At 67.7% G+C, this 55,233-nt stretch carries 61 protein-coding genes (1 of these 61 only partly in view); 41 read left to right on the forward strand and 20 right to left on the reverse strand.

All coding sequences use genetic code 11. The features are described 5' to 3' along the window. Positions 1–72: 72 nt before the first annotated feature. Positions 73–954 (reverse strand): hypothetical protein, encoded by an 882-nt coding sequence (locus ACWDTP_RS05405; RefSeq protein WP_450017334.1) that lies wholly within the window; start codon positions 952–954, stop codon positions 73–75. A 156-nt stretch (positions 955–1,110) separates the two neighbouring features. After that, positions 1,111–1,980 (reverse strand): 1,4-dihydroxy-2-naphthoate polyprenyltransferase, encoded by an 870-nt coding sequence (locus ACWDTP_RS05410; RefSeq protein WP_450017336.1) that lies wholly within the window; start codon positions 1,978–1,980, stop codon positions 1,111–1,113. A gap of 35 nt (positions 1,981–2,015) precedes the next feature. On the opposite strand from ACWDTP_RS05410, the gene ACWDTP_RS05415 reads away from it, so the two are divergent. The 4 genes from ACWDTP_RS05415 (at position 2,016) to ACWDTP_RS05430 (ending at position 5,297) form a co-directional block, all read left to right on the forward strand. After that, the gene (locus tag ACWDTP_RS05415; RefSeq protein WP_450017338.1) at positions 2,016–2,294 is read left to right on the forward strand and encodes a hypothetical protein; all 279 of its coding nucleotides are present in this window, start codon (positions 2,016–2,018) and stop codon (positions 2,292–2,294) included. A gap of 6 nt (positions 2,295–2,300) precedes the next feature. Further along, positions 2,301–3,077 (forward strand): S-methyl-5'-thioadenosine phosphorylase, encoded by a 777-nt coding sequence (locus ACWDTP_RS05420; protein ID WP_450017340.1) that lies wholly within the window; start codon positions 2,301–2,303, stop codon positions 3,075–3,077. After that, entirely contained in the window at positions 3,074–4,105 is a 1,032-nt protein-coding gene (locus tag ACWDTP_RS05425) for an NAD-dependent epimerase/dehydratase family protein (protein ID WP_450017342.1), read from the forward strand. Before ACWDTP_RS05420 ends, ACWDTP_RS05425 begins: the two co-directional genes overlap by 4 nt. 64 nt (positions 4,106–4,169) lie before the next feature. Beyond that, on the forward strand, positions 4,170–5,297 hold the full coding sequence (locus tag ACWDTP_RS05430) for an NAD(P)H-dependent flavin oxidoreductase (protein WP_450017344.1): 1,128 nt from the start codon (positions 4,170–4,172) through the stop codon (positions 5,295–5,297). 20 nt (positions 5,298–5,317) lie between these two features. Here the strand turns inward: ACWDTP_RS05430 and ACWDTP_RS05435 are convergent, their stop codons facing one another. The 6 genes from ACWDTP_RS05435 to hydA form a co-directional block, all read right to left on the reverse strand. Beyond that, the gene (locus ACWDTP_RS05435) at positions 5,318–6,703 is read right to left on the reverse strand and encodes an MFS transporter (protein ID WP_450017346.1); all 1,386 of its coding nucleotides are present in this window, start codon (positions 6,701–6,703) and stop codon (positions 5,318–5,320) included. A 109-nt stretch (positions 6,704–6,812) separates the two neighbouring features. Then, complete coding sequence (locus ACWDTP_RS05440; protein WP_450017348.1) at positions 6,813–7,943, reverse strand: helix-turn-helix domain-containing protein; 1,131 nt, start codon at positions 7,941–7,943, stop codon at positions 6,813–6,815. Beyond that, complete coding sequence (locus ACWDTP_RS05445; protein WP_450017350.1) at positions 7,930–8,697, reverse strand: maleate cis-trans isomerase family protein; 768 nt, start codon at positions 8,695–8,697, stop codon at positions 7,930–7,932. Before ACWDTP_RS05445 ends, ACWDTP_RS05440 begins: the two co-directional genes overlap by 14 nt. Further along, positions 8,687–9,475, reverse strand: coding sequence for an SDR family oxidoreductase (locus ACWDTP_RS05450; RefSeq protein WP_450017352.1), 789 nt, complete (start codon positions 9,473–9,475; stop codon positions 8,687–8,689). Before ACWDTP_RS05450 ends, ACWDTP_RS05445 begins: the two co-directional genes overlap by 11 nt. Before the next feature lie 39 nt (positions 9,476–9,514). Next, on the reverse strand, positions 9,515–10,834 hold the full coding sequence (locus tag ACWDTP_RS05455; protein ID WP_450017353.1) for a M20 family metallo-hydrolase: 1,320 nt from the start codon (positions 10,832–10,834) through the stop codon (positions 9,515–9,517). Positions 10,835–10,901: 67 nt separating this feature from the next. Beyond that, positions 10,902–12,320: a dihydropyrimidinase gene (gene hydA / locus ACWDTP_RS05460; protein WP_450017355.1), complete on the reverse strand. Its 1,419-nt coding sequence runs from the start codon at positions 12,318–12,320 to the stop codon at positions 10,902–10,904. A 208-nt stretch (positions 12,321–12,528) separates the two neighbouring features. Between hydA and ACWDTP_RS05465 the strand changes: the two genes are divergently transcribed. Beyond that, on the forward strand, positions 12,529–13,671 hold the full coding sequence (locus tag ACWDTP_RS05465) for a helix-turn-helix domain-containing protein (RefSeq protein WP_450017357.1): 1,143 nt from the start codon (positions 12,529–12,531) through the stop codon (positions 13,669–13,671). 83 nt (positions 13,672–13,754) lie between these two features. On the opposite strand, the gene ACWDTP_RS05470 is transcribed toward ACWDTP_RS05465, so the two are convergent. Together ACWDTP_RS05470 and ACWDTP_RS05475 are read right to left on the reverse strand one after the other, a co-directional pair. Next, complete coding sequence (locus tag ACWDTP_RS05470) at positions 13,755–14,774, reverse strand: sensor histidine kinase (RefSeq protein WP_450017359.1); 1,020 nt, start codon at positions 14,772–14,774, stop codon at positions 13,755–13,757. Continuing rightward, entirely contained in the window at positions 14,767–15,444 is a 678-nt protein-coding gene (locus ACWDTP_RS05475) for a response regulator transcription factor (protein ID WP_450017361.1), read from the reverse strand. The genes ACWDTP_RS05470 and ACWDTP_RS05475 overlap by 8 nt, the downstream gene beginning before the upstream one ends. Positions 15,445–15,549: 105 nt before the next feature. On the opposite strand from ACWDTP_RS05475, the gene ACWDTP_RS05480 reads away from it, so the two are divergent. Genes ACWDTP_RS05480 through ACWDTP_RS05500 form a run of 5 tightly spaced genes read left to right on the forward strand, consistent with a single transcriptional unit; the run spans position 15,550 to position 19,081 of the window. Then, positions 15,550–16,209, forward strand: coding sequence for a glycosyltransferase family 2 protein (locus tag ACWDTP_RS05480; RefSeq protein ID WP_450017362.1), 660 nt, complete (start codon positions 15,550–15,552; stop codon positions 16,207–16,209). Further along, a complete protein-coding gene (locus ACWDTP_RS05485; protein ID WP_450017364.1) occupies positions 16,209–16,868 on the forward strand; it encodes a TIGR04282 family arsenosugar biosynthesis glycosyltransferase in 660 nt (219 codons plus the stop codon). The genes ACWDTP_RS05480 and ACWDTP_RS05485 overlap by 1 nt, the downstream gene beginning before the upstream one ends. Position 16,869: 1 nt before the next feature. Further along, entirely contained in the window at positions 16,870–17,499 is a 630-nt protein-coding gene (locus ACWDTP_RS05490; RefSeq protein ID WP_450017366.1) for an SAM-dependent methyltransferase, read from the forward strand. Further along, a complete protein-coding gene (locus ACWDTP_RS05495) occupies positions 17,496–18,617 on the forward strand; it encodes a molybdopterin-dependent oxidoreductase (RefSeq protein WP_450017368.1) in 1,122 nt (373 codons plus the stop codon). The genes ACWDTP_RS05490 and ACWDTP_RS05495 overlap by 4 nt, the downstream gene beginning before the upstream one ends. After that, entirely contained in the window at positions 18,614–19,081 is a 468-nt protein-coding gene (locus ACWDTP_RS05500; RefSeq protein ID WP_450017370.1) for a hypothetical protein, read from the forward strand. The genes ACWDTP_RS05495 and ACWDTP_RS05500 overlap by 4 nt, the downstream gene beginning before the upstream one ends. Here ACWDTP_RS05500 and ACWDTP_RS05505 read toward each other — a convergent pair. After that, complete coding sequence (locus ACWDTP_RS05505; RefSeq protein ID WP_450017372.1) at positions 19,007–20,362, reverse strand: hypothetical protein; 1,356 nt, start codon at positions 20,360–20,362, stop codon at positions 19,007–19,009. The genes ACWDTP_RS05500 and ACWDTP_RS05505 overlap by 75 nt on opposite strands. A 132-nt stretch (positions 20,363–20,494) precedes the next feature. Here ACWDTP_RS05505 and ACWDTP_RS05510 point away from each other — a divergent pair, with 132 nt between their 5' ends. Next, positions 20,495–21,007, forward strand: a complete 513-nt coding sequence (locus ACWDTP_RS05510; protein WP_450017373.1) for a DUF417 family protein — start codon at positions 20,495–20,497, stop codon at positions 21,005–21,007. Next, positions 20,988–21,833 carry a GNAT family N-acetyltransferase gene (locus ACWDTP_RS05515; protein WP_450017375.1) on the forward strand — a complete coding sequence of 282 codons (846 nt, stop codon included), beginning with the start codon at positions 20,988–20,990 and terminating at the stop codon, positions 21,831–21,833. The genes ACWDTP_RS05510 and ACWDTP_RS05515 overlap by 20 nt, the downstream gene beginning before the upstream one ends. Here ACWDTP_RS05515 and ACWDTP_RS05520 read toward each other — a convergent pair. The 3 genes from ACWDTP_RS05520 to ACWDTP_RS05530 are packed head-to-tail and all read right to left on the reverse strand — an operon-like array spanning position 21,827 to position 23,925. Then, positions 21,827–22,441, reverse strand: a complete 615-nt coding sequence (locus tag ACWDTP_RS05520; protein WP_450017377.1) for a pyridoxamine 5'-phosphate oxidase family protein — start codon at positions 22,439–22,441, stop codon at positions 21,827–21,829. The two genes, ACWDTP_RS05515 and ACWDTP_RS05520, sit on opposite strands and share 7 nt — an antisense overlap. Positions 22,442–22,474: 33 nt before the next feature. Further along, positions 22,475–23,569 (reverse strand): o-succinylbenzoate--CoA ligase, encoded by a 1,095-nt coding sequence (menE, locus tag ACWDTP_RS05525; protein ID WP_450017379.1) that lies wholly within the window; start codon positions 23,567–23,569, stop codon positions 22,475–22,477. 41 nt (positions 23,570–23,610) lie between these two features. Further along, on the reverse strand, positions 23,611–23,925 hold the full coding sequence (locus tag ACWDTP_RS05530) for a DUF3349 domain-containing protein (RefSeq protein WP_450017381.1): 315 nt from the start codon (positions 23,923–23,925) through the stop codon (positions 23,611–23,613). A 261-nt stretch (positions 23,926–24,186) separates the two neighbouring features. Between ACWDTP_RS05530 and ACWDTP_RS05535 the strand changes: the two genes are divergently transcribed. Genes ACWDTP_RS05535 through ACWDTP_RS05545 form a run of 3 tightly spaced genes read left to right on the forward strand, consistent with a single transcriptional unit; the run spans position 24,187 to position 26,052 of the window. After that, positions 24,187–25,431, forward strand: coding sequence for an anion permease (locus ACWDTP_RS05535; protein WP_450017383.1), 1,245 nt, complete (start codon positions 24,187–24,189; stop codon positions 25,429–25,431). Between the two features lie 27 nt (positions 25,432–25,458). Continuing rightward, positions 25,459–25,743, forward strand: a complete 285-nt coding sequence (locus ACWDTP_RS05540) for a hypothetical protein (RefSeq protein WP_450017385.1) — start codon at positions 25,459–25,461, stop codon at positions 25,741–25,743. A gap of 6 nt (positions 25,744–25,749) precedes the next feature. Beyond that, the gene (locus ACWDTP_RS05545; RefSeq protein WP_450017387.1) at positions 25,750–26,052 is read left to right on the forward strand and encodes a DUF3349 domain-containing protein; all 303 of its coding nucleotides are present in this window, start codon (positions 25,750–25,752) and stop codon (positions 26,050–26,052) included. Between the two features lie 90 nt (positions 26,053–26,142). Here ACWDTP_RS05545 and ACWDTP_RS05550 read toward each other — a convergent pair whose 3' ends face one another. Together ACWDTP_RS05550 and ACWDTP_RS05555 are read right to left on the reverse strand one after the other, a co-directional pair. Then, positions 26,143–26,514, reverse strand: a complete 372-nt coding sequence (locus tag ACWDTP_RS05550; RefSeq protein WP_450017389.1) for a VOC family protein — start codon at positions 26,512–26,514, stop codon at positions 26,143–26,145. A gap of 48 nt (positions 26,515–26,562) precedes the next feature. Next, positions 26,563–27,933 (reverse strand): PucR family transcriptional regulator, encoded by a 1,371-nt coding sequence (locus ACWDTP_RS05555; protein ID WP_450017391.1) that lies wholly within the window; start codon positions 27,931–27,933, stop codon positions 26,563–26,565. A gap of 163 nt (positions 27,934–28,096) precedes the next feature. Here ACWDTP_RS05555 and ACWDTP_RS05560 point away from each other — a divergent pair, with 163 nt between their 5' ends. From ACWDTP_RS05560 to ACWDTP_RS05580, 5 genes are read left to right on the forward strand one after another with little or no spacing between them, the layout of a single operon-like run. Further along, positions 28,097–29,569 (forward strand): APC family permease, encoded by a 1,473-nt coding sequence (locus ACWDTP_RS05560; RefSeq protein WP_450017393.1) that lies wholly within the window; start codon positions 28,097–28,099, stop codon positions 29,567–29,569. Continuing rightward, positions 29,562–30,260, forward strand: coding sequence for an SDR family NAD(P)-dependent oxidoreductase (locus ACWDTP_RS05565; protein ID WP_450017395.1), 699 nt, complete (start codon positions 29,562–29,564; stop codon positions 30,258–30,260). Before ACWDTP_RS05560 ends, ACWDTP_RS05565 begins: the two co-directional genes overlap by 8 nt. Next, positions 30,257–31,018 (forward strand): SDR family NAD(P)-dependent oxidoreductase, encoded by a 762-nt coding sequence (locus tag ACWDTP_RS05570; protein ID WP_450017397.1) that lies wholly within the window; start codon positions 30,257–30,259, stop codon positions 31,016–31,018. The genes ACWDTP_RS05565 and ACWDTP_RS05570 overlap by 4 nt, the downstream gene beginning before the upstream one ends. Positions 31,019–31,022: 4 nt before the next feature. Further along, positions 31,023–32,012, forward strand: a complete 990-nt coding sequence (speB, locus tag ACWDTP_RS05575; protein ID WP_450017399.1) for an agmatinase — start codon at positions 31,023–31,025, stop codon at positions 32,010–32,012. Then, complete coding sequence (locus ACWDTP_RS05580; protein ID WP_450017401.1) at positions 32,002–32,847, forward strand: polysaccharide deacetylase family protein; 846 nt, start codon at positions 32,002–32,004, stop codon at positions 32,845–32,847. The genes speB and ACWDTP_RS05580 overlap by 11 nt, the downstream gene beginning before the upstream one ends. Here the strand turns inward: ACWDTP_RS05580 and ACWDTP_RS05585 are convergent, their stop codons facing one another. Continuing rightward, positions 32,848–33,717, reverse strand: a complete 870-nt coding sequence (locus ACWDTP_RS05585; RefSeq protein WP_450017403.1) for an SDR family oxidoreductase — start codon at positions 33,715–33,717, stop codon at positions 32,848–32,850. Positions 33,718–33,852: 135 nt separating this feature from the next. Here ACWDTP_RS05585 and ACWDTP_RS05590 point away from each other — a divergent pair, with 135 nt between their 5' ends. Beyond that, positions 33,853–34,347, forward strand: a complete 495-nt coding sequence (locus ACWDTP_RS05590) for a pyridoxamine 5'-phosphate oxidase family protein (RefSeq protein WP_450017405.1) — start codon at positions 33,853–33,855, stop codon at positions 34,345–34,347. Between the two features lie 359 nt (positions 34,348–34,706). Continuing rightward, positions 34,707–35,684 carry a TerC/Alx family metal homeostasis membrane protein gene (locus tag ACWDTP_RS05595; protein ID WP_450017407.1) on the forward strand — a complete coding sequence of 326 codons (978 nt, stop codon included), beginning with the start codon at positions 34,707–34,709 and terminating at the stop codon, positions 35,682–35,684. A gap of 50 nt (positions 35,685–35,734) precedes the next feature. On the opposite strand, the gene ACWDTP_RS05600 is transcribed toward ACWDTP_RS05595, so the two are convergent. After that, the gene (locus tag ACWDTP_RS05600; protein ID WP_450017409.1) at positions 35,735–36,655 is read right to left on the reverse strand and encodes a 1,4-dihydroxy-2-naphthoyl-CoA synthase; all 921 of its coding nucleotides are present in this window, start codon (positions 36,653–36,655) and stop codon (positions 35,735–35,737) included. Between the two features lie 111 nt (positions 36,656–36,766). On the opposite strand from ACWDTP_RS05600, the gene ACWDTP_RS05605 reads away from it, so the two are divergent. Continuing rightward, a complete protein-coding gene (locus tag ACWDTP_RS05605) occupies positions 36,767–37,042 on the forward strand; it encodes a hypothetical protein (RefSeq protein ID WP_450017411.1) in 276 nt (91 codons plus the stop codon). Positions 37,043–37,048: 6 nt separating this feature from the next. On the opposite strand, the gene ACWDTP_RS05610 is transcribed toward ACWDTP_RS05605, so the two are convergent. Both ACWDTP_RS05610 and ACWDTP_RS05615 read right to left on the reverse strand, forming a co-directional pair. Next, on the reverse strand, positions 37,049–37,498 hold the full coding sequence (locus tag ACWDTP_RS05610) for a nitroreductase family deazaflavin-dependent oxidoreductase (protein WP_450017413.1): 450 nt from the start codon (positions 37,496–37,498) through the stop codon (positions 37,049–37,051). A gap of 10 nt (positions 37,499–37,508) precedes the next feature. Beyond that, positions 37,509–38,189, reverse strand: coding sequence for an HAD family hydrolase (locus ACWDTP_RS05615; protein ID WP_450017415.1), 681 nt, complete (start codon positions 38,187–38,189; stop codon positions 37,509–37,511). Positions 38,190–38,323: 134 nt separating this feature from the next. Here ACWDTP_RS05615 and ACWDTP_RS05620 point away from each other — a divergent pair, with 134 nt between their 5' ends. The 18 genes from ACWDTP_RS05620 to ACWDTP_RS05705 all read left to right on the forward strand — a co-directional run. Then, on the forward strand, positions 38,324–39,034 hold the full coding sequence (locus tag ACWDTP_RS05620) for a helix-turn-helix domain-containing protein (protein ID WP_450017417.1): 711 nt from the start codon (positions 38,324–38,326) through the stop codon (positions 39,032–39,034). A gap of 223 nt (positions 39,035–39,257) precedes the next feature. Next, entirely contained in the window at positions 39,258–40,886 is a 1,629-nt protein-coding gene (locus ACWDTP_RS05625; RefSeq protein ID WP_450017419.1) for an ABC transporter substrate-binding protein, read from the forward strand. A gap of 10 nt (positions 40,887–40,896) precedes the next feature. Next, positions 40,897–41,856: an ABC transporter permease gene (locus ACWDTP_RS05630; RefSeq protein WP_450017421.1), complete on the forward strand. Its 960-nt coding sequence runs from the start codon at positions 40,897–40,899 to the stop codon at positions 41,854–41,856. Next, a complete protein-coding gene (locus ACWDTP_RS05635; protein ID WP_450017423.1) occupies positions 41,853–42,800 on the forward strand; it encodes an ABC transporter permease in 948 nt (315 codons plus the stop codon). The genes ACWDTP_RS05630 and ACWDTP_RS05635 overlap by 4 nt, the downstream gene beginning before the upstream one ends. Then, complete coding sequence (locus ACWDTP_RS05640) at positions 42,800–43,693, forward strand: ABC transporter ATP-binding protein (RefSeq protein WP_450017425.1); 894 nt, start codon at positions 42,800–42,802, stop codon at positions 43,691–43,693. Before ACWDTP_RS05635 ends, ACWDTP_RS05640 begins: the two co-directional genes overlap by 1 nt. Next, positions 43,683–44,492: an ATP-binding cassette domain-containing protein gene (locus tag ACWDTP_RS05645; protein WP_450017427.1), complete on the forward strand. Its 810-nt coding sequence runs from the start codon at positions 43,683–43,685 to the stop codon at positions 44,490–44,492. The genes ACWDTP_RS05640 and ACWDTP_RS05645 overlap by 11 nt, the downstream gene beginning before the upstream one ends. After that, entirely contained in the window at positions 44,489–45,874 is a 1,386-nt protein-coding gene (locus ACWDTP_RS05650) for an amidase (protein WP_450017429.1), read from the forward strand. The genes ACWDTP_RS05645 and ACWDTP_RS05650 overlap by 4 nt, the downstream gene beginning before the upstream one ends. A 9-nt stretch (positions 45,875–45,883) precedes the next feature. After that, positions 45,884–46,081, forward strand: coding sequence for a hypothetical protein (locus ACWDTP_RS05655; protein ID WP_450017431.1), 198 nt, complete (start codon positions 45,884–45,886; stop codon positions 46,079–46,081). Positions 46,082–46,091: 10 nt separating this feature from the next. Beyond that, positions 46,092–47,504 carry an amidase gene (locus ACWDTP_RS05660; RefSeq protein ID WP_450017433.1) on the forward strand — a complete coding sequence of 471 codons (1,413 nt, stop codon included), beginning with the start codon at positions 46,092–46,094 and terminating at the stop codon, positions 47,502–47,504. Further along, on the forward strand, positions 47,505–47,954 hold the full coding sequence (ureE, locus tag ACWDTP_RS05665) for an urease accessory protein UreE (protein ID WP_450017435.1): 450 nt from the start codon (positions 47,505–47,507) through the stop codon (positions 47,952–47,954). Continuing rightward, positions 47,951–48,610, forward strand: a complete 660-nt coding sequence (locus tag ACWDTP_RS05670; protein WP_450017437.1) for an urease accessory protein UreF — start codon at positions 47,951–47,953, stop codon at positions 48,608–48,610. Before ureE ends, ACWDTP_RS05670 begins: the two co-directional genes overlap by 4 nt. 25 nt (positions 48,611–48,635) lie before the next feature. Next, positions 48,636–49,286, forward strand: a complete 651-nt coding sequence (ureB, locus tag ACWDTP_RS05675) for an urease subunit beta (RefSeq protein ID WP_450017439.1) — start codon at positions 48,636–48,638, stop codon at positions 49,284–49,286. Beyond that, positions 49,283–50,989, forward strand: a complete 1,707-nt coding sequence (gene ureC / locus ACWDTP_RS05680) for an urease subunit alpha (RefSeq protein ID WP_450017441.1) — start codon at positions 49,283–49,285, stop codon at positions 50,987–50,989. Before ureB ends, ureC begins: the two co-directional genes overlap by 4 nt. After that, the gene (gene ureG / locus ACWDTP_RS05685) at positions 50,986–51,603 is read left to right on the forward strand and encodes an urease accessory protein UreG (protein ID WP_450017442.1); all 618 of its coding nucleotides are present in this window, start codon (positions 50,986–50,988) and stop codon (positions 51,601–51,603) included. Before ureC ends, ureG begins: the two co-directional genes overlap by 4 nt. Continuing rightward, positions 51,600–52,412, forward strand: coding sequence for an urease accessory protein UreD (locus ACWDTP_RS05690; protein ID WP_450017444.1), 813 nt, complete (start codon positions 51,600–51,602; stop codon positions 52,410–52,412). The genes ureG and ACWDTP_RS05690 overlap by 4 nt, the downstream gene beginning before the upstream one ends. Positions 52,413–52,472: 60 nt before the next feature. Then, entirely contained in the window at positions 52,473–53,075 is a 603-nt protein-coding gene (locus tag ACWDTP_RS05695; RefSeq protein WP_450017446.1) for a DUF222 domain-containing protein, read from the forward strand. Next, the gene (locus ACWDTP_RS05700; protein WP_450017484.1) at positions 52,960–53,346 is read left to right on the forward strand and encodes a hypothetical protein; all 387 of its coding nucleotides are present in this window, start codon (positions 52,960–52,962) and stop codon (positions 53,344–53,346) included. The genes ACWDTP_RS05695 and ACWDTP_RS05700 overlap by 116 nt, the downstream gene beginning before the upstream one ends. A gap of 536 nt (positions 53,347–53,882) precedes the next feature. Beyond that, positions 53,883–55,233, forward strand: the 5' portion of a protein-coding gene (locus ACWDTP_RS05705) for a polymorphic toxin-type HINT domain-containing protein (protein ID WP_450017448.1). 1,013 nt of this gene lie beyond the right edge of the window; the window shows 1,351 of its 2,364 coding nt (coding positions 1–1,351); its start codon is at positions 53,883–53,885; its stop codon lies beyond the right edge, outside the window.

Consider the following 55,233-nt stretch of genomic DNA (forward strand, 5'->3'; position numbering starts at 1 on the left):
CTTCGCCGAGCAGACGCGCCGGTACCCGCACACGTCGGTTTTCGGGTACCGCGACGTCTGCTCGCGGAGATATCAGCTCGCCAATGCCGGGGCATCGAGATGGTGCATCACCCGCAGCGCCAGATCCTGCGGGTGCCGGCGGATATCGTCGACGACGGCGGGAATCGACACCCAACCGCATTCCTGCAATCGCGCGACCTTGAGCCGATCGTGCTTGAAACCCTCTGGGCTGGCATGCCATTCGACGCTGTCGTACTCGGCGACGACTTTGGCGTCGGGCCAGGCGAAATCGACCCGCCAGCTACGCCCGGTGCGGTCGACGATCTCGTACTGCAACTCGGCGCGGGGCACACCCCAGTCGATGAACACCAGGCGCATCTCGCTTTCCATCGGCGACTCGGCGCGACCGTCCGCATGCGCGAGGAGTTCCCGGACGGCGACGATTCCCCTGCGCCCGGTCTGCTCGCGCACCGCGGCTTCCAGTTCCGCTGTGCCGCAGGCTTCGACATGCAATGCCGCGTCGAGCACCGCGAGCGCGCGGGGCCGGGGCAGCGTGCGGGCGATCTCGACCGCGGTCCACGCCGGCGTCGTCGCCAACCGCCCGGACACCCGCCGCAGCGGGGCGCCGACGCGTTGATGCACCATCAGCCCGGGGCCGGGCCGAATCCGCACACCGGGGTCGAGGATGTGCAGGCGCTCATCGTGTTCGGTGTCGAAGCCGTACAACGCGGCCGCGGTGCCCATGCAGGCGACGATCGGTTGTCCGTTGAGCAGGTCGAGCGCCGCAAGCCGGGTCAGGCCGTCGGTGGGGGTCGGGGCGTAGACGCCGCGGCACACCCGGGCCACGGCACCCGAGCGCAGCTTGGCCGCAAGGAGTTTGCGGGTGGTGACGGTCTGCAACTGGGCTGCGGTGGCAACCCCGCCGTTGGCGGCGAAGATGTCGTCGATGGACACCCCTTGATGCTGGCGGCCGCGACGCCGCTGGTGAACCCCCAATCGGCGATCTGTGGATAACCTGCCGAATTCCCTCGCCGAGCAGACGCCGCGGTACCCGAAATCGCGCCACAAGGGGTACCGGCGCGTCTGCTCGCCGAAGAAAGCCGAAGAAAGTCAGCCCAGGGCCAGCGCGAGACCCACCGTGATCGCCCACGCCAGCATCGTCAGCCCGGTATCGCGCAGTACCGGGATCAGCGCGGGCCCGCCGCTGCCGTCGCGGACCGGCCGGGCGGCGCGCACCGCCAGCGGCGCGGCCACCAGGCCGACCAGGGCCCACGGCGTCGCGGCCGCCAGGCCCAGCGTCGCCACCAACGCGACCGCGAGCAGCCCCTGGAACAGCAGCCGGGTCCTGGCATCGCCCAGGCGCACGGCCAGGGTGATCTTGCCGGACTGCGCGTCGGTGGGGATATCGCGCAGGTTGTTGGCCACCAGCACCGCCGAGGACAGTGCCCCCATCGTCACCGCGGCCAGCCCGCCGACCCAGTCGATCCGCAGCGCCTGGGTGTACTGCGTGCCAAGGACCGCCACCAGGCCGAAGAACACGAACACCGCGACCTCGCCCAACCCCAGGTAGCCGTAGGGTTTCTTGCCGCCGGTGTACAGCCACGCACCGGCCAGGCAGACGACGCCGACGGCGATCAGCCACGGTGTGCTGACCGCGGCCAGCACCAGGCCGGCGACCGCGCCAACGGCCAGGCTGGTCACCGCCGCGGTCAGGACCGCGCGCGGCGACGCCAGCCGGGACCCCACCAGCCGCAGCGGTCCGGACCGCACATCGTCGGTGCCGCGGATGCCGTCGGAGTAGTCGTTGGCGAAGTTGACGCCGACGATGAATGCCAGCGCGACGACAAGCGCCAACAGCGCCTTCCACCACACCGCAGCGCCCAGCCAGGCCGCGGCGCCGGTTCCGGCGAGCACGGGCGATACGGCATTGGGCAACGTGCGTGGACGGGCACCCTCGATCCACTGCGCGAAACTGGCCACGACGTCATCGTATGAGCCGCCCTAGACTGAGCTTCATGAAGGACCAGCTCAGCAAGACCGAGATCGGCAAGGACGCGCTGCAGGAGTCGGTGGAGGCGGTTGCCTCGACGGTCGGGGAGGTGAGTTCCATCATCACCACCGCGGTCAAGGACGTGGCGACGGCGATCGGCGGTCTGGCGACCGACATCTTCGAGATCGGCGACGGTGCCCGCAGGGCGAGCGCACAGTTCGACGAGGAGCCCGTCGACGTCGACACCGTCGACACCCCGGACACCGAAGATGTCGACACACCGCCCCCGGCCGGCGCCGAATAACCCTGCATGCTCGGAGTCATCGGGGGCAGTGGCTTCTATTCGTTCTTCGGGCCCGACGCCCGCACGGTCAGCCTGGACACCCCCTACGGGGAGCCCAGCGCGCCCGTCACGGTCGGCGCGGTCGGTGAGCACGAGGTGGCGTTCCTGCCGCGCCACGGGGTGAGCCACGAGTACTCACCGCATACGGTGCCCTACCGGGCCAATATGTGGGCGTTGCGGGCCATCGGGGTGCGGCGGATCTTCGCGCCGTGCGCGGTGGGCAGCCTGACCGCCGAGCTGGGTCCCGGGGCCATGGTGGTTCCCGATCAGCTGGTCGATCGCACCAGGGCCCGCGCCGACACCTACTTCGATTCCGGCGGTATCCATGTCGGTTTCGCCGACCCGTACTGTCCGAGCCTGCGGTCGGCGGCGACGGGCCTGCCCGGTGTGGTCGACGGCGGCACCATGGTGGTGATCCAGGGGCCACGGTTCTCCACCCGCGCCGAGAGCCGATGGTTCGCCGCCCAGGGTTTCACCCTGGTCAACATGACCGGCTATCCTGAGGCTGTGCTGGCCCGTGAGCTCGAAATATGTTATGCCGCTATCGCTTTGGTGACCGATCTGGACGCAGGCATCGACAGCGAGACGGCCGTCAGGACTGTTGACGTATTCGCCGAGTTCGAACGCAATATGGTGGGGTTCAAGAAGTTGGTGCATGAGGCGCTCGAGGCCGTCGACACCGAGCGCAGCTGTACGCACTGCCTGGCCCATGACGGTGTGAAACTCCCGTTCGAGCTGCCGTGAGGGTTCTGCTGACCGGCGCGGCCGGATTCATCGGTACCCGGATCGCGGCCGCGCTGCGGGCCGCGGACCACGAGGTGATCGGCGTCGACGCCATGCTGCCCGCGGCGCACCGGCCCGGTACCCAGGCGCCCCCGGACTGTCACGTGGTCGACGTCCGCGACGGCAAGGCCCTGGCCCCGCTGCTGGACGGCGTCGACGTGGTGTGCCATCAGGCCGCGGTGGTGGGCGCCGGGGTGAACGCCGCCGACGCCCCGGCCTACGGCAGCCACAACGATTACGGCACAACGGTTTTGCTGGCCGAGATGTTCGCGGCGGGCTGCGCACGGCTGGTGCTCGCATCGTCGATGGTGGTCTACGGGCAGGGCGGCTACGACTGTCCCGAGCACGGGCCGGTGGATCCGCTGCCCCGCACCAGAGCCGATCTCGACGACGGGGTGTTCGAGCACCGCTGCCCGGCGGGCGGGGAACCGTTGCGCTGGAGCCTGGTCGGCGAGGACGCGCCGCTGCGGCCCAGAAGCCTGTATGCGGCCAGCAAAACCGCGCAGGAGCACTACGCGCTGGCCTGGGCCGAGGCCACCAAGGGTTCGGTCGTCGCGTTGCGCTACCACAATGTCTACGGCCCGGGTATGCCGCGCGACACCCCGTACTCGGGGGTGGCGGCGATCTTCCGGTCCGAGCTGGAATCGGGTGACGTGCCAAGGGTTTTCGAGGACGGCGGGCAGATGCGCGATTTCGTGCACGTCGACGACGTGGCCGCGGCCAATGTGGCGGCGGTGCGGTACCCGGAGCCGGGTTTCGCCGCCTTCAACGTGTGCTCGGGCCGGCCAATCTCGATCATGGAGGTGGCCGCCCAGCTCTGCGAGGTGCGCGGCGCGCCGGCGCCCGTGGTCACCGGCCAGTACCGCAGCGGCGACGTCCGCCATATCGTGGCCGACCCGGAGCGGGCGGAACGGCTGCTGGGTTTCCGGGCCGCGATCGATCCGCGCGACGGATTGCGCGAGTTCGCCTTCGCCCCGCTGCGGGGGTGACCGTCAGCCGAGGGGTGAAGACGCTTCTTGACACCCGTCAACTCGGCGTGGCAATACTGATCGGGTGAAACCCGCCATCTGTGCACAGTTCGGTATCGACTTCCCGCTCTTCGCCTTCAGCCACTGCCGCGATGTCGTCGCGGCGGTGACCAACGCGGGCGGCTTCGGTGTGCTCGGCGCGACCGCGTACACCCCCGAGCAGCTGGACCGGGAACTGGCCTGGATCGACGAGCAGGTGGGCGGTAAACCCTACGGCGCCGACATCATCGTCCCCGCGACCTTCGAGGGCAAGGGTGAGAACCTGTCGCACGGCCAGTTGGTGGACCGGATCCCGGCCGAGTACCGGGAGTTCGTCGCCAAGCTGCTCGCCGACCACGACATCGACCCGCAGGCCGACCTGCGGGTGGGGCGCTCCGGGCTCACCGGCGCGAACGGCCGCGAACTGCTGGACGTGGCGTTCGGCCATCCCATCAAGTTGATCGCCAACGCGCTCGGGGTGCCGCCGGACTACATGATCGAGGCCGGAGCCGAGCACGGCGTGCCGGTCGCGGCGCTGGTCGGCGCCCGCGAGCATGCGGTCAAACAGGTGCGGGCCGGGGTGGACCTGATCGTCGCGCAGGGGACCGAGGCCGGCGGGCACTGCGGTGAGGTGTCGACGCTGGTGCTGGTGCCGGAGGTTCTGGAGGCGGTGGCCGCGGTGGGCAGCAAGATCCCCGTGCTGGCGGCCGGCGGCATCGTGACGGGCAGGCAGATGGCGGCGACGGTCGCGATGGGCGCCGACGGTGCCTGGACCGGTTCGGTGTGGCTGACCACCGAGGAGGCCGAGACGGCGCCGCACACCGTGCAGAAGATGCTGGCCGCGACCTCGCGGGACACCGTGCGCTCGGCGGGCCGGACCGGGAAGCCGTCGCGCCAACTGGTCTCGGAGTGGACCGACGCCTGGCTGCCGCACGACGGCGGGCATCGCCCGCTGCCGATGCCGCTGCAGAACATGCTCGTCGAGCCGGTGATCCGGCGCGTCGACGTGCTGGCGGCCCAGGGGCATCCCGGCGCGCAGGCGCTGGCCACCTACTTCGTCGGGCAGGGGGTGGGCCTGATGAACAAGGTGAAACCGGCCCGCGAGGTGGTGCGCGAGTTCATCGAGGACTATCTGGCCGCGACCGAACGGCTGAGCAACTCGCTGCCGGACTGACACCCGCCGCGAGTGGCGCCCTACCGGGTGCGTGCCACGCTCTCGCCGCGCTGAGATGCAGGGTCGGCGGTCCTGTCGTCGAGGATGCTGTCGAGGTTTCGCTTCGAGGTTTCCGGGGCGAAGTAGGCGGCGGCCAGCGTCAGCAGGGCTGACAGCGAGATGTAGATCGCGACCGATGTCACCGATCCGGTGGTTTCCAGCAGCGTCGAAGCGATCAACGGGGCGAACCCGCCACCGACAACGCCGATGAGCATGTAGCCCAACGAGACGCCGGTATAGCGATAACTGGTATCGAACAGCTCGGCGATGAACGACGCGAGAACCCCGTACATCGCGCCCTGGAACACCATCGCGATTGATATCGACAGCACCATGAGCGCGAAGTTGCCTGAACCCATCAGCGGATACACCGCGAAGGCCCACACCGCCATCCCGATGGCGCCGATGAAAAATGGAATACGCCGTCCGACGCGGTCACTGAGTCGCCCGAAGTACAGAATCGACAAGAGCTGAGCGACGGCGCCGATGGAGACGGCGTTGAGTACGGTGCCCTTCGAGATGTCGGTGTGCTGTGTCACGTAGGACAACGAAAAGACGTTGATCACGAAGTAGGCGACCTGCTGGCCAAGCCCGAGAAGCACGACCAGCAGGATCATCTTCGGCGCGTGGCGCAGCACCTGCAGGATCGGCGCCTTGGCGTCCTTCTCCTTGCGCTGCTTCTGATTTCGGGTGAAGACCGAGGATTCGACGATCTTCACCCGAATCAACAGACCCACCAACACAAGTGGTGCACTGATCAAGAACGGAATACGCCAGCCCCAGGACATGAACTGGTCCTCGGTCATGAGCCCGCTCACTGCTGCCAGAGTGGCCGTGGACAACAGGAAGCCCAATGGCGAGGCGGACTGCAGCCAGCTACCGGCGTGCCCCCGACTGTCCACGGATTCGTCCTGTTCCACCACCATCAACACGGCACCGCCCCATTCACCACCGATGCCGATGCCTTGAATCAGGCGACAGAGCACCAACAGGATGGGTGCCAGAATGCCGATGGAACTGTAGGTGGGCAGCAACCCGATCGCAACCGTTGCGGCTCCCATCATCAGGATGGTCGCGATCAGGGCCGCCTTGCGCCCGACCCGGTCACCGATGTGCCCGAAGATGATTCCACCGATCGGGCGCGCGGCGAATCCGACACCGAATGTGGCCAGCGCCAGAAGTGTTCCCGCCGCCGGATCCACGTCGGGAAAGAAGATCTTGCCGAACACCAGCGCGGCCACGGATCCGTAGATGTTGAAGTCGTACCACTCGATCGTGGTGCCGACCATGCTGGCGATGATCGTGCGCCGGCGGCGCGATTTCGCGCCCGCAGTGTCAGTGGCTGCAGCAGGAACTGAAGGGTTCATGTCGTCCTCCGCCGGGTGCTGGTCATAGCGAAATGCTAGAGCGGCGATGTGACCGTACCCATAGTCCCGGTGCAACGCGATCCGGGTCATGTAGTGTGCGACTGCACAATCACGGGTGCAGCAGGCACAGTTGCACCATGGCCTGGGCCCGAGGTGTTCGAAGGCTGATCCCGGTGGCTTCCTCGAACTTCCGGATCCGGTTGAGCACCGTATTGCGGTGACAGTACAGCTTGGCGGCCGTGGTCGAGACCGATCCGCTCTCGGCGAATACCAGCATGGTTTCGACGACGAGGTCTCGATCGTTCATCCCCGCCAGCGGGGTGTCCACGTAGCCGCGCAGGTCGTCGATCACCGTGCACAGTTGCGAGATCGACAACCGCGACCAGCAACGCCGCAGGGTCGCCGCCTCCACACCCAGTTGCGCAAGCAACCGGACGGTCGCCGCCGACCGGAAGATGTTCTGCAACTGCATGGTTCGCGATGCGACGGCACCGGTCAATCCGGACAGGAGGTCTGCCGCCAACGCCTCGTCGTCGGCCCAGCCGCGGTGCGCGGACAGCAGGATGAGCGTGACCCCCTTGCTCGTGTGGTCCAGCGCCACGACGTCGAGGCCGGCGAGCCGTCGGGTCACCTCCGCGGCGGCCCCGTCACCGATGACGCCAACCACCCAATAGGAGGCGGCCTCGTCGAGGTCGAGAACCTCGGCTGCGCGGTGCACGATGGTGGAACTCGGTGCATCCGAGAACAAGTCGGACAGACTCTGCTGTTGTTCGATGATGTCGGTGCGCGCCATTTGCAGACACTGATCCAGGTAGCCCCGTTGGACCGCGCCGGCGAAGTCGTCGACCGCCTTCCAGAGTTCACCGACGTGCATGACGAGCACGGCCATATCGGTGTCATCGGCCAGCCGTAACAGGGCCGACCACGCGATCAGGAAGTCGTTGCGGACGGCGGCGCTCAGATTCTCCAAAGCGATGCCCTGGCGGGCCCGCAGCGCCCCGACTGCGGCCGGGAACGCGATCAGTTCGGCCGACAAGGTCCTGGCCGACAGGCGTCCGAGCAGGTAACGGAATGCGTTGCGGGCGCTTTCTTTCAGATCTTCTTCATCGGGAACGTTGTCGTAGTAGCGCGCGCCCCCGTCGATTCGTTCGAGATACTCGGCCGCGAGTTGGTCGTCGATGCCTGCGAGGTCCTCGAGCAGGATCTGCCACCGCAGCCGGGCTTGGTCATGGTCTGGCACGGGTCGCACTGGTCGACCCGAAGGCTTGTGCCAGGTGACGCCCCCACCGGGGGTGCAAGGGATCCGCTCCCACCACCGCCAGGCACGCCGCGAGCGTGATCGTCACCGAATCCAGCACCGGCAGGCCGAGTTCGGCCTCCGCGGCCGCCACGGCGTCGGCACCGTGCAGATTGGTGCACACGTAGGCGATCGCGTCGGGCGCGCTCGCGGCGACCCGCCGGCTGGGCGACAGCAATTCCTCGGGCCGGATCCCGGCGATGTCGGTGGTCTCGGTGAGACCGAAACCGTGTGCTGCGGTCACCGCGAAACCCGCGTCGCGGTAGCACTCGCCGATCTTGGCGTTCATATCATCGGGGTAGGGGGTGACAACGCCGACGCCGCGCACGCCCAGCGCACCGAATGCCGTCACGCAGGCCTGGGTGGTGGTGAGCGCCCGCGCACCGGCCGCAGCAGTGATGGCATCGGTGATCGCGTGGTCGTGTGCGATGCCCAGCCATGAACCGGCCGTGCCATTCCAAGCGATCACGTCGACATCGGCGGCGGCCAACAGGACTGCCGCCGCTTCCATTCCGGCCGTATCGAACTGAGCGTCGGACGTGCCGTCGAGCCCGACCCGGCCGACCGGAATGCGGGTGAAGTGAACGTTCACGTCGGTCCGCTCGCCCAGCATCCGGTATGTCGTGGGCTCCAGGCAGGTATTCGAGGACGGCACGATCATCCCGATGCGCGCCGCTCGCGAATGCTCAGACCGCACGGGTGATTCCGCCGTCATTGGTCAGGGTGGTCCCGTTGAGGTACGCGGCCCGCGGCGAGGCCATGAACACGACGGAGTAGGCAATATCGCGCGCGCTGGGGATGTAGGACAGCGGCAGGTTCTCCAGGAAGCGCTGCTCGGCCTCCTCGGGTGTGCAACCCCAGTCCTTGGCGTTGGCGGCGAACTGCTTGACCAGCCGCGCGGTCCGGACCGGGCCCGGGCACACCGTGTTGATCATCACGCCCTGGGCGCCGACCTGCAGCGACAGCGACTTGCTGAAGTTCAGGATCGCGGCGTTGGCGGCCGCACCGGGCATGTGGTACTCCAACGCCTGCTTCCCGGAGTTGCCCGCGACATTGACGATGCGTCCGTTGCCGTTCTTGAGCAGATGCGGCAACGCCGCGCGCGTCATACGGATGAACCCGAAGAGCTTGAGGTTGATGTCGGCGACCCACTGCTCGTCGGTGAGATCGCCGAAGCCGCCGAAAGACGACGCCCCGGCATTGTTGATCAGGATGTCCAGGCCGCCGAGTTCGTCGACAACGTCGGTGATCACCGAATCGAACACCGTCTTATCGCTGAGGTCCGCGGCAACCGACACGGCTTTGACGCCGGTCTTGGCCGAGATCGAGGTACACGCCTCGCGCAGAGCGTCGGCACGGCGAGCCACCAGGGCCACATCGGCCCCTTCTTCGGCCAGCAACTCCGCGGTCGCCAGTCCGATACCGTCGCTGGCGCCGGAGATCAGTGCCCGCATTCCGTGCAGTCCGAGGTCCATATCGTCTCCTGTCGAGAAATAAGGTGGGTATTGGTCGGCTCAGGAACGGTCGGCTGTGGCCGAATCGAGTGCGCCGTCGAGCATGCGGGCCAGGGCCTCGGTGAGCACGTCGACCCCGGTGCACAGGTCCTCGTCGGCGGTGTATTCGGCCTCGGCGTGCGAGATTCCTTCCACGCTGGGAACGAACAGCATCACCGACGGGACGATCTCCTTCATGTTCGTCGAGTCGTGGCCGGCCCGGGTCTGCACCAGCATGCTCGACACACCGAGGTCGTCGGCGACGGCGCGGGCCAACTCCACGCCCTGTGGCTGGTAGTGGTGGCCGGGCCAGACGTGGGCCTTGCGGTGCTCGACGGTGACGTTGGCGCGAATCTCGGCCTCGGCGATCCGCTTCCGCAGTGCGGCGTCGGCCGCCGCGAGCAGTTCATCGTTGTCCGAGCGCAGGTCGAGGTGCATGTGGACCTCGCGCGGGACTACGACCGGGGAGTTGGGCAGCACGGTCAACTGCCCACAGCTGGTGTGCAGTTCCGCACCGAATTCGTCGGCGATGTCGCGCAGCGCCACCACGATCAGCGACGCGCCCAGCAACGCATCCTGGCGGTCGTCTATCGCCGTGGCTCCGGTGTGGCCCTGCACTCCGACGACATTCAGCTCGTACTTGTTGGCGGCCCAGGTGCGGTCCACCAAACCGATGGTGACATTGTCCTTTTCGAGTTCGCGGCCCTGCTCGATGTGGATCTCGGCGTAGGCCGCGAGCCGCCTGGCCACATCTCCGTCGGGGAACACATCTGTCTCGCCGATACTGTCGATGGCGGTCAACGCCTCCCGGACGGTGATGCCATCGTGATCGGTGATGTCGAGTGTCTGTTCGAGGTCTGCTGCACCGGTGAACACGGCGCTGCCCATCAGGGACGGCTTGAACCGCGACCCTTCCTCATTGAACCAGTCCACGACGGCGATGTTGTATCGCGGCGTCACACCGGATTCGGCGACGTGACGGCGAATCCGGTCGGCGGCGACGGCACCGGCCAACACACCGTATGCGCCGTCGAAACGGCCTCCGCGGGGCTGACTGTCCAGGTGCGACCCGACCAGCACATACGGTGCGCCGGGACGAAATTCGTACAGTCCGAACAGGTTTCCCACCCGGTCGACCTCGACGGTGAACCCGCGGTCGCGCAGCCACCGGGAGAACCAGTCACGCATCTGACCGTCTTCGGCGGTGCCGGCTTGGCGCTCCACCCCACCGGCCGGGGTCGCCCCGATGACCTCCAGTTCGGCCCACGGGTCCAGGAACTCGCGGTCGCGGGTCGCGGCGAGGGTTATGCGCAAATTGTCCTTGCTGGCTTGTGCGGTCATGACTTTCCTCCGGGCATGATGGAATGCGGGTCGCCTCGAGCGACTCCTGGATCACGTTCGATCCAGGTCAGGTCAGGTATTGCGAAAGTCCGCGTTTGAGGTAGCCGCCGTGGCCCTTGCGGCCGTGGTACTGGCCACGATCGACGATGACGGTGCCGCGCGACAGCACGGTCTGTATCCCGCCGTCGATCTCGAAGCCCTCCCAGGTGGAATGATCGAGGTTCGAGTGGTGGGTCTTGTCGAAGCCGATCGACGTGTGCGCGTCGGGGTCATAGATCACGATGTCGGCATCGGCCCCCGGCGAGATGATCCCTTTGCGGGGGTAGAGCCCGAACATGCGCGCCGGGGTGGTGGCGCATACGTCGACCCATCGCTGCAGGCTGAGGTTGCCGTTGACCACGCCCTGATACATCAGGTCGATGCGGTGCTCGACGCCTGCCATCCCGTTGGGGATCTTGGAGAAGTCGTCGATTCCCATGTCCTTCTGCCCCTTGAAACAGAACGGGCAATGGTCGGTGGACACCGTTGCGACGTCCCCGGTGCGGATGTAACGCCACAACTCGTCCTGGTGGTGCTCCTCGCGGGAGCGCAACGGGGTGGAACACACCCACTTGGCGCCTTCGAACCCGGCGGCCCCCAGCTGCTCCTCCAGCGACAGGTACAGGTATTGCGGGCAGGTCTCGGCGAACACGTTGGCCCCGGCGCCGCGGGCGGTGGAGATCTGTTCCATCGCCTGCTTGGCCGACACGTGGACCACGTACAGCGGGGCGCCGGTGACCCGGGCCAGCATGATGGCGCGGTGGGTGGCCTCCTCTTCCAGTTCCCACGGCCGCGACACCCCGTGGTAGTAGGGCGAGGTTTCACCGCGGGCGATGTGCCCGGCCACCAGCTGATCGATGGCGATGCCGTTCTCGGCGTGCATCATCGTCAACGCACCGTTGCCTGCGCACTGCTGCATCGCCTGCAGGATCTGCCCGTCGTCGGAGTAGTACACCCCCGGATAGGCCATGAACAGCTTGAAACTGGTTACGCCCTCGGCAACCAACTCATCCATGGCCTTGAGGGCGTCGGAGTCCACACCGCCCAAGATCTGATGAAAGCCGTAGTCGATCGCACAGTTGCCCTGGGCCTTCGCATGCCAGGCGGCCAAGGTGTCTTGTACCCGCTCACCCTGCCGCTGGATCGCGAAGTCGATGATCGTGGTGGTACCACCGTGAGCGGCCGCGCGGGTGCCGGTTTCGAAGGTGTCGGAGGCGACGGTGCCGCCGAACGGCATCTCCATGTGGGTGTGGGCGTCGACGCCGCCGGGGATGACGTAGCGGCCCGAGGCGTCCAGTACCCGGTCGAACGTCCGGCCGGGATCGCCGAACGGGGCCAGCTCCGGGTCGACCAGGGCAGCGACACGCTCACCGTCGATGAGCACGTCGATGGCCTGCGAACCGGTGGGTGAAATGACGGTGCCGCCGCGGATGTACGTGGTGGTCATGGCAACAGAGCCTATGGGCAGCAACGTGATCGGCCCCATAGACATGGTGCAACATGTTGCCCCGCACACATTGTGCACGAGCACATCTGCGGACGCGTTCTGCCGGACTTTCTCGACCCGAATTGGGCATGGGTGATCAGGTGCCGCCTCCGGGTGAGCTGATCGCTCACCCTCCGTGAGCTTTGCCGGTGCAGTAGCCTGCCCGGTAATGCGCAATCTGTCCGGTCGCCGTGACGATACCCGGCTTCGCTGGCGCTGGCTGTTGCAGAAGCTCGGCGACCTGGACGACGACCTCGCCGCCGAATACCTGACGCAGATCGACCGGGGTGCCCGGTTCTACGACAGCGTCCCCTCCGAGGACGATCTGCTCGACGCTGCGCGTCAGGCGTTCCGTTATCTGCTGGCCGCTCTTCTGGAGCGGCCGATGAGCGCCGAACTGGCGCAGTTCCCCGCGGCGGTCGGAGCGTTGCGCGCCACTCAGGGCATCGCGTTGGAGAATCTCACCGCAGCGGTGCGCACCGATTTCCTCGTCGCATGGTCGGCACTGCTGAAACTGGCCGGCGACGACGATATGACGGTGCTGGCCCTGCACGTGGATGTGCTCTGGAAGGCCGTCGACGATTTCGCGATCGCGGTGCAGCGCGGATATGTGGATCAGCGACTGTCCATGGCCAGGACCAGCATCCTCGAACAGCAGCACAGCCTGTCCGAACTCCTCTCCGAGGAACCGGCACCGGCCACCGTTCGACGTGCCGCTCAGATCCTGGGGCTCGATGAGGCCGCCACGTACTGGGTGATCGGCGTTGCCGGCGAGGAGGCTGGACGGACCGTCGCACGACGCCTGCTCGGCAGACATCTGACGCCGCTGGAGTACGTCAACCGCGGTGTGGCCATCATCCTGGTGGCCGCCGATCGCCGCTGGTCCGACGATGAGACCGTGGTGGCCGACCTGCTGCCCGGACTCTGCGGAGCCGTCGCACCCCGATCGGTGCCGTTGTCGGAAGTGCACCGGGCCGCCACGACGGTCCGGATGCTGGTCGATCTGGACCTCGAGGCGACCACGCTGCGCCATTCCTGGGCCCAGCTGTCGATAACTCAGCTTTCGGAGGTGATCGAGGACCTGCGCGGCTACGTTCTCGGTCCGCTCCACGACGTTCACGACTGCGAGTTGATCGTCCGGACGATCCAGGTATTCGCCGACAGCGGTTCCGTTTCCGATACCGCCTCGGAACTCTACTGCCACCGCAACACGGTGATGAACCGGATCCGCAGGTTTGAGGAGGCCACCGGGATCAGCCTGCGCAGCCCACGCTCATTGGCGATGGTCCAGTTGTGCCTGCTGCCGGACTGACACCCGCCGCGAGTTCGACGTAAGCGTCGACGCCGCCGGCGGATCGCGACGGTTACGTCGAATTCGGCGCCGAAACGGGACCGCTAGGACGCGGCGAGCGGCAGCCGCACCTCGAACCGCGCCCCGGTGTCGAGGTTGTGCGCCGACACCGATCCGCCGTGCGCGTGGACCAGCCCGGCCGCGATCGCCAGGCCCAGCCCCGACCCACTGGGCAGTGACGAATCCGCCCGCGGCACCCGGCCGTTGGAGCCCCGGTAGGCGACGTCGAACACCTGGGGCAGGTCGGCCTCGTCGATGCCGACCCCGGTGTCGTCGACCCTGGCCCAGGCCCCGGCACCATCGGAACCCACGGCGAGCGTGACGGATCCACCGTCGGGGGTGTGGGCGATCGCGTTGCCCACCAGATTCGACAGCACCCGGACCAGCGCCCGGTCGCTGCCGATCACGTGCACCGGGCTGTCGGGCAGCTCGGCGTCCAGCCGCACCCCGGCCCGCTGCGCCGGGATCCGGTGGGCGGCAAGCACATCGTCGACGACCTCGTCGAGCGCCACCTGGTCGCGCGGGGTTTGCACGGCCCCGGCGTTGATCTTCGACATCTCGAACAGGTCGTCGACCATCTCCGAAAGCCGGACCGATTCCTGCTCAATGTGTTTGGCTTGGACGCGGACGTCGTCATCGGTGACCACGCCGTCGGCGATGGCCTCGGACACCGCGCGGATCCCGGCCAGCGGGGTGCGCAGGTCGTGGCTGACGAACGCGACCAGCCGCCTGCGGGACCGCTCGGCGGCGCGTTCGGAATCGCGGATCTCCTGCTCCCACACCGTGCGCCGGGCCTGATAGCGGGCCAGCATGACGGCCGCCGGGATGGTCACCACCGACACGATGACCAGAACGATGACGATCCGCTCGAAATTCTGGGTGATCATGAACCCGCTGGCGCCGATCACACCGGTGAAGGTGGCCAGCGTCGGGATCAGCACCAGCGCCACCATGCTGACCGCCAGCGACCACGAATGGGCCAGCCGGATCACGATCGCCCCGGCCACCACCACCGGCAGCGAACAGGCCAGCGCCATGCCGATCATCTGCCAGAGGTCAGGCATTGCCCCGCCACAGGTAGCCGCGGCCCCATACGGTCTGCACCCGATGATGCTCGCCGAGCTTGGCGCGCAGCCGCTTGACGTGCACCGTGACGGTGGACATATCACCGAAGTCCCAGCGCCACACGCGTTTCAGCAGATCCTCTCTGGAGAACACGGTGTCGGTGTGGGTCAGGAAGAACACCAGAAGGTCGAACTCCCGGTTGGTCAGGTTGACCGGCCGGCCCGACACCGTGACCGCGCGCGCGGCCGTCTCCACCCGCAGATCACCGACCGACAGCTCCGCGGGCACCGGCGTGCTCAGGCCGGAACTCCGGCGCAGCACCGAACGCACCCGCAGAGCGAGCTCGCGCGGGCTGAACGGTTTGGTCAGGTAGTCGTCGGCGCCCGCCTCAAGGCCGGCGATCCGGTCGTCCTCCTCGCCGAGCGCGGTCAGCAGGATCACCGGCAGGCTGTAGTCCCCGTCGCGGCGCAGGTCCCGGCACAGCGACAGCCCGTCGGATCCGGGCATCATCACATCGAGCACCGCGACGTCGATCTGCTCGGTGTCCAGCAGCCGCAACGCCTCGGTGCCGTCCTGGGCGATCGCCACGTCCATACCGTCGCGTTCCAGATACCGGCGCACGACATCGCGCACGACGGTGTCGTCGTCTGCGATCAACACCCTGGTCATAGGATCTCCAGGCTAGCGCCTGATCGCGGGACCGGCGTGGACGTCACGGTTTTGTCACCGGTGGATGATGGCCGAGGCCGGGCCGGGAGCCTAGCGTCGGAGGACATGACCCGAGATCCGTCCCGCGTCACGGTGGTGCTGCCCTGCCTGGACGAGGCCGAGTCATTGCCCGGGGTGTTGGCGGCCATGCCCACTGGGTATCAGGTAGTGGTGGTCGACAACAACAGCACAGACGGCACGGCCGAGGTGGCCAGGGCGCACGGCGCCGCCGTGGTCACCGAGCGCAGGCCCGGTTACGGATCGGCCGTGCACGCCGGGGTGGTCGCGGCCGCGACGCCGATCGTCGCGGTGCTCGACGCCGACGGATCGCTGGATCCGGCGGAGCTGCCCGGACTGGTCGACGACCTCGATCGCGGCGCCGATCTGGCGATCGGCCGGCGCAGGCCGGTGCGCGGGCTGCGCTGGCCGTGGCACGCCCGGCTGGGCACCGCGGCGGTGTGCTGGCGGCTGCGGCAGCGCTACCACTTGCCGGTCCACGACATCGCCCCGATGCGGGCGGCGCACCGTGAGGCACTGCTGGCGCTCGGCGTGACCGACCGCCGCTCGGGATATCCGCTGGAACTGCTGGTGCGGGCGGCGAAGGCGGGCTGGCGGGTGACCGAACGCGATGTCACCTACGGGGCCCGCACCGGCGGTAAGTCCAAGGTGAGTGGCTCGGTGCGGGGCAGCGCCGTTGCGGCGCTGGACTTCTGGCGGGCCATCTGATGCCGGAGGTCACCGTTCTGGTGGTGGCCAAGGCGCCGGTGCCGGGGCTGGCCAAGACCAGGCTGGCGGCCGATGTCGGGGCCGAGGCCGCCGCCGACATCGCGGCGGCTGCGCTGCTCGATACGCTCGACGCCGTCGCCGCCACCCCCGTCGCGCAGCGGGTGGTGGCGCTGACCGGCGACCTCGGTCGGGCCGCCCGCAGTGCCGAGATCGCCGCCCGGCTGGCCGATTTCACCGTCATCGCCCAGCGCGGTGACGGCTTCGCCGAGCGGCTGGTGCACGCGCACGCCGACGCCGCGGCGACCGGTCTTCCGGTGCTGCAGATCGGCATGGACACCCCGCAGGTCAGCGCCGGCCTGCTGACCGAATGCGGTCGGACACTGCTGGCCGCCGATGCGGTGCTGGGGATGGCCACCGACGGCGGATGGTGGGTGCTCGGCGTCCGGGACGGCGCATCGGCGGCCTGTCTGCGGACGGTCCCGATGTCGCGGCCCGACACCGGGGCTGTAACGCTTGCCGCGCTTCGAGACACTGGTGTCACCGTGACCCTGCTCCCGGAGTTGTCCGATGTCGACACCGTCGCGGATATCGATACCGTGCGCCGATCCTGCCCGCCGGCAGGCAGATTCGCCCGAGCCACCGCCGCCGCGGGGGTGTGACGTGCACGGGCAACTGTATGACCGGGCGCTGGACGGGGAGCGGTGCTGGATCCGCCGCGACGACGGCAGGCGTGATCAGCTGCCGGTGCATCGATGGCTGGACGGGGCGCCCGACGACCCGGTGTTCGACGCGGCGATCGTGAGCCTGTGTTCAGGCCCCACCATCGATCTCGGTTGCGGGCCCGGTCGATTGGTGGCCGGGCTGGTACGCCGGGGGGTTCCCGCGCTCGGCGTCGATCAGTCCGGCACCGCGGTCGAGATGGCCCGCAGCACCGGCGCGCCGGTGCTGCGCCGTGATCTGTTCGGTCCGCTTCCGGGGACCGGCCGCTGGCACACCGCGCTGCTGGCCGACGGCAACGTGGGACTGGGCGGGGACCCGTGGCGGGTGCTGCAGCGGGCCGGCGAGCTGCTCCGGCGCGGCGGCGAGTGCCTGGTCGAATTCGATACGAACGTCACGGGAGTGAAGTCCAGCTGGGTTCGCCTGGAATCGGCCCATGCCGTCGGCCCGTGGTTTCGCTGGGCCTCGGTGGGGCTGGACTGTGCGGCCAGGATCGCCGCAGATGTCGGGTTGGTGATGGGCGCGGTCCATCCGATCGGCGAGCGGGTCGTGGCGAGCCTGGTGGCGAAATGACCGACATCGGCGAGAAGCGGATCAGCCTGCGCGGCACCGCCGTCACCGCCAGGGTCGGGCTGGCGCTCGGCGTCGCGGTGGCGGTGTGCTTCGGCACCGGACTGATCAGCCACTTCATCCAGCATCCCCAACCATGGTTCTTCTGGCCGACCCGGCCGGTGTGGCTGTACCGGCTGACCCAGGGCGCGCACGTGGTCTCCGGCATCGCCGCCATCCCGCTGCTGGTGGTCAAGCTGTGGTCGGTGTGGCCGAAGTTGTTCGAACGTCCGGTGATCGGCGGTCCGGCCCGTCAACTCGAGCGGGCCTCGATCCTGGTGCTGGTGGGTGCGATGCTGTTCGAGCTGTCCACCGGGCTGTTGAACATCGCGCAGTGGTATGCGTTCCAATTCTATTTTCCCGTAGCGCATTACGCGATGGCCTATGTGGCCGCGGGCGCGGTTCTGGTGCACATCGCGGTGAAGCTTCCGGTGATCCGCCGGGCGCTGGGGGAGCCGCTCGACGACGTCGCGGCGGGCGGTCGGGTCGGCCCGAGCAGGCGCACCGTCCTGCGCGGCACCTGGTTGACGGTGGCGCTCGCGACGGCGGTGACCGCAGGCCAGACGGTCCCCTGGCTTCGCGGGGTTTCGGTGCTGGCGCCCCGTTCCGGGCAGGGGCCGCAAGGGGTTCCGATCAACCGCTCGGCGGCGGCCGCGGGGGTGCTGCGCAGTGCCCGGTCGCCGGCGTACCGGTTGACGGTGACCAACGGCGAGATGAGCCGCGCGTTCAGCATCGACGACCTGCGGGCACTGCCGCAGGCCACGCACCGGCTGCCGATCGCCTGCGTCGAGGGGTGGAGTGCCGACGCCGAGTGGACGGGGGTGGTGCTGGCCGATCTCATCGCCGCGGTGGGGGGTTCGCGCGATTCCGATGTCCGGATGATCTCGCTTGAGCCGCCGGGCCCCTATTCCCGCACGGTCCTGCCCGCCCGCCATGCCCGCGACGCGCAGACCCTGATCGCGTTGCGGGTCAACGGGGAAACCCTCGATATCGACCACGGGTATCCCTGCCGGCTGATCGCCCCGAGCAGACCCGGTGTGTTACAGACGAAATGGTTGTCGCGGATCGAGGTTGTGCCATGAGGGCGCTGCGAATACTGCTGGCGCTGGCCGGTGTGGCCGTCGGCGGGTACGGTGCGGTCCTGCTGTGGGAGAACCCGCCGGTGGTCATCGTGCGGATCGCGGTGTGGGCGGCCGTCGGCGTCGTCGTCCACGATCTGGTGTTCGCACCGCTGTGCGTCGCGGTCGGTCTGGCAGGCCGCCGGTTGATCCCCGGGCCGTGGAGGTCCCCGGTCGCGGTGGCCGCGCTGTGCAGCGTCGTGCTGGTGCTGCTCGCCATCCCGGTGTACGGCAAGCCGGGGATGCGTCCGGACAACCTGACCGTGCTCGACCGTGATTACCCACTGGGGCTGGCGATTTCACTGATCGTCGTGTGGTTGTGCGTGCCGCTGTATCACCTGCTGGCCCGTCGGCTACCAGTTCGTCAGGATCAGGTGGTTGAGCAACAACGCGCCGATGACGTTGAGAGCCAGCCACCAGCGGTGTGACCGCGCCGGCAGCAGCGCCCCCGCGGCGGTGAGCCACACCGTGAACGGCAGCCAGATGCGTTCGGTTTCGGCCTTGCTGAGCATGCTCAGATCGGCGAACAGGATGGCCACCAGCGCACCGATCAGCAGTATCCGGATCCCGGGCCTGCGGCGGATCTCGGTGATGTCGACGAGGCGGCCGAGGCCGGCCACACTGCCCAGCCCGATCGCGCACACCACCGAGGCCAGGTTGGCCCACGACCAATACTGGAACGGCCGGTTCGCGGCGATGCCCTGCCAGTAGCGTTCCTGCACCAGGGTGTATCCGTCGAACCACCAGAACCCGGCGATGGCGAACACCGCCACCACGGCCAGCGCCGCGACGGCGGCCGGGATGAGCACGCGCATCGCGGCGCGCCAGTCGGTCGAGGTGAGCAGGACGGCGAGGGTGGGCAGCGCCATCAACGCCAGCCCGTAGTTGAGGAATATGCCCCAGCCCAGCACCAGCCCGGCGGCCGCGGCCGGCACCGTCGGCCGGTGGACCGTCCCGCTCACGGCCAGGGCCAGCAGTGCGATGCCCCAGGCCGCCACTCCGGCGAAGTAGCCGTCGGCGGATACTGCGATCCAGATCGCCGTCGGCGCCACCGCCACGAACGGTGCCGCCGCCCGCGCGGTGGATTCGTCGGCAAGCGCCCGGATCGCGACGATGATGGCCACCGCCGCGCTGGAACCGGCCAGCAGACACAGCAATCCGGCCCAGGCGCCGCCGCCCAGCCCGATCCGGTCCAGCCACACGAAGGTCAGCAGCGCACCGGGCGGATGCCCCGACACGTGGGTGATCCACGAATCCGGCTGGAAATCCAGGATTCTGCCGGAGAACGTGCGCAACGCCTCGGGGATGTCGGTGATCGTCGGCACCTGACGCAGGTATTCGTGGCGTGCGGTCAGCCGGCCGGCGAATCCGCGCTGCCAACCGTCGATCATGGCCAGCGAGAACGCCCATGCGCATGAGGTCGCCCAGGTCACCCAGGTGAGCGCGGACCACGGCAACCGCTGCGCCAGCGCCGGACCCCACCGCACCGCCGCGGCACCGATCGCGACGGCGGGGACGGTGCCCCAGCCGATGTGGGCGTTCCACCACCCGAAGATCGGCGCGGTGGCGGCGAAATCGGCGATCTGGGCCTGCGTGCTGTTGATCAGCGGGGTGACGATGCCGAGATGCAGGTGCGGGACCACGAACGCGGCGACGACGAGGGCCAGCCCGATGGCCGCCGCGACAGTTTCCCGGCGACCGATCCGCATGGTTCACACCCTAGGTGCAGACGGCTGGCAGTTTCCTGACGTTTCGGTGACACGGCGTAACACGGCGGGCTCCCCGCCATACCTCCTCGTTGATCCCAGTGATCCCGATGTGAACGACCGGAGGACGAAATGATGCCAAGCACCGCGATATCCGGCCGGCTGACCATGGCCGGCCAGCTCGTCAGCCGCTACGGTCTGGTGATCGTGCTGGCCTGGATCGGCTTCGGCAAGTACGTGAAGATGGAGGCCCGGGTCCTCATCGAGCACAGTCCGCTGATGTCCTGGATCTATCACGTGCTCAGCGTCGGCGCCGTCGCCGCGACGCTGGGTACCGCCGAGATCCTCGCCGCGGTGCTGATCGCGCTCAGGCCGCTGTGGCCGCGGGCTTCGGCGGTCGGCAGCGCGATGGCCGTGGTGCTGTTCCTAGGCACCCTGAGTTTTCTGTTCACCACACCGGGCGTGGTGGTCAACCACGCCGGTCCGATCCCGGTGCTGGGCGCGCAGCCGGGCCAGTTCCTGCTGAAGGACCTGGTGCTGATCGGTGTCGCGCTGTGGACCCTGGGTGATGCGCTGGCCGCTGCGACCCGCCGGGCGCCCGCCGCCGACCGGCACGGACAATGGCAGGGTGACGAGCACAGAGCTTGAACCACTGTTCTGCGGGATCGAACTGGCCCGACGCATCGAAAAGGCCGAAGGCGACCTGATCGTCGCGGCCACCGAGGCCGCCGGGCACCGGGGCGGACAAGGTCTGGTGCTGCCGGTGGCCGGCGGTCACGCGTGTTTCGCCGAACCCGGCTCGCCGATGAACAAGATCGTCGGGCTGGGCTTCGAGGGGGTGCCCGACGAGGCCGTGCTCGGGCGGGTCGAACGGGCGCTGGCCGGTCGCGGCGCCGAGACCCAGGTGGAGCTGTCCACCCTGGCCGACCCGGAGATCGGTGGGCTGCTCACCGGACGCGGGTACCGGCTGACCGGATTCGAGAACGTGCTGGGGCGTCGGCTCGATCCGGAGGGTCCCCGCCACGGGGGCGGCGGGGTCGAGGTGGTGCGCGCGACCGATCTCGACGCCTGGGTCGATGTGGTCGTCGACGGTTTCGCCCATCCGGACGGCGAGGGGGTGCCCAGCCATCAGGAGTTCGGCCGCGAGGTCATCGAGCGGGCCGAGCAGGATTTCGAAAAGGCGGGCGCCACACCGTATATCGCATTATGTGACGGAACGGTCGCCGGTGGCGGCAGCGTGCGGTTCACCGCCGGTATCGCCCAGCTTACCGGCGCCGCGACGGCGCCGGCCTACCGGCGCAGGGGGGTGCAGACCGCGCTGCTGGCGGCCCGGCTGGCCGATGCCGGCGCCGCCGGCTGCGATATCGCCGTCGTCACCACCGCGCCGGGCTCGAAGTCCCAGCAGAACGTTCAGCGTCACGGGTTCCAATTGCTCTACACCCGGGCGATTCTGGTGAAGCCGGCTGCTCAGTAGAGGATTTTGCGCAGATTGTCCTCGCTGTAGTACTCGTCGAGTTCCCGTTGGCTCAGATCGGGCTTGAACGCCTTGGCCAGCTGGGCCACCGACGGGATCGCGGTCGGGTTCCAGGTTTCGGGCTTCCAGGTTTCTGAACGCAGAAAAGCCTTGGCGCAGTGGAAGAATACCTCGTCGATGTCGACCTCGAGCGCAAGGATCGGCCGCTTGCCGTCGACCGCCATATCGTCGAAATAGTCGGCGTCGGACAGGATCCGGGCGGTGCCGTTGACCCGCAGGGTGTCTCCCCGGCCGGGGATCAGGAAGATGGTGCCGACCCTCGGCCGGTCCAGCACATTGAGATAGCCGTCGACGCGTTTGTTGCCCGGTCGTTCCGGGATGGCGATCGTGGCGTCGTCGATCACCCGCACGAACCCCGGCGGGTCGCCCTTGGGGGAGACGTCGACGCGGCCCTCGCCGTCGGTGGTCGCCACGAAGCACAGCGGTGAGGCGCCGATCCAGTCCTGCTGCACCGCGGACAGGCGCTTGTTCACCTTGTTGGCGACGTACTTGTTGGGGTGCCCGACGATGGCACGCAGCTCGTCCACGGTTCTGACTTGATGGCCCATGTTCCCATGATGCCTGGGTCGACAACTGATTTGTCAGCCACCGAACCGCGCGGCCAGGGCGCGGCGGTCGAGTTTGCCGATACCGCGCCGGGGCAGTTCCTCGACGATATGGACCTCACGCGGCGCGGCGGTGGGGTCAAGGGTCTCGGCAATGTGTCCGCGCAGCTCGGCCGGTTCGGGGAGGGTGGCACCAGGTGTGAGCACCACGGCCGCCGCCACGCGCTGGCCCAGCCGGTCGTCGGCGACCCCGAACACCGCGCATTCGGCGATCGCCGGATGGGTGGCCAGCGCGGCCTCGACCAGCTGAGGCAGGACCGTCAGCCCGCCCGTGCTGATCGCGTCGTCGACGCGGCCCAGCACCCGCAGCACCCCCGAATCGTCGACGGTGCCGAGGTCGTCGGTGCGGAACCAGCCCGGTTCGGCGAACGGATCGGGGTCGACGGGATTGCGGTACCCGGCGGCGACGGTGGCCCCGCCCAGCAGGATGCGGGAATCGTGGGTCCGCACCGACACTCCGTCCAGCGGAACCCCGTCGTACACGCAGCCACCCGCCGTCTCGCTCATCCCGTAGGTGCGCACCACCGTGACCCTGGCGGCGGCCGCCCGCTCGGCGACGCCCGCGGGCATCGGACCGCCCCCGATCAGCACCGCGTCGAGTTCGGCCAGCGCGGCGGTGGCGGCGTCCTCGCGCAGCGCCTTGTCCAGTTGCACCGCGACCAGTGACGCATACCGGCGCCCGGATCCCAATGCGGCGACCGCCGAGGGCAGTTCGCCGGGATCGAACGCGGGTGACAGCGCGACGGGCGAGGTTCCGGCGATGACGCTGCGGACCAGAACCTGAAGGCCGGCAACGTGATAGGCGGGTAGCGCCAGCAGCCACCGGCCCGGGCCGCCGAGCCGCCGGTGGGTGGCGTCGGCGCTGGCGGTCAGCGCCCGGCCGGTCAACATCGCACCTTTCGGCGCGCCGGTGGTGCCCGAGGTGGACACCACCACGGCGATGTCGTCGCCGATCGGCTCGCCGGCCCGCAGCGTGGTGGTCAGCAGGGTGGACTGGCGCTCGTCGTCGGCGGGCACCGGCAGGATCGCAGGCCCGCGCCCGGCCAGTACCGCATCGAGGGCCGCCGGCAACGCGCCGGCCGGGCCCTCGACGGCGATCGGTTGCAGGACGGCTATGGGGATTCCCCGTTCTCGCCGTCCGGATCCCGCGGATCGTCGAGCGGCCAGCCCTTGGCGGCCAGCCGCTGCCGCACCCGTTCGACGTCCTCGGTGCGGGGCAACTCGTCGGTGATCTCGGTGATCAGCACACCGATGTCGATGTGGTCGAACTCGCCGCGGTTGATCAGATCCTGTGCGACGGCTTTGACCTCGTCATTGGTGAGCCGCCGGGCCAGCAGTGCGAGCAAGGGCACCTGGTCGGGGCCGGGGACCCCGTCGGGATACCCGGCTCTCAGCCAGGCGGCGATCTTCGCCAGAAATGCGTTCACTGCGCAAACTCCTTGAGGTGAATCCGAGTGAGCGGTCGGTGGAGCGTATCCCGATCGGCGAAGAGCTTAGTGCCCTAGGCAGATCCGGCCCAGTCGTCACGGTGGCCCTGGATGCGCGGCAACCTTGGCAAACGTGTTACGGCGCAAAGATGAACAATCGGTGAACTCATCGCACGGGCAGCCAAAGTGCCTGATGGCGAGGGCTATTTGGCCAGGGTGTCAGCTGGTCAAAATTCATCGCGGTCCACCAGAATCAGTGCCATGAGCGCAGAGCTGATCATTCTCGTGCTGCTGATAGCAACAGCACTGGCCTTCGACTTCACCAACGGCTTCCACGACACCGGTAACGCGATGGCCACCTCGATCGCGACGGGCGCCCTCAAGCCCAAGACGGCGGTGATCCTGGCGGGCGTCCTCAACCTGGTCGGCGCGTTCCTCTCGGTCGAGGTGGCCGTGACGGTGACCACCTCGGTCCTCAAGATCCAGGACAGCAGCACGGGGTCGCTGGTGTCGGGTATCGACGCCTCGACCGGACTGACGATCATCTTCGCGGGCCTCATCGGCGGCATCCTGTGGAACCTGCTCACCTGGTTGTTCGGCATCCCCTCCAGCTCGTCGCATGCGCTCTTCGGCGGGCTGATCGGTGCCGGCCTCGCCGCGATCGGCCTGGGCGGGGTCAACTGGTCCGGCGTCATCCAGAAGGTGCTCATCCCCGCCGTCGCCGCCCCGTTCATCGCCTGCCTGGTCGCGGCGTGCGGCACCTGGCTGGTCTACCGGATCACCCGCAACGTGCTGAAGAAGCGCCGCGAGGAGGGCTTCCGGTGGGGACAGATCGCCACCGCCTCGCTGGTGGCGCTGTCCCACGGCACCAACGACGCGCAGAAGACCATGGGTGTCATCGCGCTGGCGCTCATCACCACCGGCCACCTGACCGGCGATGTCAAGGAGAACGGCCTTCCGTTCTGGATCATCGCGTCCTGCGCCCTGGCCATCGGCCTCGGCACCTACATCGGCGGCTGGCGCGTCATCCGGACCCTGGGCAAGGGTCTGGTCGAGATCGAGTCCCCGCAGGGCCTGGCCGCCGAGGCATCCTCGGCCGCGATCATCCTGAGCTCCAGCGCCGCCGGTATGGCGCTGTCCACCACCCACGTCGCCACCGGTTCGATCCTCGGCAGCGGTGTCGGCAAGCCCGGCGCGGAGGTGCGCTGGGCGGTGGCCGGGCGGATGGCGACGGCATGGCTGATCACCCTGCCCGCCGCCGCGCTCGTCGGCGCGCTGGCCTTCTGGCTGTCGCACGGCGTCGAGGCGCTCACTGGTGCGCCGCTGGCCGGCGACGGGCTCATCTTCGTCATCCTGGTCGCGCTGTCCGGGTACATGTACTGGCGCGCCCAGCAGCAGAAGGTCGACCACAAGAACGTCAACGCCGATTGGGACGACTCCACCAACTCGGTGGTTCCCGCCGATGTCCGCGACGCCGGCAACACCGCCACCAAAGCCGCCGTCTGACCGCCCCGACGAGATAAGGAATCGCTGATGACATATCTGGAAGCCATCTTCAAGGTGCTGGTCGTGGGGTTGATCCTCGGAGCCGGTCTGCCCGCGGTTTTCGCCGCCGGACTGGTCGCCTTCTCGAACGGTGCCGGGGGCACCCACCAGGACGGCACCGTCCAGGCGCCCAACCCGGCGATGAAATTCGTTGGGCTGGCGCTGTTCACCTTGGTCGCCGCGGTGATCGTGATCGCCATCCTGTGGATCACCAAGTCGACGATCATCCACCACTTCGGATTCAATCCCGTCCCGTTCATCCCGGGGAAGTGAGCTGACATGGCTGAGAGCCCGTTGGAGAACATCCTCGGCTGGTTACGCGAGGGCTACCCGGAAGGCGTGCCGCCCAAGGACTACTTCGCGCTGCTGGCGCTGCTGAAGCGTTCGCTGTCCGAGGACGAGGTGATCGAGGCCGCCCAGGCGATCCTGCGGGCCAACGACGGTGACACCCCGGTGACCGACGACGAGATCCGCGACGCCGTGCACAAGGTCATCGAGAAGGAACCGAATTCCGAAGAGCTGCACCAGGTTGCGGCGCGGCTGGCCTCGGTCGGCTGGCCGCTGGCCACCCCGGTGCGCTGATCCCTTCGCGTCGCCGTTTTCTACGTCAGGGTTGTGATCGGGGCCGATCAACGACCCAGGTGTAGAAAACGGTGCAGGCCCGGACGCTGATCAGTCCCGCACGTCGCGCCGCAGCGGGTGGGTGGCGGGGACCTGGACGAAGATCAGCGTGACGCCGTCGGGGTCGGTCACCTGCATTTCGTGCAGCCCCCACGGCTCCTTGGCGGCGGCCCTGGCGATCGGCACCCCACGGGTAACCAGCTCGGCCTGGGTGGCGTAGACGTCGCGGACCTGCAGCCACAGCGACCCGCCGGCCGACGGGTCGCCGTGCCCGGCGAGCTCGATCAGCGACTGCCCGGCGTAGAACACCGTGCCAGCACCGTATTCGCGGGCCACAGCCAATCCGATCCGGTCGCGGTAGAACTCCAGCGACGCCGGGTAGTCGACCGGCCGGATCAGCATCCTGCTGGCCAGGATCTCCATGGCTGTCTGTCTACCATCTGTGGCGTCGCGGCGAACCCGCGACACGGATCAGCTCGGCTCGCCCGGCATCCGGCGGGCCCGGTCGCTGGCCCGCAGCCCGATGGCGAACGCGGCCTGGTCCTCGAAGGTGAGCGGGTTGCGCCCGGTGATCTCATGGATGCGGGTCAGCCGGTGCCGCACGGTGTTGGTGTGCAGGAACAGTTCGCGCGCGGTGTCGATGAGCGAGCCGTTGGTGGCCAGGAACACCCGCAGCGTCCGGACGTGCTGGGTGCCGCGTTCCCGGTCGATGTCCTCGAGCGGGTCGATGAGCTGATGGCGGAACGGCGCGAGCCGGTTGACCGGCAGACCTTCCAGCAGGCTGTCGAACGTGCTCAGCTGGTCGGGCCCGACGCTGCCGCCGTGCTGGGCGGCCAGGTCGAGCGCGATGCGGGCCTGGGTTATCGCCGAACCGAGCTCGGTCAGCGGGCCGGCCGCCGAGTGTCCGGAGGGCAGCGACAGCCCGGCGGCGATATCGGCCAGCCCGCCGGTCCCGTCGGTCAGCACGAGGCAGACCTCCGGCGCATCGCCGACCAGCGCGTCGGGCAGCGCCATCGACAGCAGCGCGCCGGCCCCCGCCGGCCAGGCCGAACAGGCCACATCGCGGGCCGCCAGACCGGGCCAGTCCAGCAGCTGGTTGAGGGCATCCGGCAGCAGCATGCGCCGTTCCACCAGCGACAGCAGCTGTCCGACCCGTTCGCGGGCCAGGGCCGAGTCGATGTCACGTTCGCCCTGGGCGGCCCGCACGAACCGGGCGATCACCTCAAGCAGCGGCCGCTCGGGCGCCTCGCCGCTGCCCACCCACACCAGCGTGCCCAGCCCGCCGACCGGTACCCCGCCGGGTTCGGCGGCCGGATCGAGCAGGAAACGGCAGCCGAGCACCTGCCCGGCCCGGTCCAGCAGCTGGTGGACCGATTCGCGCCGACGCTGCGACGAAAGCATCTCGGGCACAAGGGTATTGGTGGCCCGGGCGACGGCGATCTCGCCGCCGAGCCGAAAGTCGGCCACATAGCGGCTCACCGTGGCGAAGGGGACGTTGGGCGGTGCGATCAGCAGCGGAAGACCGGCCTCGCCGCACGCCGCGACGAGCGGCCCGGGCACCGCGTCGTGCACGTCGCCGACGCCGAAGCACAGCCCGGATGTGCCGGTCCGGTCCAGCGATTCGACGAAGGTCTGGCAGTCCCGCCGGGCCTGCAGGCTGATTCCCACCGTGCAGACCAGCTCACCGCCCCGCAGATAGCGCGACGGATCCCGCAGTTCGGTGGTGTGTACCCAGCTGATCCTCCGGCCCAGGTCGCCGGTCGGGGCGTCGGGTGCCAGCAGCCCGAGGTTGGCGGCCAGCAGGTCCCGCAGCGTCGGGGCGACGTCGCTGGGGTCTGGCACCGCCCGAGCGTAACCCCGTCGTCACACCGCCGCGGCGCCCCGTTGTGCGATCCTCCAATGCCGGGGCGGGGCGGCGGTGGGTTCGCAGCGTCTTCCGGCCAAACGCTTGGCGGTGCCGCGGTGTGGGCGTGATAGTTCGTCCAACCGAATCAAGGGAGAACTCATGAGCTCATCGGCTGAGCCCGGCCCGGACGGGCCGCACGTCCTGCGCCGCGAGTTCTCGCTGTGGTCGGCGTTCGCGTTCGCGTTTGCGTTCATCTCGCCGATCGTCGCGCTCTACGGCATCTTCGGCCTCGCGCTGTCCGCGGCCGGTCCCAGTTTCTGGTGGGGTTTCGCCCTGGTGTTCGGCGGCCAGCTGCTGGTCGCGCTGGTCTTCGCGATGCTGGTGTCCCGCTGGCCGCTGGAGGGTTCCATCTACCAGTGGTCGCGGCGGCTGCTCGGCACCACCTACGGCTGGTTCGCCGGGTGGGTCTACATGTGGACGCTGGTGATCGCGATGGCCACCGTCGCGCTCGGCGCCGCGGGCTTCGTGGCCAACATCGTCGGCATCGAGGCGCCATCGGGCACGACGCTCGCGCTGATCGCCCTGGTGATCCTGCTGGCAGGCACCGCGGTCAACCTGGCGGGGCGTCAGGCGTTGAAGATGTTCATGATGGCCAGCATCCTCGCCGAGGTGATCGGCTCGGTGGTGCTGGGTACCTGGCTGCTGCTGTTCCATCGCGAAAACTCGCTGTCGGTGTTGTTCCAGGGCGGGGGTGGCGAGCTGGACACCTGGGCCTACTTGAGCGGCCCGTTCCTGATGGCGGTCGCCTTCATCGGCTGGTCCTTCGTCGGCTTCGAGAGTGCCGGTTCGATCGCCGAGGAGGTACACGAGCCGCGCCGGGATCTGCCCAAGGCCGTGCTGTTCTCACTGGGGTTCATCGCGCTGGTGGTGGCCTATTCCAGCCTGGCGATCATCCTGGCCATCCCGGATCTCGACGCGGTCGCCGAGGGCGCGGTGGCCGACCCGGTGTATGAAACCCTCACCGCCGCACTCGGACACGGCGTCGCCAAACCCGTCGAGGTGATGTTCGTGATCGGCTTCCTCGCCAGCTTCCTCGCGCTGCAGACCTCGGCGTCACGGGTGATCTGGGCCTACGCCCGTGACGGTGCGCTGCCCGCGGCCGACGTGCTGGCCCGGCTGCGCGGCACGGCCCGCATCCCGGTGGTCGCCATTCTGATCACCACGGTGGTCGGCGGCGGCCTGTTCCTGCTGTCCATCGTGGCCGGCGATGTCTACTCGCTGATGGTCAACTTCACCGCGGGCGGCTTCTACCTGGCATTCCTGTTCCCGCTGATCGGATTCCTGGTGGTCCTGCTGCGCCGGGCCTGGACGCCGGCCAGGTTCTCGCTGGGCCGCGCGACCCGTCCGGTCGCGGCGGTGGCGATGGTGTGGGCGGTGCTGCAGTTTCTCAACATCGCCTGGCCGCGACCGGCATTCGAGCAGCGCTACCTGGACTGGTCGGTGTGGATCGGGGTGGCCGTGTTGGGCGTGATCGGCCTGGCGATCCTGCGCAGCGTGCGCCACCGCATCGTCGGAACCGCGGTGATCGACGATATCGAGGCGGTCGACGAAGGGGTGGGTGTACATGACTGACGTCCCGGTCGCCGTCGTCACCGGCGGGGCCAGCGGGATCGGCGCCGCCGTGGTCGACGCTTTGCGGCGGCGCGGCTACCGGATCGGTGCGCTCGATCTGAGCGGCGCCGGTCAGGCCGATCATGTTGTGGCGGTGGATGTTTCCGACGGAACCGCGGTCGCGGGAGCGGTGGACGAGATCCGCGGGCGGCTCGGCCCGGTCTCGGTGCTGGTGACCTCGGCGGGCTTTTACGAGATGGCCCCGGTCTCCGAGATCACCCCGGCCGCCTGGCGGCGCATGCTGAGGGTGCACCTGGGCGGGTTGTTCAACGCCGCGCGGGCCTGCCTGCCGGACATGCTCGAACGGGGATCGGGTGCGGTGGTCGCGGTGGCCAGCGAACTCGCCGTCGGCGGCGGCGAGAACGATGCGCACTACGCCGCGGCCAAGGGCGCGATCCTCGGGCTGGTGCGCAGCCTGGCCGCCGAGGTCGCCGATGCCGGTATCCGGGTCAACGCGGTGGCCCCCGGCCCCACCGACACCCCGCTGCTGTCCGCCGATTCTCCTTGGCGGGCACCGGATTACCTCGCGACGCTGCCGCTGCGGCGGCTGGCCACCCCGGCCGAGGTGGCGCGCTGCGTCGAGTACCTGGTGTGCGACGCCACGTTCTCGGCCGGCGACATCGTCAACGTCAACTCGGGAGCGGTGATATGAGCTCACTCGACGGCCGGGTCGCACTGGTCACCGGGGCCGCGCAGGGCATGGGGGCCGCCCACGCCCGGCGGTTGTCCGCCGCCGGAGCGACGGTGGCGCTCAACGACATTCGCGGCGGTGCCGAACTCGACGCGCTGGCCGCCGAGATCGGCGGGCTGGCCGCGCCGGGCGATGTGTCCGACCCCGATGCGTGTGTCCGGCTCGTCGACGGGGTGGTGGCCGCGGCCGGGCGGCTCGACGTCCTGGTCGCCAACCATGGCTACATGACGATGGCCCCGCTGCTCGACCACGACGAGCGGGACTGGTGGCAGGTCGTCGACACCAACCTCGGCGGAACCTTTCACCTGGTGCGGGCCGTGCTGCCGCATATGCGCCGGCTGGGTGCGGGGCGCATCGTGGTGATCGCCAGTGAGTGGGGGGTCACTGGGTGGCCGGGGGCCACGGCCTACGCGGCATCCAAGTCCGGGCTGATCTCGCTGGTCAAGACCCTTGGCCGGGAGCTCGCGCCGGAGAACATCATTGTCAACGCGGTGGCGCCCGGCGTCACCGATACCCCGCAGCTGCAGGTGGACGCCGACGCCGCCGGGGTCGAGCTGGCCACCGTGAAACGCCGGTACGCCGAGTCGATTCCGTTGGGCCGCATCGGTTCAGTCGACGAGATCGCGGCCGCCGTCGAGTTGTTGGCGGATTTCGACTTGCAGGCCGTCGTCGGTCAGGTGATCGCCTGCAACGGCGGGTCCACCAGGGCACGGGCATGACGTCATGACGGAAGGGGATCGGGTGGAAGGCCAGCCGTATGTGCGGTCGGCGACCGGCAAGGTCGGTCAGGTCGATGCGCGGGAGGTCCCGCGGTACGCGGGCCTCGCGACGTTCGCCCGGCTGCCGCAACGCCACGAGGTCGACTCCCACGACATCGCCGTCGTCGGCGTACCGTTCGACAGCGGCGTCACCTACCGCCCGGGCGCCCGGTTCGGCCCTTCGGCCATCCGGCAGGCGTCCCGGCTGCTCAAGCCCTACCACCCGGCCCTGGACGCGAGCCCCTTCGCGACGGCGCAGGTGGTCGACGCCGGCGACATCACGGCCAACCCGTTCGACATCGGCGAGGCGGTGGAGCAGATCCGCGAAGGCATCGCCGCGCTGCTCACCACGCCGCGGCAGCGGGTGGTGGTGCTCGGCGGCGACCACACCGTCGCGCTGCCCTCGCTGCAGGCCATGCACCGGACGCACGGTCCGGTCGCCCTGGTGCACTTCGACGCCCACCTCGACACCTGGGGTCCCTACTTCGGGGCGCCCTGCACCCACGGCACCCCGTTCCGGCTGGCCGCCGAGCAGGGTCTGCTGGTCAAGGACCGCTCGGCGCACGTCGGCATCCGCGGCTCGCTCTACGACCGGTCCGATCTGCTCGACGACGAAAGCCTCGGGTTCACCATCGTGCACTGCCGCGATATCGACCGGATCGGGGTCGACGGGGTGATCGACCGGGTGCGGGACCGGGTCGGTGACCACCCGGTGTACGTGTCGATCGACGTCGACGTCCTCGACCCGGCCTTCGCGCCGGGCACCGGGACGCCCGAGATCGGCGGGATGACCAGCCGCGAGCTGGTCGCGGTGCTGCGCGCCATGCGGGGGCTGCGCATCGTCGGCGCCGATGTCGTCGAGGTGGCGCCCGCCTACGACAGCGGCGAGGTCACCGCGGTGGCCGCCGCCAACCTCGCCTATGAACTCGTCACGCTGATGGCCGATGACATCTGAATTACGTTGGCCCTCCGGTAAATCCGCGGCAGCGGCGTTCACCTTCGACGTGGACGCCGAGTCCGCGGTGCTGTGGGGAGACGAGGGCGTCGCGGCCCGCATGAGCGTGATGTCGCATCAGGCCTACGGACCCCTGGTCGGCATCCCCCGGATACTCGAACTGCTGGACCGCCACCAGATCTCCTCGACGTTCTTCGTGCCGGGCCACACCGCACACCGCTATCCCGATGCGGTCCGCAGCATCGTGGCGGCCGGCCACGAGGTCGCCCATCACGGCTATCTGCATGAGCAGCCCACCGCGCTGACCCTCGAAGAGGAGGTCGTGGCGCTCGATCGCGGCCTGGCCGCGCTGGCCGAGGTCGCCGGGGTGCGGCCGGCCGGCTACCGCGCACCGATGTGGGACCTGTCGTGGCGCACCCCGGAATTGCTGGCCGAGCGGGGTTTTCTGTACGACTCCAGCCTGATGGACGCCGATGAGCCCTACGAGCTCGCGGTGGGGGATGGCTCGCTGGTGGAGATCCCGATCCAGTGGGCGCTCGACGACTGGGAGCAGTACTGCTACCTGCCCGACGTCTCCGGGTCCGGGCTGATCGAAAGTCCGCGCAAGGCCCGCGAACTGTGGCAGCTGGAGTTCGACGCCCTGCGCGGCAGGGGTGCGTGCTGGGTGCTGACCAATCACCCGTTCCTGTCCGGACGGGCCTCGCGGGCAGCCGAACTCGACGACCTGATGCGCTACGTGCTCGACCACACCGACGTCTGGACGACGAATCTCGGCGCGATCGCCGAACATGTGCGCTCGCTGGGACTCCCGCCGCGCAGCATCACCCGGCCGTGATCAGGTCGGCTGCACGCGTTGGCGTTTCATCACCGCGTCGATCACCCCGGGCAGCACACTGTTGATCGCCTTGGCCGTCACCGCCATCCGCGGCGCGATCTGCACCGGCCGGGTGCGGGCCGCGGTCAGCATCCAGTCGGCGGCCTCGGCGGCCGACAACCCGGGCAGCCCGTCGTAGGCCCGGGTCGGCGCGATCATCGGGGTCTTCACCAGCGGGTAGTACAGCGTGGTGGAGTGCACACCGTCGGCGGCCCACTCGGTTTCGATCACCCGGCTGACGGCGGCCAGTGCGGCCTTGGACGCGTTGTACACCGCGAACAGCGGGGAGGACTCGTTCATCACACCCCAGGTGGAGACGTTGATGATGTGGCCGTCGTTGCGTTCGCGCATGCCGGGCGCGATGCCGCGGATGAGCCGCAGCGGGGAGTAGTAGTTCAGCATCATGGTCCGCTCCACGTCGTGCCAGCGGTCCAGGGATTCGGCCAGCGGGCGGCGGATCGACCGGCCGGCATTGTTGATCAGGATGTCGACGCCGCCGAGATCGCGTTCCACCGTGGCGGCCAGGTCGTCGACCGCGGTCAGATCGGACAGGTCCACCGCGTGGGCCGTGGCGTCGCCTCCGCGCTGGGCGATCCGGTCGACGAGCGCGTCGAGCAGTTCCTGGCGGCGGGCGACCGCGATGACGATGGCGCCGCGCGCGGCGAACTTCTCCGCGGCGGCCTCACCGATGCCCGATGAGGCGCCGGTGATCAGGATGCGTTTGCCGGTCAGGTCGACATCGGCGCGGCCCTGCAGGCGATCGATCAGCGGGGGACGCATGCTGGTCAGCAGCACCTGATCGGAAAGCCTGCGCAGCGGGTTCTTACTCATCCGGCGAGTTTAGGTGGCGCCCGCCCCTCACCCTCATTCGGCGAGCAGACGCGGGCGTACCCGAAAATGGCGTGTTCCGGGTACCGACGCGTCTGCTCGCGATGAGTTGGCGGCCTCCGCGCGGTCGATACCGGTATGACCATCACCGGCAAGCTCGACCAGAGATTCAGCGAGGCGACCCGACCCACCGAGTGGCCCGCCGTCGACGACGCCCTCACCGAGGCCGAGCTGTACTGGCTCACCACCGTCCGCGGCGACGGACGCCCGCACGTCACCCCGTTGGTCGGCATCTGGGTCGACGGCGGATTCGTGTTCTGCACCGGGGTCGGTGAGCAGAAGGCCCGCAACCTCGAACACGGCACCGCGGTGGCGGTGACGACGGGGTCCAACACCTGGAACCGCGGTCTGGACGTGGTCGTCGAGGGCCTGGCCGAGCGGGTCTCCGGTCGGGCCACGCTGACGGCTCTGGCCGATGCGTATCGCACCAAGTACGGCGAGGATTGGGATTTCGATTGTGACGACGAGGTTTTCGACCCAGAGGGGGAGGCCGCCCCGGTGTTCCGGGTGACGCCGACCAAGGTGCTGGCGTTCGCGAAGGCGCCGCACGGTCAGACCCGATTCCGCCCCTAGCCTGACCTGGCGCGAGCAGACGCGTCGGTACCCGAAAACGCGCATTCCAGGGTACGCGCGCGTCTGCTCGCGAAGGAAAAGGTGAGGCAACGCGCCCAGCCGAACCTGGTAGACAGCTGTGAAAATGCTGGGAAATCAAGCGGCACAACGGTTTCGTGAGGCCGCCCCGAGATGACGGAGTTGCATCGACGGGCTATAGTTCTCGCCAGTTGGAGGGGAGTATTCCTCGCGCGGCACCGTCGTCATCACGGAAGGCCTCATGGCCGGCCCGGCGGTGTCGGTCCCGGCCAAGGCCGAGGGCGGAAGAGACCTCCGGACCGTTGCTTTGTGGCGTCCGGAGGTTGCTCGTGGTTTCTGTTGTGTCCCCGCTGGTTTGGATCATCACCGTCGTGGTGTTACTGGCGATCATCGTCCTCGACCTGGTGGTCATCGCCCGCAGGCAACGGACCGTCACCACCAAGGACGCGGTGCGCTGGGTGCTGGTCTATGTCGGGCTGGCCGTACTGTTCGCGGTGGGGCTGTTCATCTTCGCGCCGGGCTCCGCGGGTCAGGAGTTCGTCGCGGGCTACATCACCGAATACAGCCTGAGCGTCGACAACCTGTTCGTGTTCATGATCATCATGGCCCGGTTCTCGGTGCCCGCGCTGGCCCAGGACAAGGTGCTCTACATCGGCATCGTGCTGTCGCTGGTGATGCGCGCGGCCTTCATCTTCGCCGGTGCCGCGGCCATCGCCGCCGCGAGTTGGGTGTTCTACATCCTCGGCGGCTTCCTGGTCTACACCGCGATCCAGCTGGCCCTGGAGGATCCGGACGAGGAACCCGACTTCCACAACAACGCCGTGCTGCGTTTCCTGCACCGCATCCTGCCGATCAGCGAGGACTACGACGGCCGCAGGCTGCTGACCCGCGTCGACAAGCGGCGCATGCTCACCCCGCTGGTCATCGTCATCGCGGCGATCGGCATGGCCAACGTGGTGTTCGCGCTGGACTCGATCCCGGCGATCTTCGGCCTGACCAGCGACGCGTACATCATCTTCACGGCCAACGCGCTGGCCCTGATGGGGCTGCGCCAGCTCTACTTCCTGATCGAGGGTCTGCTGGAGAAGGTGGTGTACCTCAGCAAGGGCCTGGCCGTCATCCTCGGCTTCATCGGTATCAAGCTCATCATCGAGGCGCTGCACGGTTCGCACCTCGACGAGTTCGGCTCGTTCCACCTGCCCGAGGTCGGCACGGTGACCTCGCTGCTGTTCATCGTGGTCACGCTGACCGTCACGACCGTGGTCAGCCTGATCAAGACCAACCGCGACGCCCGCCGCGCCGTCGCCGAAGCCGAGTGATTTCGGTGCATCTGGTAACGCTCACCGTTACCAGATGCACCGAAATCGCGTCAGAAGTAGCGGGGGAACGCGCTCCAGTCGGGGTCGCGCTTCTGCAGGAACGCGTCGCGGCCCTCCACGGCCTCGTCGGTCATATACGCCAAACGCGTTGCCTCACCGGCGAACACCTGCTGGCCGACCAGTCCGTCGTCGATCAGGTTGAACGAGAATTTCAGCATCCGAACCGCCTGCGGGGACTTGCCGTTGATCTCGGCGGCCCACTGCAGCCCGGCGGTCTCCAGGTCGGCGTGGTCGACCACCTCGTTGACCGCCCCCATCTGGTGCATGGTCTCGGCGTCATAGCTGCGGCCCAGGAAGAAGATCTCGCGGGCGAACTTCTGCCCGGCCTGCCGCGCCAGGTAGGCGCTGCCGAATCCGCCGTCGAAGCTGCCGACATCGGCGTCGGTCTGCTTGAACCGGGCGTGCTCGCGGCTGGCCAGGGTCAGATCGCAGACCACGTGCAGGCTGTGCCCACCGCCGGCGGCCCACCCGTTGACCAGGCAGATCACCACCTTGGGCATGAATCGGATCAGCCGCTGCACCTCCAGGATGTGTAGCCGGCCGGCCCGCGCCGCATCCACGGTGTCGGCGGTTTCCCCTGCGGCGTACTGGTATCCGGTGCGGCCGCGGATGCGCTGATCCCCGCCGGAGCAGAACGCCCAGCCACCGTCCTTTGGCGCGGGGCCGTTGCCGGTCAGCAGGATCACGCCGACGTCGGGTGACATCCGGGCGTGGTCGAGCACGCGGTACAACTCGTCGACCGTGTGCGGCCGGAACGCGTTACGCACCTCGGGGCGGTCGAAGGCCACCCGCACCGTCGGCTGCCGCACACTGTCGACGATGTGGCGGTGGTAGGTGATGTCGGTCAGGTCGAATCCGGGAACCGGCTCCCAGACTGAGGCATCGAACGGGTTGCTGGTTTGGCTGGTCACCCGTTCGACTGTAGAGCGAGGTTTTGCCGGCTGCGCCCATGGGTATGTAAACGCTCGGCTATGGTGCGTTCCGGTGCCGATAACCGGGGCCGCTTACAGGGAGGGGACAAGATGAAGCGCTCGGCAGGTGTGGTGTTCGCGGGGTTGGCCACGGGTTTGCTGCTGGTCGGATGTTCACCGTCGGTCACCGGGGGTGACACCAAGTGCAAGGATTTCATCGGCGCCGACGAGAAGGGCCAGAACGACGCGGTGGCCAAGATGCTGAAGGACGAGAAGGGCGCCGACCCGGCCCAGCTGCAGATCACCGGGACCCGGTTGGCGGTGCAGACCTTCTGTCAGACCGTCGGTAAGCAGGACAGCACCATCAAGGAGGCCCCGCACGTTTAGGCCGGCCTATATCGGGTCCAGGCGGAACACCGGGCAGCGGTCGGCGAGGGCTTCGAACTCGTCGGGATTGGGCCCGGTGACCAGCCCGGCATTCTTCATGAAGCCGACGCCGGTGGGCACCAGGATGGGGAACTGGCGCAGCAGCGGCCGGGCCTGCTCGGCGGGGATCTCCACCATCCTGACCCGTTGCGGGCGCCGGCCCTGATGCACCGTCGCCTCGCCGGCGGCCCTGGCGTTGGCCGTCCAGTCCGCGCCAGGCAGCCCGCCGACGACGTATCGTGCGCCGTCGACGGTCATCGGGGTGACCGGCGTCGAGCGCGGTTTACCGGTCTTGCGGCCGGCCATGGTCAATACGACGGGGCCCTTGCGGCCGCCGACGCCGAGCTTGTTCAGCCCGATCATCACCTTGTTGACGTATTTGAGCCACCACGGCGGTCGGATTCGTTCCTGGGCCATGGCTGCCAGCCTAGGCCGCGATGCCGCAGTTCCTCAGCGCTGCGACAAGTCCGTCGGGCCGCTGCGCGGTAGGCAGCGGGTCGACCAGGGCGAACCGGCAGCCCAGGGCCCGCGCGCCGCCGTCGGCCTCCTCGCTGTCGCCGACCATGACGGCGTCCTCGGCGGGCACGCCCAGCTGCTGCAGCGCATGGCCGAAGATGGCCGGGTCCGGTTTGACCGCGCCCACCTCGAAGGACAGCGTGAACGCATCGACGTAGCCGTCGGCCCCGGCCGCGGTGAACGCCGGCCGCACGTCGAATGCGATGTTGGACACCACCGCAGTTCGAATACCTTGTCCTTTAAGAGATTTGAGGACTGCGACGGTGTCGGGGTACGCGGTCCAGCTGGTCGGGTCGATCACCCTGGCGTACAGCGTTTCGGCGTGGTGATCGGCCAGGCCGGACTCCCGCAGCACGTGCAGATAGGCCTCGCGGTGCAGGTGCGGGGCCAGGTCGCGGTTGACCCAGGCGTGGTACTGCTCATCGCTCATCTGTACCGAGCGCCCGGTCGGCGCGGTGAGCCGGCGCATCAACTCGGCCTGCACATGCCCGTCGACCTCGCGCTCGTCCACGGCCATCCCGGTGAACCAGCTTTCATCCTCCTCGAGGCGGAAGAGGGTCCCGGAGAAATCGAACAACACCGCCTTGGCCATGGCACCATGTTACGAACACCGGATGTGGGACATCTCACGCAGCCCGTAACCGCGAAGAAACAGGCCCCGAACCTCGTTGACGCTCACTCATAGTCAACTACGTGTTGGCGATGTAGTGAGCATGGAGGGCGACGATGATCGGCGTGGGCGGCGACGTGCGGGATTTCGCGTCGATCGCCGCCGACATGGTGTCGACCGACACTGAGGTGCGGGTTCGCGGGGCCATTGACTTCCTGCGTCTCGAGGCGCGGTGCGACACCTTCCTGCTTGCTTACCAGACACCCGGTGCCAACGGGTTCAGCTTGGTCAACTCGGTGGGCTACTCCGAAGCAGTGGCGGGCTACCTGACGTCGGACATCCAGGCGAAGCCCGAATTCTCGCGGCAGTTCGCCGACCACACCCGGGTATGGGACTGGGGCGACGTTCCGGAGTTCCGCGAGTCGTACAGCGGGGCGAAAGTGTTGCGACCGGAAGGATTCAGCAACGGGTTCCTCATGGTGCTGCACGACGGCACCGGCGACGTCGTCGGGATGTGCCAGGCCAACATGGAGCGACCTGAGTTCTCGGAGCGTAGCCGCGACGCGGTCGAAAACGTTCGACCGTTGTTCACGACGTACATGTCACGGGTGCGCGCGCGGGCCCGAACCTGCCTGACCCGCCGTGAGCAAGAGATCCTGGCTCTGTTGCGGGGTGGGTTGTCGAATACCGAGATCAGCGATCAGTTGTATCTGTCACCACGGACCGTCAGCACTCACGTCGAGCGGGTGCTGCGAAAGCTGGGCGTGTCCAACCGGGTTGCGGCAGCGGTACAGGCCACGGAGTTGGAACTCGTCGACCCGCGGTAAGACAGGCGGGATTCCGGGTGGCTCGCCGGAGCTGCCCGGTACATCGGTGTGCCATCGTAATCTGATGTTTGGCACCGCATTCAGAGAAAATTACGTCGGTTGACGTATTCCGCCGGGGCGGAGTGCTACCTACTGTGAATCTCGAACTCGTTGGGGCGCATCGCTCGCCGTTGTGGGGTGCCGGTTCCGACGGTCGTCTTCGTCACCGCTGGAGGACTCACGGATGACGCATGAACCGCCACGAACGTTGCGGCGCGCGGTGGTACGGCTGTTCGCGGCCGGTGTGATCGCGATCCTCGGAATCGCGTCGTTGGCCGGCTGCTCGCGCGGGCCCGTGCATACGGGCAATGTCTTCGTGATCGCGATCGAGTCCGAAGCCGACATTCTCGATCCGCAGGTCGCCGGCGGTTGGGTCACCTGGCGGATCAACCGCCAGATCTTCGAACCTCTCGTCGACGAAGATCTCAGCATCCCGTCCGCGCAGGCCACGGTGCCACCGCTGCGCCCGGGACTGGCCGAGTCGTGGGATATCTCGCCCGACGGGCTCGAATACACCTTCCACATCCGCCATGGAGTCCACTTCCACGACGGCACACCGCTCAACGCCCAGGCGGTCGAATACAACATCCGCCGTATGTGGGACAAGAACTCACCGATGTACTCGGCCAGGGCGGCCGGGCAGACGAGCTTCGTCTGGAAGTTCGTCCAATCGGTAAAGACCGTCGACGACCACACGCTGAAGGTCCGCCTGGATCAACCCTTCTCGGAATTTCTCCGGATGCTCGCGCAGGGTGGTAACGGATCGGCCGCGATCATCAGTCCGACCGCGCTGCAAACGTACGGCGACGACGTCGCCGACCATCCCGTCGGGACGGGGCCGTTCAAGTTCAAAGAACGCATCCGCGGCGAACGAATCGACCTGGTACGCAATGACGACTACTGGGGCACGGTACCGGCACTCGACGGCGTGGTGTTCCGGCCGCTGCCGGATCCGTCGGCACGGACGGCGGCGCTGCGGTCCGGCGACGTCGACATGATCGCGGTGCCCAATCCGGACAGCATCGACAACCTCGTCAACGAGGGCTATCAACTGTCCGAAGGCATCCCGCCCCACACCTGGTACCTGTCGTTCAACATGAAAGACAAATACACCTCGATCCCGCAGGTGCGTGAGGCGATCAACCTCGCGGTCGACCGTGAGGGCATGGCGCGAGACCTGTTGCGCGGTTCGGTGAACGCCGCCTACGGGGTTCAGGCGCTGTCAGCCGGAGGGTATGTCGAGCGTCGCGACGCCTACGAGCGCAACCTCGACAAGGCACGCAAACTGCTGGCATCGGTGGGGCTGGGCAACGGGTTCCAGACCACCCTGATCACCTCGACCGACGGCTCCGGGCAGATCATGCCGGCGCAGATGGCCGAGTTCGTCCAGCAGAACCTCGCCGAGATCGGAATCAACGTCCACATCCAGACCCAGGAATGGATCTCGTACCTGGGAGTGTGGGCGCGCGGCATGCAGGACGGTGTCGGCATGGCGCAGATGTCGTGGGGCATGACCAGCCCGTACTGGCTCTACATCGTGACATCGTCAGAACTGCAGGCGCCGGACGGCCCTAACGTCGGCTACTACGCCAATCCGGCCCTGGACAAAGCGATGCACAACGCGATCACGGCCCTCGACCCGGATGAGGCCGCCCGGTGGTGGCACCGGGCCAACAACATCGTCAGCGACGACGCAGCGTTGGTGCCCATTGTCAACGACAAGGCCCCATATGTCCTGGCCCCGTATGTTTCCGGCTTCGTCTCGGCGAGTGAGGAATGGTACGACCTGACGACCGTGCGGCTAGAACAGTGAGGCTTTAACAATGACCAGTGTCATCGGAAGTCGACTGCTGTCAACAGTTCTCGTACTGTTCGGAGTCAGCTTGGTCGTATTCCTGCTGCTGCAACTGGTACCGGGCGACCCTGCCGTGACCATCCTCGGTTCGGGGGCGACGGCCGAGGCGGTGGCCGCGCTGCGGACCGAACTCGGTCTGGATCGGTCGCTGCCCGTGCAGTTCTTCAGTTATCTCGGTGGTTTGCTGCGGGGCGATCTGGGCCGGTCCCTGACGGTCAACGCACCGGTCACCGACATCATGGTGCCGCGGTTCGCCAACACCATGATCCTCACCGTCGCTGCGCTGCTGCTGTGCATCGTGGTGGCGCTGCCGCTCGGGGTCATTGCTGCGCACAAGCAGTACAGCATCTTCGACCGTGCCTCTATGGTCATCTCGCTGGCCGGCGCGAGCGTCCCCGTGTACTGGTTCGGCCTGCTGCTCATCGGCGTCTTCGCGATCACCCTCGGTTGGTTGCCTACCTCGGGTATGTACAACCCTCGATTCCCTGGAGGATTCGGAGATCTGCTGGCCCACCTGATCCTTCCGGCGATCGCGGCCGCGCTCGTGCCGCTCGCGGTGGTGGCCCGGATGACCCGCAGCGTGATGATCGACATTCTGCAGCAGGACTACATCCGCACCCTGCGCGCGTCCGGCCTGTCGACCAACTCGGTGCTGTGGCGTCATGCGCTCCGTAATGCGTTGCCGCCCATCGTCAACATCATCGGTCTGCAGGTGGGCTATCTGCTCGGGGGCGTGGTGTTCGTCGAAGTCGTCTTCGGCTGGCCGGGTCTCGGTCAGCAGCTCTACACGTCGATCACACAACGTGACATCCCCGTCGTGCAGGCCGGTGTGCTGTTCATCGCGCTGGCCTTCGTGATCATCAATCTGATCGCCGACGGCGCGGTCGGTCTGCTCGATCCGCGTACCAGGAGAAAGGTCGGAGCATGAGTACCCTCGCCGGCGCCGCGGGCATGGGCCGGGAATTCCTGAAAGTCCGCCGGTCCTCGGCCGGCGGTCATCTGCCCGCCGAATCCGATACCCCGAAACCACAGTGGCGTTTGGCCGTCCGTGCGTTCAGCCGCGACAGGATAGCGGTGTTGTCGCTGGTTGTGCTCGCGCTGGTTGCGCTGGCCTCGATTTCTGCGCCGCTGCTCACGCCGTACAGTCCCACCGCGGGCGACCCCGTGAACCGGCTCGCCGGGATCGGGACCGAGGGGCACTGGCTTGGGCTCGACGGGCAGGGCCGCGACATCTGGACCCGCCTGCTCTATGGCGGACGCAACTCACTGACGGTGGCTGTGGTGCCGATCGTGGTGGTGTTCCCGCTGGCGTTGCTGATCGGTCTGTTCGCCGGGTTCAAACGCAGCCGCGCCGGTGAGGTGCTGATGCGGGTGCTGGACGTGTTGTTCGCCTTCCCGCTCGTGCTGCTGGCGATCGCGTTGTCGGCGGTGCTCGGGGCGGGGCTGGGAAATGTCATGCTCGCGATCGGAATCACCTTGATCCCGTACATGGCTCGCGTCGCCTATACCGCCACCGTGCAGGAGGCCGGAAAGGACTACACCGAGGCGGCGCGCGCCTACGGGGCCAATCCGGTGCTGCTGATGTTCCGCGAACTCATGCCGAACGTCGTCGTGCAGCTACTCGTGTATGCGACCACGCTGTGCGGCCTGATGATCGTCGTCGCCTCCGGGTTGAGCTTCCTCGGCGTCGGCGTCATCCCGCCCACCCCGGACTGGGGCATCATGACGGCCGACGGCAAGAACGTGCTGCTGGAAGGCATCTACCACGTCGCGACCATCCCGGGTCTGGTCATTCTCGTCGTCTCGCTCGCCTTCAACCTCATCGGCGACGGCATCCGCGACGCCCTCGATCCGCGAAAGCAGACCAGCTGATGACCGTAGAAACTCACGCGGCACTGGACGTCAAGAACCTGACGGTCGACTTCCACACCGACACCGGCGTGGTGCACGCGGTGAAAAACGCCGATATCGCGGTGCGCAACGGCGGAATCCTCGGTCTGGTGGGCGAGTCGGGATCAGGCAAGTCGGTGACCTCGCTGGCCGTCCTGCGCCTGCTCGGGTCCAACCGGGCGCGTATCACCAGTGGCGAGATCCTTTTCCGCGGTGACAATCTGCTCGACAAGACCGACCGGCAGATGCGTGCCATCCGCGGGTCGCATATCGGGCTGGTCTCCCAGAATGCGCTGTCGGCTCTCGACCCGTCGTTCACCATCGGAGCGCAGCTCATCGAAGTGATCCGGCTGCATCAGAAGGTGGACAGGGCCACCGCCCGCACCAAGGCGCTCGAAGCGCTGGAGCTGGTGGCGCTACCCGACCCGAAGCGCCGGATGAAGGCCTACCCCCATGAACTGTCGGGGGGACAGCGTCAGCGCGTGGTGATCGCCATCGCGCTGGCGTGCCGGCCGGAACTGCTGCTGGCCGACGAGCCGACCACCGCGCTCGACGCGACCGTGCAGAAGCAGATCCTCGACCTGCTGGTCGAGATCAACCGGGAACTGGGCACCTCGATCCTGTTGGTGACCCACGATTTCGGTGTGGTCGCGCACGTGTGCACCGATGTCACCGTGATGCGCCGCGGGGATGTTCTGGAGTCGGGTACCGCGGCTCAGGTGCTCAACAATCCCCGCCATCCCTATACGCAGGGACTCATGCGTGCAGTGCCGCGTCTGCACCTCACCGACACGGCCAGGTCCATTCCGCGGGCGGACCGCCGGCTGTTCGAGTTCCACGGCGACACCACGAAAGAGAAGTCCGATGTCGCATAGTGAACCGAAAGTCGCCGTCACCGATTTGAAAAAGGTTTTCGCCGTTCGCGGTGAGGACGGCAAGCGCAGCGAGTTCGTCGCGGTCGACTCGGTCAGCCTTGATATCCTCGCCGGCGAAACCTACGGGCTGATCGGCGAATCCGGCTCGGGTAAGACGACCACCGGTCGGATGATCCTCGGGCTGGAGAAGCCGACGTCGGGATCGGTGACGTTCGACGGCAACGAACTTGTCGGCCTGTCCGATCTGGATATGCGCCGCTACCGTCGGCAAGTTCAGATCGTGTTCCAGGATTCCGGCTCCGCATTCAACCCGAGACGCAGTGTGGGTTCCCAGATTGCATATCCGCTCAAGCTTTTTCGGATGGCATTACCCGGTGACGCCCGGACGAAGGTGCTTGAGCTCTTTGACCGGGTAGGCATGTTGCCCTCGCACTATGACCGCTACATCCACGAGTTCTCGGGCGGCCAACGGCAGCGGCTCGGCATTGCCCGGGCGCTGATCACCGATCCGGATTTCGTGGTGCTCGACGAGCCGACGGCCGCGCTCGACGTCTCGGTGCAGGCACAGATTCTGAACCTGCTCAAAGACCTTCAGCGGGAGCGCAAACTCACGATGCTGCTGATCACCCACAATCTCGCACTGGTCGAGCACATGTGTGAGCACGCCGGTGTGCTCGACCACGGCAGGCTGGTGGAGACCGGCCCGGTGGACCGATTGCTCACGGCACCCGCCACCGATATCACCCGCAAGCTGGTCGACGCGGTACTGGAACCCGAATTGACCGGAGTGATCGCGTGACCGAATCGCTGACCAACCCGACCATTCCGGAGCTGCGAACCCGGATCGACGACGGTGAACTCACGCCCGTCGGCCTGGTCCGCGGCGCATTGGCCCGGATTTACAGCGTCGACGACAAGATCCACGCTTTCGCCGAGGTGTTCGCCGACGACGCCCTCCAGGCCGCGGAACGGCGCCGGCCCGCCACGCCGCCGGGTCCGCTGTGGGGGATACCGGTTGTCGTGAAAGATATCTACGATGTCGCCGGGTACCGCACCGGCAACGGCTCTCTCGGCAGCCCGGACCGCCCGGCGGCCCGGGACGCGCACACGGTGCGCCGTCTGCGTGATGCCGGTGCGATCATCCTCGGCAAGGCGACAACGCACGAATACGCCTACGGGGTGAACACACCGCCGACCCGCAACCCATGGTCGCTCGACCGGATCCCGGGTGGTTCGAGCGGAGGAACCGGCGCCGCGATCGCGGCGGGAATCGTGACGGCGGGCCTGGGCACCGATACGGGTGGCTCGATCCGCATCCCGGCGGCGCTGTGCGGCGTCACCGGGCACAAGCCGACATACGGAATGGTCAGCCGGAGTGGAGTGAGCGCGCTGAGCTTCACCCTTGACCATGCGGGACCGCTGGGCCGTACGGTTGACGACACCGTGGCGCTGCTGGAGGCCATCGCAGGCTACGACCCGGAGGATCCGTACAGTTCGCCCACCGCTGTCGGCGACCTGCGTGCCGAATTCGACCGCGGGCTGGCCGGCCTAACCGTGGGTGTGGCCGAGAGGTACTTCTGTGACCGGCTTGCCCCCGACGTCGCCGCCGTGTTCGCCGACGGCGTACACACCCTCGAAGACGCCGGCGCCGTGATCAGATCCGTCGAATTCGCCGATGTCGAGTTGTGCCCCGCGGTAGTCGATGTGGTCTGCGGTGTCGAGTCCGCGGCCTGGCACGCTGAGCAGGTCGGCACCCGGCGCGACAGGTTCGCACCGGATGTCCGGGAGGCGTTGCGGGTCGGCGCGGCCTACACCGGAGTCGAATACCTCGACGCGCTGCGGGCGCGTGCCGCGGTGATCGCCGGTATGCAGGCCGTGTTCGATTCGGGTGTCGACGTGCTGATTTCGCCGACGATCGCGATGACCGCGCCACCGTACGGGTCCACCCATATCGAACTTGGCGGCCGGTCGGTCACGGTGCTCGCGGGCGTCAATGCATTGACCGTACCTGCCAACGTCACCGGCATGCCCGCACTGACCGTGCCCGCCGGCTTCGGCGGTGACGGCCTACCGGTCGGCCTGCAGCTCATGGGCCGCCCCGGCGCCGACGCAACTGTCCTGGGTGCCGGACGAGCGTTCGAAGCCCTCGTCGACTATGTCGACAGAACCCCCGATATATAAGGAGAGTCCATGTCAGACAGCAATTTCAGCCCGTCGGCTACCCAGGTGGCCGCAGTGTTCGAGTATGCAGAGCTGCCGGTATCGGCCGAACACATCGCAGCCGATCACGAAACCTATTTGTCGACGCTGGCATTGATCCGGCAGGTATCCACGCCCGGACTCGGGGAGACCGTGCCCGCGGCCGGCTTCAAAGCCCACTGGTCCTGACGAGAGAGGAATGACGTTGAAACTCTATGAACTCCCGTTGATCGAGGTGGCCGAGAAGATCCGCACCAAGGAGGTCTCACCGGTCGAGGTTGTCCAGTCTTCGCTCGCCCGGCTCGATGAAGTCGAGCCCGCCCTCGGAGCGTTCGTCACCACCACACCGGAAATCGCGCTCGAGCAGGCCAGGATCGCCGAAGAAGAGATCGGTGCAGGTGGCTACCGCGGTCCGCTGCACGGGATTCCGCTCGGGGTGAAAGATCTGTACAACACCGCCGGAGTCAAGACGACGTCGAGTTCGGCGCAGCGGGCAGACTATGTGCCCGAGGCCGATTCGGCGTCCGTCGCCAAGCTGTATGACGCCGGGATGGTGATGATCGGCAAGACCCATACGCACGAATTCGCCTATGGAGCGACCACGCCCACGACGGGCAACCCGTGGGCACCGGATCGTACGCCGGGCGGATCGAGCGGAGGATCGGGCGCCGCGGTGGCCGCAGGTGTCGTACATGTCGCACTGGGCAGCGATACCGGCGGGTCGATCCGGATCCCGGCGGCCCTGTGCGGGACGGTCGGGCTCAAGCCGACGTTCGGTCGGGCCTCGCGGGTCGGCGTCACCTCGCTGTCGTGGTCGCTCGATCATGTGGGGCCGCTTAGCCGCAACGTGATCGACTCGGCACTCGTGATGTCCGCAATATCCGGATATGACCGTCGCGACCCTGGCACAGCCGATCTTCCGGTGCCGGACATGGTCACCGGCATCGACGCCGGGGTGGCCGGCAAGAAGATCGGTATCCCCGTCAACTTCTTCACCGATCAGGTCGACCCGGAGGTGGCCGCGGCCGCAACGGCCGCGGCCGCGAAGTTCGAGGGACTCGGCGCCGAGTTGGTCGAGGTCGAGATTCCGATTGCCGAGCACATCACCCCAACCGAGTGGGCCATCATGATGCCCGAAGCCACCGCCTACCACCAGGATTACCTGCGCAACTCGCCCGAGAAGTACACCGATGAGGTGCGCACGCTGCTGGAGATCGGGGCGGCGCAGCTGGCCACCGACTACGTCAACGCGTTGCGGTTGCGCACGCTGATCCAGGCCGCATGGAAGGATATGTTCGCCTCGATCGACGTCCTGGTCGCGCCCACCGTCGTCGCGCCGGCGACGCTGCGCTCGGATCCGTTCGTGCGGTGGGCCGACGGCTCGGTCGAGGCTGCGACGGCCGCCTATGTGCGCCTGTCGGCACCGGCGAACGTCACCGGTCTGCCGTCGCTGTCGGTGCCGTCGGGCTTCACCACCGAAGGGTTGCCGCTGAGTGTGCAGATCCTCGGTAAGCCGTTCGCCGAGCCCGAGATCCTGCAGTTCGGCTACGCATTGGAACAGGCGAGCGATGTCGTCGGCAGGATCGCTCCGGTCCGGGAGAAAGTCGCGTAGATGGCGGGTCCGCGGATCCTTGATGGCATCGTCGGGTGGGTGACCGACGGGAATGTCGCGGCCCGGTTACACGAGCTGCGTCATCACCGGGCCGTCGAGTACATCCACCTGGACACGCATGACCTCGATCGCAAGCGGCTACGGGTGACCTCGGATGCCGGCACCGACTACGCCGTGGTGCTGTCACGGGACACCGGCCTCGCCGACGGTGCGGTCCTGCTGTTGGAGGCCGATCGTGCCGTGGTGGTGCGCGCCGGGGCGCCGCGGACCCTTACCCTGCGGGCCGCCGATCCCGCGTCCGCGCTGCGGCTGGGATTCCTTGCCGGACACCTGCACTGGAAGGTCGGCCAGCGCGACGACACATTGGTGGTCCACCTGGAGGGGCCGGCCGCCGACTACACCGCCCGCGTCGCCGACCTGCTCGACAGCGGCCGCATCGAAGTGCCATGACAGACCCGGCGCAGTTGTTCGCCGCGATCCGGTTCGGCGACAGCGCGTTCCCGTCCGGCGGGTTTGCCTTCTCGTCGGGGCTTGAAGGCTCCCACCGCGACGGGTGGGTGTGCGACGAGGACGACGTCGCGGCGTTCGCCGCCGAACAGCTCATCGGCCGGTGGCACCGGTGTGATCGGGTGGTCCTGCGGCAAGCCTGGGCCCAGCCCGACCCGGCCGACGCCGATGCCTTCGCCGAGGCCGTCGCGACGCTGTCGGTCTTACGGGAGGCCTCGCGTCGCAGTGGTGCGGCCATGCTGGCGACCTGCGCGGCCGTCATCGATCCCGTGGTGGCCGACTACCGGGCGCGAGTGCTGGCCGGGATCGCGCCGGGCCACCTGGCGGTGGCACAAGCTGTGTGTTTCAGGGCCGCCGGTCTGACCCTGCGGACGGCCGAGACCGTGGCCGCGTGGCAGGTGCTTTCCGGAATCACCGGTGCTGCACTGCGACTCGGCATCTGTGGGCACCTCGGTGCGCAGCGCGTGGTGACCGCGTTGACCCCGCTGGTGCTCGACGTGCTCAACGCGGAGCCGCCTGAACGCCCAAGTGCCTTCACGGCCTACGCCGACATCGCGGCCCAGCGCCGCGGTGACGGCGTGCGGCTGTTCGCCAGCTAACCGTTCGCATTCCGAAGGAGCCCATGTGAATTTGACGCCCACCGAACTGGAGCGGCTGACCGTCTTCGCCGCGGCGGAACTGGCCCGGCGCAACCTGCGCGAGGGCATCCTGCTGAGCCATCCGGAGGCGGTGGCGTTGCTGACCGATGTGGTCATGCTCGCGGCCCGCAAAAACCTGGCCTACGACGAGGTGATCGACCGCGCCACATCGCTACTGGAGGCCGGGCAGTGTGAACCGGGCGTGCCCGATCTGGTGCGCATCGTGATGGTGGACGCGCCGTTCCTGGACGGCACCAAGCTCGTGACATTGGTCGACCCGATTACCCCAGGTGACGATCATATTCGGCCGGGTGAGGTCATCGTGGGCGACGATCCGGTCGAGCTGTTCGGTGGGGTCGAGCGGATCACCCTGACCGTCGTCAACCGCGGGGACCGCGACATCCAGGTTCGGAGCCAGTCACATTTCTTCGAGGTCAACTCTGCGCTGGAGTTCGACCGTCGGGCCGCGTGGGGCCACAAACTGGACGTCGCGTCCGGCGCAGGTGTCCGATTCGAACCGGGCATCCCGGTCGAGGTGACGCTGGTGCCGATGGCAGGGGACCGGGTCATCCACGGGTTCTCGGGGCGGGTCAACGGTCCGCTGGATGCCGACGGAGCACGCGAGGCGGCACTATGACAACCATCGATCGGCGTTCCTACGCCAGGATGTTCGGACCCACCACGGGCGACCGGGTCCGCCTCGCGGACTCGGATCTGTTTGTCGAGGTCGAACATGACCATACGGTCCCGGGCTTCGAATTGGTCAGTGGGGCGGGCAAGGCGGTGCGCGACGGCGAGGGGTACCGGCCGTCGTCGAAGTCGGCCGACGGCGCCCTCGACTATGTCATCACCAATGCACTCGTCATCGACGCGATATCTGGAGTCATCAAATGCGACATCGGCATTCGGGACGGCAGGATCGTCGGCCTGGGTAAGGCGGGCAACCCCGACACCATGCCCGGCGTGACCCCGGGACTGGTCGTCGGCACCAGTACCACCCCGATTCCCGCCGAGGGGATGATCGTCACCGCGGGGGCGATCGAGACCCACGCGCATCTGATCTCCCCGCAGCAGACCGAGCACGCACTGTCGACGGGAACCACCACGCTCATCGGGGGATCGCTCGGCCCGTCGTTCGAGGTCGCCACGGGCGGGCCGCGCAATCTCGGGTTGTTCCTCAAAGCCGGCGAGTACACCCCGATGAACTACGTCCCGTTCGGGCGGGGCTCCTCGGATCCGTCCGCTGTTCTGGAGATGGTGGCGGCCGGCGCCGGCGCGGTCAAGATCCACGAGGATTTCGGGGCGTCGCCGGCCATCATTGACAAGACCCTTGAGGCAGCCGATTCCGCGGACTTCGCGGTGCACCTGCACACCGATTCGATCAACGAGTTCGGGTTCTCCGAGACAACGATGTCGACGGTCGGTGACCGGACCATCCACCTCTACCACGTGGAAGGTGCGGGCGGCGGGCATGCGCCGGATCTGATCCGGTGCGTCAGCTACGACAACGTCATCCCCGGCACCACAAACCCGACTAATCCCTACACGTTGGGTGGTCTTGATGAGGGCGTGCCGATGACCATGGTGGCACATCTCATGAATTGGGAAGCGCCGGAGGACATTGCGTTCGCTGAGGCACGGATCCGGCCGCAGACCATGATGGCCGAGGACTTTCTGCACGACATGGGAGCCATCTCGATCTTCGGCAGCGACACCCAAGGCATGGGCCGGGTGGCCGAGAACATCACCAACTGCTGGCAGCTCGCCGCCGTGATGAAGCAGCGGGTTGGGCGGTTGCCGGATGAGACCACCGCGGCCGCCGACAACGAACGTGTCAAGCGCTACATCGCGAAACTGACGATCAATCCGGCCATCTCGGTGGGTGCCGACGCTCACATCGGTTCGGTCGAGGCCGGCAAGGTCGCCGACCTGGTCATCTGGGATCCCGCGTTCTTCGGTGTTAAACCCAAGGCCGTGCTCAAGAATGGCTTCGTCACGTGGGCCGCACTCGGCGACGCGGCCGGCTCCATCTCGTCGTCGGAACCGATCCTGCAACGCCCCAACTGGGGCGCCCTCGGGGACGCCGCCGCAGAACTGGGATTCGTATTCATGTCGAGGCTCGCACTCGACGCGGGTGTTCCGCAACGACTCGGCCTGCGCAAGAACGTGCTGCCGATCAAGTCGGTGCGCGGCTTGCGCAAAAAGGAAATGGTCCGCAATGACGCTGTGCCGCACGTCGAGGTGGATGCCCGCACCTTCGACGTCCGCGCCGACGGTGTCCTCCTGACCGCGGAACCAGCTGCTACACTGTCATTTTCGAGAAAGTACCTGCTGCGATGACCGTGGCTCTGAGAGCGGCCCGCATCGGTATCGGGGGCCCGGTCGGGTCCGGCAAGACCGCACTCGTCGAGGCGCTGCTCGCGGCGTTCGCCCACCGCGGTCGGTCGGTCTCGGTGATCACCAACGATCTGGTGACGATCGAGGACGCTGAACGGATCCGGCGGTCAGGGCTGATCGACCCTCGCCGGGTGCGGGCCGTCGAGGCCGGAGGATGCCCGCACACTGTCATCCGCGAGGACCCGTCGCTGAATATGGCGGCCGCCGACGCGCTGGAAGCCGAATTCCCGGACACCGAGCTGATTCTGCTCGAATCCGGTGGTGACAATCTGGCCTCGACGTTCTCGCGGGATCTCGTGGACTACTGGCTGTTCGTGATCGACGTGGCCGGTGGAGACGACATCCCGCGCAAGCGTGGGCCCGGCGTATTGCGCTGTGATCTGCTGGTCATCAACAAGGTCGACCTGGCGCCGCACGTCGGGGTCGACCTGTCGTTGATGTGCCAGGAAGCCGACGAAGTTCGCGGCGGGCGGCCCGTTGTCGCGATCAGCGCGCGCGGCGGACAGGGTGTCGACGCCGTGATGGACGTCCTTGACCGCGAAGTGCTGTTCGTGTGAACACCGCGCTCGACCTCGTGTTCGCCGGTGTGGCTGGGCGCACCGTCCTGACCCGACGCCGCTACCGGTGGCCACTGTTGGTCGGCCGAGTGTTCGCCGACGCGGCCCGGCCGGGCCGAGGGTCGGTGACCATCCAGAATGCCGCGGGCACCATCATCCCCGGCGACGTCGTCGCGCAGCGCGTGAGTGTCGTCGACGGCGGCTGGGTCACGGTGCGCGGCCAGGGCGCCACGACGGTCAGCGGGATTGAGGGCGGTGTAGCGGCCGTCGAGGACACGTCTGTACGGGTGGATGGAACCAGCCGGCTGCTGCTCGACCCATCGCCGCGCATCCTCACGCCGCACGCCCGTTACCGTCAGCACACGCAGGTGGTCGTCGAGTCGGGTGGCTGGGCCGTGCTGGCCGACTCCATGGTGCTGCACCCCGATCTGACCGACAACGTGTTCGGCGGCTACGAATCACGCGTCGCGGTCTCGGCTCCGGACGGGACGCTGCTGGCGCTGGACGCGCAGCTGCTGAACGCGATGCCGCGGGTTCGGCGGGCTCCCACCGCGTTTGGGACCGTCTACCTGCTGGGGACCGGGTTCGATAGGGCGATGACGGCCCAGATACCCGTCTTAGAATCGCTCACTGATCCAGGGGCGGTCTATGTCGGCGTGAGCGATCTGCCGAACGCGGCAGGCTGGGTGGTGCGGATGGCCGCGTCGGACGGCGGTGCCTTGCGGGCCGCTACAGCGGCCGTGGCTGAACTCCTCGAGCGTCACTGTGGCGAATTCCGGGTGCGGCAGGCAAACTCGTCGGCTTCGTAGACATCTGATGCGCCATTCAGCCGGTCAGTTTTTGTCGGTGCCCCTTGTGATAATGGTGTTATGTCCACGACCACAACGTCTTTGGCTTCTGGAGTGAGTCCCAGGGAGCGGTTGGAGAGGTTGTGTGCGCAGTTGGCGGAGCTGTGTGGTCAGCGCAATGCGATCGACGGGCAGATTGTGGACCTTGTCGCGGAGATGGATCGTGACGAGTTGTGCGGGTTGACCGGTGCCCGCTCGGTCAAGGCTTGGGTGGCGTGGAAGACCGGCATCACCCCGCACAATGCCGAAATCATGCTCGCGGTCGCCCGCCGGGCTGAGGAATTCCCCTACTGTCTTGACGGTTACGCGAGGGGGCGGTTGTCGTTGGATCAGGTCGGGGTGCTCGCTGAACGCGCCGCCGATGGCTCCGATGCGCATTATGCCGAGTTGGCCGCGTTCGCCACCGTCACTCAGTTGCGGACCGCGGTGAAACTGGAACCACACCCCGACCCCGACCCGGAGCGGTCGATCACCCAGACACGGAGCGGTCGATCACCCAGACCTCTGCTTGGCGGTCGCCTCCCCGCGTGGCCGTGCCTCGATCCGTGCGTGCCTGGAAAGCGTTTCCCCGCAGGACTATCGCAGTGTCACCAGGGCGGTCGGGACGGGACCGGTTCCGTCTGATCCAGCGATTCGCCAGGCGGCAGCGCAGCTGACCGGGGTTCAGTCGCGCGGCCTCAACGGCCTGCGCCGTTGGATGCCATGGCTGTGCGGCTTTCTCCTCGTCAACCAGGTAGTGCAAGTGTGTATCGCGGCACGTCCGGTCGTGCTGCGGGAAGTCTTCCTGATAGTGATCTGGTCGGGCCTCACGGTCTACTGGTCGCTGTATCCCCGCCTGATCGACACGCGCCACCAAATGCTCAGCACATACCAGGGCCGCGACGCGATAGCTTGATCCAGGGCGGGGATTCAACAGTCCCCAGTCGTGGCACCTGTGCGGGTTGTGCGAATCGCAGCCACCTCGCCATTCAACGTGAACCACGCTGTAAGTCTTTACACGGCTGTGAGCAAATTCACTCGGAACGCTCACACGCTCGCTGATGCATCGGTTCTTTGAGTAGCTGAATGCAGGTCAGGACCGGCCGGGTTAATTTGCCAATTCGGAAAACTACCTAACGTTCGGCCGGTTGCGCTGCTTGGCATCATGCCTGGTAATTGACGGTTATTGCCGGTGCCGCTTACAGTCCCGTCAAGCAGGAGAAGCGATAGCTGTCTGATTCTTGACAAGATTGCTGAACGGGGGATCGCATGCGGGACGGTGGTAGCTGGATTGCGGGTGCAGGAAACTTCCTACGCGCCGGTCGGCACAGTGCGTGGTCGGGGTGGCCGGCGCGTTGGCTGGCCGCGTTGTGCGCGGTGGCAGTCACCGTCGGCGGGCTGCAACTGGTCGCACCGGCACCGTCGCAACGGGTTGATCAGATGGCTACCGCGGTGTCGGCGGCCGACGGGTTCGCCGAGGCAGCGGTCGCTGCGTTCACGGAATCGTCGGTCGGCTCTGATCTGAGTGTCTCGCCCGAGCAGCGCCGCGCGGGTCTGCCCGACGCCCCGGTGGCCGGGCTGACCGCCCAGACTCCGGCCGGGCCAGTGCAGGTGGTGCTGCCTGGTGGGCTGGGCAACGCTCAGCACACCGCGGGTGGGCAGGTCGTCTATCCGAATGCCGGTGCCGGCTTCGACATGCTGGCCGAAAACACCGCCACCGGCACCCGCACCGTCGCGCGCATCAGCGACCCGGGCGGGCCTCGGATGGTCACCACCTTCGTGCGCACCCCCGCCGACACCGTCATGCTGGCCCACACCAACGGTTATCTGACCATCAACAAGGCGACCCCGACCGCGGAGACCGTCGGCATGTTCTCGCCGGCCGAAACCCGCGACGCCACCGGAAAACTGGTGCCGTCCTCGTATGTGGTCAAACAATTCGCCCCGCAGCTCTACGTGTTGGCCGAGGTCATCGACCCCCAACCGCACACCACCTGGCCGGTCTACGTTGATCCGCCCCTCCATGTCGGCGGACCCGGCAGCGCTCCGCTGCCAGCAGGATTGTTCGATTCGGTCACCAGCGCGGTCAGCTCCGTCGCCGACAGCGTGACCTCGGCGGCCTCCACCGCCGCCTCGGCTACCGTCTCCGGCGCGAAAGCCGTGGGCGGGTTCGTCAAAGAAAACCCCCTGGAGTCAGCCATGCTCGTCGGCGGTGTCGCGTTGGCTGTCACCGGGGTCGGTGGCCCTGCCGGTGCTGCCATGATCGCCTCGGCCACCGTCAACATCTCCAGTGCCGCTGTCGACATCGCCGCCGCCGCACTGCCAGACAACCAAACCCTCGGCATCGCCTCCAACGTGCTCGGTGTGGCCTCCATGATCACCCCACAAGGCGCGGCCAAAAAAGCCGTCAAAGAAGGCGCCGAACTCGCCGCCGAACAACTCACCAAACACACCGACGACGTCATCGACATCGCCAAAACCACCCCCACCCCACCCACACAACTCGCCGACGACATCGCAGCCGCAGGTACCGCGAAACCACCAGTGACACCGGGAGTTTCACCCAAAGCGCCGAACGCGCCGCCGGCCGCTAGGCCCGCTGAGGTTCCGTGCGCGGGGCAGTCGTTCACCCCGGACACATTGGTACTGCTCGCTGACGGCACCAACCGACCCATCAGCCAGCTGCGCGTCGGGGATCGGGTGTGGTCCACCGATCCAGTCTCGGGCCAGTCCGGGCCGCAGACCGTGCAGGCGGTGCTGGTCAACCACGACACCGACCTGCTCGACCTGACCATCACCAACG

This window comes from Mycobacterium sp. NPDC003449, assembly GCF_053588415.1.

Excerpts from the sequence above, each read along its gene's own strand:
- ACWDTP_RS05565 (WP_450017395.1), top strand. The coding sequence starts at position 29,562 with ATGACTGACGTCCCGGTCGCCGTCGTCACCGGCGGGGCCAGCGGGATC.
- hydA (WP_450017355.1), bottom strand. The coding sequence starts at position 12,320 with ATGACCACCACGTACATCCGCGGCGGCACCGTCATTTCACCCACCGGT.
- ureC (WP_450017441.1), top strand. The coding sequence starts at position 49,283 with ATGACAACCATCGATCGGCGTTCCTACGCCAGGATGTTCGGACCCACC.
- ACWDTP_RS05505 (WP_450017372.1), bottom strand. The coding sequence starts at position 20,362 with ATGCGGATCGGTCGCCGGGAAACTGTCGCGGCGGCCATCGGGCTGGCC.
- ACWDTP_RS05695 (WP_450017446.1), top strand. The coding sequence starts at position 52,473 with ATGTCCACGACCACAACGTCTTTGGCTTCTGGAGTGAGTCCCAGGGAG.
- ACWDTP_RS05550 (WP_450017389.1), bottom strand. The coding sequence starts at position 26,514 with ATGGAGATCCTGGCCAGCAGGATGCTGATCCGGCCGGTCGACTACCCG.
- ACWDTP_RS05415 (WP_450017338.1), top strand. The coding sequence starts at position 2,016 with ATGAAGGACCAGCTCAGCAAGACCGAGATCGGCAAGGACGCGCTGCAG.
- ACWDTP_RS05610 (WP_450017413.1), bottom strand. The coding sequence starts at position 37,498 with ATGGCCCAGGAACGAATCCGACCGCCGTGGTGGCTCAAATACGTCAAC.
- ACWDTP_RS05670 (WP_450017437.1), top strand. The coding sequence starts at position 47,951 with ATGACAGACCCGGCGCAGTTGTTCGCCGCGATCCGGTTCGGCGACAGC.
- ACWDTP_RS05605 (WP_450017411.1), top strand. The coding sequence starts at position 36,767 with ATGAAGCGCTCGGCAGGTGTGGTGTTCGCGGGGTTGGCCACGGGTTTG.
- speB (WP_450017399.1), top strand. The coding sequence starts at position 31,023 with ATGACGGAAGGGGATCGGGTGGAAGGCCAGCCGTATGTGCGGTCGGCG.
- ACWDTP_RS05655 (WP_450017431.1), top strand. The coding sequence starts at position 45,884 with ATGTCAGACAGCAATTTCAGCCCGTCGGCTACCCAGGTGGCCGCAGTG.
- ACWDTP_RS05645 (WP_450017427.1), top strand. The coding sequence starts at position 43,683 with ATGTCGCATAGTGAACCGAAAGTCGCCGTCACCGATTTGAAAAAGGTT.
- ACWDTP_RS05560 (WP_450017393.1), top strand. The coding sequence starts at position 28,097 with ATGAGCTCATCGGCTGAGCCCGGCCCGGACGGGCCGCACGTCCTGCGC.
- ACWDTP_RS05590 (WP_450017405.1), top strand. The coding sequence starts at position 33,853 with ATGACCATCACCGGCAAGCTCGACCAGAGATTCAGCGAGGCGACCCGA.
- ACWDTP_RS05500 (WP_450017370.1), top strand. The coding sequence starts at position 18,614 with ATGAGGGCGCTGCGAATACTGCTGGCGCTGGCCGGTGTGGCCGTCGGC.
- ACWDTP_RS05625 (WP_450017419.1), top strand. The coding sequence starts at position 39,258 with ATGACGCATGAACCGCCACGAACGTTGCGGCGCGCGGTGGTACGGCTG.
- ACWDTP_RS05640 (WP_450017425.1), top strand. The coding sequence starts at position 42,800 with ATGACCGTAGAAACTCACGCGGCACTGGACGTCAAGAACCTGACGGTC.
- ACWDTP_RS05495 (WP_450017368.1), top strand. The coding sequence starts at position 17,496 with ATGACCGACATCGGCGAGAAGCGGATCAGCCTGCGCGGCACCGCCGTC.
- ACWDTP_RS05535 (WP_450017383.1), top strand. The coding sequence starts at position 24,187 with ATGAGCGCAGAGCTGATCATTCTCGTGCTGCTGATAGCAACAGCACTG.
- ACWDTP_RS05585 (WP_450017403.1), bottom strand. The coding sequence starts at position 33,717 with ATGAGTAAGAACCCGCTGCGCAGGCTTTCCGATCAGGTGCTGCTGACC.
- ACWDTP_RS05455 (WP_450017353.1), bottom strand. The coding sequence starts at position 10,834 with ATGACCGCACAAGCCAGCAAGGACAATTTGCGCATAACCCTCGCCGCG.
- ACWDTP_RS05465 (WP_450017357.1), top strand. The coding sequence starts at position 12,529 with ATGCGCAATCTGTCCGGTCGCCGTGACGATACCCGGCTTCGCTGGCGC.
- ACWDTP_RS05470 (WP_450017359.1), bottom strand. The coding sequence starts at position 14,774 with ATGCCTGACCTCTGGCAGATGATCGGCATGGCGCTGGCCTGTTCGCTG.
- ACWDTP_RS05520 (WP_450017377.1), bottom strand. The coding sequence starts at position 22,441 with ATGGGCCATCAAGTCAGAACCGTGGACGAGCTGCGTGCCATCGTCGGG.
- ACWDTP_RS05450 (WP_450017352.1), bottom strand. The coding sequence starts at position 9,475 with ATGGACCTCGGACTGCACGGAATGCGGGCACTGATCTCCGGCGCCAGC.
- ACWDTP_RS05580 (WP_450017401.1), top strand. The coding sequence starts at position 32,002 with ATGACATCTGAATTACGTTGGCCCTCCGGTAAATCCGCGGCAGCGGCG.
- ACWDTP_RS05540 (WP_450017385.1), top strand. The coding sequence starts at position 25,459 with ATGACATATCTGGAAGCCATCTTCAAGGTGCTGGTCGTGGGGTTGATC.
- ACWDTP_RS05630 (WP_450017421.1), top strand. The coding sequence starts at position 40,897 with ATGACCAGTGTCATCGGAAGTCGACTGCTGTCAACAGTTCTCGTACTG.
- ACWDTP_RS05420 (WP_450017340.1), top strand. The coding sequence starts at position 2,301 with ATGCTCGGAGTCATCGGGGGCAGTGGCTTCTATTCGTTCTTCGGGCCC.
- ACWDTP_RS05485 (WP_450017364.1), top strand. The coding sequence starts at position 16,209 with ATGCCGGAGGTCACCGTTCTGGTGGTGGCCAAGGCGCCGGTGCCGGGG.
- ureG (WP_450017442.1), top strand. The coding sequence starts at position 50,986 with ATGACCGTGGCTCTGAGAGCGGCCCGCATCGGTATCGGGGGCCCGGTC.
- ACWDTP_RS05635 (WP_450017423.1), top strand. The coding sequence starts at position 41,853 with ATGAGTACCCTCGCCGGCGCCGCGGGCATGGGCCGGGAATTCCTGAAA.
- ACWDTP_RS05475 (WP_450017361.1), bottom strand. The coding sequence starts at position 15,444 with ATGACCAGGGTGTTGATCGCAGACGACGACACCGTCGTGCGCGATGTC.
- ACWDTP_RS05660 (WP_450017433.1), top strand. The coding sequence starts at position 46,092 with ATGACGTTGAAACTCTATGAACTCCCGTTGATCGAGGTGGCCGAGAAG.
- ACWDTP_RS05545 (WP_450017387.1), top strand. The coding sequence starts at position 25,750 with ATGGCTGAGAGCCCGTTGGAGAACATCCTCGGCTGGTTACGCGAGGGC.
- ACWDTP_RS05570 (WP_450017397.1), top strand. The coding sequence starts at position 30,257 with ATGAGCTCACTCGACGGCCGGGTCGCACTGGTCACCGGGGCCGCGCAG.
- ACWDTP_RS05615 (WP_450017415.1), bottom strand. The coding sequence starts at position 38,189 with ATGGCCAAGGCGGTGTTGTTCGATTTCTCCGGGACCCTCTTCCGCCTC.
- ureE (WP_450017435.1), top strand. The coding sequence starts at position 47,505 with ATGGCGGGTCCGCGGATCCTTGATGGCATCGTCGGGTGGGTGACCGAC.
- ACWDTP_RS05480 (WP_450017362.1), top strand. The coding sequence starts at position 15,550 with ATGACCCGAGATCCGTCCCGCGTCACGGTGGTGCTGCCCTGCCTGGAC.
- ACWDTP_RS05435 (WP_450017346.1), bottom strand. The coding sequence starts at position 6,703 with ATGAACCCTTCAGTTCCTGCTGCAGCCACTGACACTGCGGGCGCGAAA.
- ACWDTP_RS05620 (WP_450017417.1), top strand. The coding sequence starts at position 38,324 with ATGATCGGCGTGGGCGGCGACGTGCGGGATTTCGCGTCGATCGCCGCC.
- ACWDTP_RS05510 (WP_450017373.1), top strand. The coding sequence starts at position 20,495 with ATGCCAAGCACCGCGATATCCGGCCGGCTGACCATGGCCGGCCAGCTC.